The organism is Mycobacterium sp. 1245499.0 (assembly GCF_001673615.1).
Classification (GTDB): Bacteria; Actinomycetota; Actinomycetes; order Mycobacteriales; family Mycobacteriaceae; genus Mycobacterium; species Mycobacterium europaeum_A.
Genome location: NZ_LZMG01000395.1, coordinates 1 through 55,123, shown reverse-complemented (window position 1 = coordinate 55,123; position 55,123 = coordinate 1). Strand labels below are relative to the sequence as shown.

Below are 55,123 nucleotides of genomic sequence, written 5' to 3'. Positions count from 1 at the left end.
TGGTCGGCACCGGCGACGATCTGTTCGCACAACGCGTCGATGGCGCCGGTGGCCAGCGCGGCCTCGCTGCCGTTGACCTGCCCGACGACGGCCCCCATGCTTTCCACCCGGGGCAGCTGCGAGACCTGCGCGCCCCGGTCGGCGCATGCCTCGGGGTTCCAGCCGGTCCCGTCGAACAAGGGAAACGCCGTGGCGGCGGTGGCGATGTCGATGACCGCCTGGCCCGACAGCGCGTGGTTGGCCACCGCCGGCGCGGGCCAGTAGCCGGCGGCGCCCGGCGCGTGGGCGGCCGTCCAGCGCAAGAACTCGGCGGCCTCGCCCAGTGCGGGCAGCTGCGGCGCTTGTGGGCCCGGGCCGCCGGGCGTGCGGCCCCGCGCGTCGCCGTAGAGCAGTCCCGGCGTGATTGGTGTGCCGGTGTCGTCGACGGCGGTCATCGACGGCACCATCGCCGAGACGGCCACCGCCGCGATTCCGGGTTGCCCGACCAGTTCGTCCAGCGCCGCCGACGGCCCACGCCGCCACGCCGCCACGGCGTCGTGCTCCAGCCGGTCGGGTTCGGGCACCCGCAGCTCGTGCGGGATGCGCACGCGCGCCGTCACGTTGCCGTCGGGGTCGGCGGCGATGGCCTTGACCGCGGTGCTGCCGACGTCGATGCCGATTGTGACGTCTTTGCGTGACACGGGCGTCACCGTACGCCAGCATTGGCACTCGTGACGTCCAAACCGCGCGCCTTGGTGACCGCCCCGATGCGTGGGCCGGGCTTCGCCAAACTGCGGGAGCTCGCCGACGTCGTCTACGACCCCTGGATCGAGCAGACCCCGCTGCGCATCTACAGCGCCGAGCAGCTGGCCGATCGGATCACCGGCGAGGGCGCCGAAATCGTGGTGGTGGAAAGCGATTCGGTGCGCGGCCCGGTGTTCGACGCGGGCGTGCGGGTGATCGCGTCCACCCGTGGCGACCCCAACAACGTCGACGTCGCCGGGGCCACCGCGGCCGGCATCCCGGTGCTGAACACGCCGGCCCGCAACGCCGATGCCGTCGCCGAGATGACGGTGGCCCTGCTGCTTGCCGCCACCCGGCACGTGCTGACCGCGGACGCGGATGTGCGCAGCGGCAACATCTTTCGCGACGGCAGCATCCCGTATCAACGCTTCCGCGCCGCCGAGATCGCCGGGCTCACCGCGGGGCTGGTGGGCCTCGGCGCGGTCGGCCGCGCTACGCGGTGGCGGCTGTCCGGGCTGGGCCTACGCGTCATCGCCCACGACCCCTACAACCCCGACGCCCGGCACAGCCTCGACCAGTTGCTGGCCGAGGCCGACGTGGTCTCGATGCACGCCCCGGTCACCGACGACACGGCCGGCATGATCGGCGCGCGGGAGTTCGCGGCCATGCGCGACGGCGTGGTCTTCCTCAACACCGCCCGGGCCCAGTTGCACGACACCGATGCGCTGGTGGACGCCCTGACCGCGGGCAAGGTGGGCGCCGCGGGGCTCGACCACTTCGCCGGCGAGTGGCTGCCGGCCGATCACCCGCTGGTGGGCATGGGAAACGTGGTGCTGACCCCGCACATCGGGGGCGCCACCTTCGACACCGAGGCGCGGCAGGCGCAGATGGTGGCCGACGACCTGGAAGCGCTGTTGGCCGGCAACGCGCCCGCGCATATCGTCAACCCGGAGGTGTTAGGGCCATGAAGTTCGTGGACAACCCGGAAACCGCGGTGCTGGACGCCGCCAAGGACATGCTGCGCCGCGGTCTGGTCGAGGGGACTGCCGGCAACATCTCCGCGCGCCGCGCCGACGGCCACATCGTCATCACCCCGTCGTCGGTCGACTACCGCGACATGCAGCTCGACGACCTGGTGCTCGTCGACGCCGACGGCTCGGTGCTGCAGGCGGCGCAGGGCCGCGCGCCGTCATCGGAGATGCAGCTGCACCTGGCGTGTTATCGGGCGTTCGACGACATCGGCAGCGTCATTCACAGCCATCCGGTGTGGGCCACCATGTTCGCCATCGCCCACGAACCGATCCCGGCCTGCATCGACGAGTTCGCGGTTTATTGCGGCGGCGAGGTCCGGTGCACCGACTACGCCGCCTCCGGCACGCCCGACGTCGGCGCCAACGCGGTGAAGGCGCTCGAGGGCCGCGGCGCCGCGCTGATCGCCAACCACGGCCTGGTGGCGGTGGGACCGCGGCCCGACAAGGTGTTGCATATCACCGCGCTGGTCGAGCGGACCGCTCAAATCGTCTGGGGTGCAAGGGCTCTCGGCGGGCCGGTGCCCATCCCCGAGGACGTCAACCGCAACTTCGCGTCCGTGTATAGCTATCTGCGGACGAACGCCTAGCCGGCCGCCGGGCCCGGCGCTAGCTGAAACTGACCGGGAGTGACTCGTACACGGTCATGTTGTTGCACAGGTCGGGCAGCGTCATCCTCGGTCGGCCGACGTCGATGTTGTTGGTATTCAACAGGATTTCATCGAGCGCGGCCCGGACCTCCGCCCGCGCAAGCATCGCACCCAAGCAGTGGTGGGCGCCGCCGCCGCCGAAGGACTGGTGGGGGTTGGGATCACGGCGGATGTCGAACCGGTAGGGGTCCGCGAAGACGTCCTCGTCGCGATTGGCCGAGCGCAGCATCGTCACCACCCGCGCACCCGCGGGGATCACCGCGTCACCGAGCGTCACATCCCTGATCGCCCCGCGCACCCAGAACATGATCGGTGTGGAGTAGCGGATCACCTCCTCGACCGCGGTGCGCCGCGTGTCCGGGTCGGATCGGTAGGCCGCGAGCTGATCCGGATTGCCGGCGAAGGCTCGGATGCCGTCGCACAACGCATTTCGCGTCGTATCGGCGCCGGCCAGGCCGAGCACGAAGAAGAAGATCTCCAGCTCGTTGGATGGCAGCAAAAAGCTTTCGCCCGATTCCGCGGTGATCTCGGTGGTGCACAGCGCGCTCCAGATGTCGTCCACGGGATGCTCCCGCTTGCGGGCGGTCAGCGCGCTCGCGTACTCGAACAGCTCCATGAACGGCAACAGATCATCGCCGCCGGGGACCGACATCTGTGCGCCGGCCGTCTTCAGCACCCGGTCGATCAAGCCGAACACTTGGGGGCGGTCGGCGTCGGGGATCCCGACGATGTCACCGATCACCGATATCGGCAGTCCCGCGGCCAGGTCGACAAACTCACCGCCACCGGATTCGACGAGTGTCGCGGCCATGGCCTTGGCCCGCCGGCGAATCCCCTCTTCCAGTTTGGCCACCGCGCGGGGTGTGAACGCGCGGGAGATGACTTTGCGGCGAATCGTGTGATCCGGCGGGTCCATGCTCACGATCGCCGGATAGGCGTCGAACAACGGTACGTCCTGGATCAGCGGGCCGCGGGTCGCCGTGAATGTTTCGTGATCGCGGTGCACGCGCGCGACGTCCGCGTGCTTGGTGCACACCCAAAACTCGCGTCCCACAGCGGATTGCACGTCGGAAGTCAGCCGCTGGTGAAAGACCGGGGTGTGGGCGCGCAACTCGGCAAACAGATCGTCGGGAAAACGCGACGCCCATAGCGCGGGGGCGGCGAGATCGATGGTCGCGCCGGTCACGATCCGTCTCGATTCCGCTTGAGCTCCTCGCGCAGGCCGGCCAGGATCAGGCGCAGTCCGTAGGCGAACGCCTCGTCACCCGGACCGTGTGCCATTCCCCCGGCGCGCCGGGTGTGTTCAAGCTGAACCGAGCCCAGCAGATGGATGTACAACGCTGCATGCGCGGCATCGAAATGCTTTTCATCCAAGCCACTTTCGCGCAGAATTGCGCGCGCGGCGCGGTTCATCTCGGCGGCCGCGGCGGTGTGCGGATGCTGCTGGAGCAGGGCCGCGATCCCGGGAACGTCGACGAGCACGTGCCAGGCATTCAGGTGCAGCGCAATTAACCGCGCTTCCCAATCGCCCGCCTGCGGCACCTCGATCTGCGTGAGGACCGATTCGATGAGCAGATCGAGCAGTTCGCGCTTGTCGCGGACGTGGTAGTACACCGACGAGGCGGCCGTACCCGCTTCGGCCGCCAGCTCCCGCATCGTCACCCGGCCGACGCCCACGCGCCTAGCCAGTTGCAGGAGGTGCTTGGTCAGGTGCGCCCGGTCCAGGGCCCCGTAGCGCAGCACCGGTACATCGACGTCGGCCTTCACGCGTCCCCCACTTCGAACAGCGTTCTATTTCGAACGGTGTTCAGATTAGAACAGCGTTCGCCTACGCTTGTCAACCATGGGGCGATACCGCGTGGTTCAGTGGTCGACCGGCAACATCGGAAGGCGGGCGCTGGGCATCCTGCTGGACCGCGACGACTTCGATCTGCAGGGCGTACATGCGTTGGACGCCGCGAAGGCGGGGCGCGACGCGGGAACTCTCGCGGGCCGGCCCCTGACCGGCGTCATCGCGACGAGCGATGTCGACGCGCTGCTCGACCTGGCACCCGACTGCGTGAGCTACATGCCACGCGTCATCGACTACGCGCTGGTGGAAACGATGTTGCGTCGCGGCATCAACGTGGTCACGACGGGCGACTTCCTGACCGGCACCCACCACCGGGCTGAACTGCCGGCGCTTGAGGAGGCCGCGCGCCGGGGCGGTGCGACCTTTCTGGGAACGGGTTTCGAGCCGGGCTTCATCAACGTCGTCGCCGGCTTCCTCACCGGTGCCTGCCGCAAGGTTCGCAGCGTCAAGCTCGTCGAAACGCTGGACTGCACCACCTATCCCGTGCGGGAGGTGTGGCAGGTGCTCGGATTCGGTAAGCCACCGCGGCAGCCGCTGACGCCGATCGACCCCGCGGCTCAACGCTACGGCCTCGGTTACTTCGAGACCCTGGACATGATCGCCACAATGCTGGGGACCGAACTCGATTCGACAGAGGCGTTCGTCGAGACCGCGGTGCTGACCCGGGATCTGGATCTGGGGTGGGTGAATTACGCCGCCGGCACCGTCGGCGGCCAGCGCCGCACCTATCGGGGCTATCGCCGCGGAAGCCCGCTGGTCGAACTGGCCATCTGCTGGACCATGAGTGACGACGCGCTCGAGCCGAAATGGACCGACCCCGAGGGTTTCCGCGTGGTGATCGACGGCGAACCGCGCGTCGACGCGACGATCAGGTTCGGCGAGCCCGGGCAGGACGTGATGACCGTGCTGATGGACAGCACCGCCGTCGCGGCCGTCAACGCCATCCCGTTCCTGTGCCAGGCGCCACCGGGGGTCATCACGCCAATCGATCTGCCGCTCATCGGTTCCCGCGGCGCGTTGGGCTAACGCTGGTCGAACCCGTGATGAGCACCCGCTTATCCGCCACCGCGGAGGGCGTCGCGTCCGCCATCAGTAAAGGTTGCCGCGAAATCCGGGAAGCGTACAGTGGGAGAAGCTTGTTATATCGGCTAAGTATTAGATTGACTACCTCCGATAGGAGCACACCGTATGACTTCCACCAGGTACGAAGGCGACACCTGGGACCTGGCGTCCAGCGTCGGCGTGACCGCGACCATGGTCGCGGCGGCCCGCGCCATGGCCACCCGGGCCGACAACCCGCTGATCAACGACCCCTTCGCCGAGCCGCTGGTGAAGCTGGTCGGCGTGGACCTGCTGTCCCGGCTGGCCAGCGGCGAGCTGGACCCCGCCGAGCTGAACGACGTGCGCGACGGCGCCGCGGGATCCGCCGGCGCGATGTCGCGGATGGCCGACAACATGGCCGTGCGCACCAAGTTCTTCGACGAGTTCTTCCTGGATGCGACGAACGCCGGCGTCAAGCAGGCGGTGATCCTGGCCTCCGGGCTGGACGCCCGCCCGTACCGGTTGGCGTGGCCGGCCGGGACGGTGGTCTACGAGGTGGACCAGCCGCAGGTGATCGAATTCAAAACCCGCTCGCTGGCCGAGCTGGGCGCCGAGCCGACCGCCGAGCGGCGGGTGGTGGCCGTCGACCTGCGCGACGACTGGCCCACCGCGCTGCGCAACGCCGGATTCGACCCGGCCCAGCCGACCGCGTGGAGCGCCGAGGGCCTGCTCGGCTACCTGCCGCCCGAGGCGCAGGACCGCCTGCTGGACACCATCACCGAGCTCAGCGCGCCGGGTAGCCGGTTGGCCACCGAGAGCGCGCCCAACCCCGAGCCCGGTCACGAGGAGAAGATGAAGGAGCGCATGCAGACGATCTCCGAGCGCTGGCGTGCGCACGGTTTCGAGCTGGACATGGCGGGACTGGTCTACTTCGGCGACCGCAACGAGGCGGCCGCATACCTGGCCGACCGCGGCTGGCGGCTGAACAGCGCCAGCATCACGGAACTGTTCGCCGCCAACGGACTTGACCCGCTCACCGACGATGACACGCGGATGGGCGAGATGCTGTACACCAGCGGCACGCTCGGCGAGGAGGAGGCAGCCCGATGACCACCGACGCGGCAAGAACCGACGGCGACAGCTGGGACCTGGCGTCCAGCGTGGGAGCGACGGCAACGATGGTCGCCGCATCCCGCGCCGTCGCTTCGCAGGGGCCCAACCCACTGCTCGACGATAAATTCGCCGATCCGCTGGTCCGCGCCGTCGGATTGGACCCCTTCATCCGCATCATCGATGGTGACGTTGACTTCGCCGACGATCCGCTGATGAACCGCAAAGCCAGGGCCGAGCAGATGACCGTGCGGACACGGTTTTTCGACGATTTCTTCATCAATGCCACCGAAGACGGTGTGCGCCAAGCGGTGATTCTGGCTTCCGGCCTGGACACCAGGGCCTACCGCTTGCCGTGGCCCGCGGGCACCGTGGTCTACGAGATCGACCAGCCACAGGTCATCGCGTTCAAGACCAACACGCTGGCAGGCCTCGGCGCGGCCCCCACCGCCGAGCGGCGGACAGTGGCCATCGACCTGCGCGAGGACTGGGCTGCGGCCTTGCGCGAGAACGGGTTTGACGTCTCGCAGCCGACCGCGTGGAGCGCCGAAGGGCTGCTGCCCTACCTGCCACCCGAGGCGCAGGACCGGCTGTTCGACAACATCACCTCGCTCAGCGCGCCGGGCAGCCGGCTGGCCACCGAACACGTGCCGGACCCCAACGCCTTCACCGACGAACGCCTGCAGCGCATCACCGAGCGGTGGCGCAGTGCCGGGTTCGACCTTGACGCAGGTGAGCTGTTCTACCGGGGTGAACGCAGCGTCGTCGTCGATTACCTGAGCGAGCACGGCTGGGATGTGACGGCCCACGCGGTCAGGGAACTGTACGCGCACAACGGCTTCGAATTTCCCGAAGAAGTGGTGGTGGCGTTCGGTGACCTGAGCTACGTCGCCGCCGCCCTCAAGTAGGCTGCTTCCATGTCACGCAGTCACGACGATGAGTGGGATCTTGCCTCCAGCGTCGGCGCGACCGCGACCATGGTCGCGGCCGGGCGCGCCATGGCGTCCAAGGATCCCCGCGGTCTGATCAACGATCCGTTCGCCGAGCCGCTGGTGCGCGCGGTCGGGGTGGATTTCTTCACAAAGATGATGGACGGCGACCTCGAGCTGGATGCGATCGAGAACGCCACGCCGGTGCGCATCCAGTCGATGGTCGACGGAATGGCGGTGCGTACCAAGTACTTTGACGACTACTTCGTCGACGCCACCGGCGGCGGGGTGCGGCAGGTGGTGATCCTGGCCTCGGGGCTGGACTCGCGCGCCTACCGGTTGCCCTGGCCGGCGGGCACGGTGGTCTACGAGATCGACCAGCCGCGGGTGATCGAATTCAAGAGCCGCACCCTGGCCGACGTCGGCGCGGAGCCGACCGCGCCGCGGCGCACCGTTCCCATCGATCTGCGCGCGGACTGGCCCGCCGCCCTCAAGGCGGCGGGATTCGACACCACGGTGCCGACGGCCTGGCTGGCCGAGGGCCTGCTGATCTATCTGCCGCCCGACGCCCAGGACCGGCTGTTCGACAACATCACCGCGCTCAGCGCACGGGGAAGCACCATTGCCACCGAATTCGTGCCCGGCATAGTGGATTTCGATGCCGAACGGGTTCGGGAGATGTCCGGTTCGTTCCGGGAGCACGGCGTCGACATCGACATGGCGTCGCTGGTGTACGCCGGTGAACGCAACCATGTCATCGACTATCTGTCCAGCATCGGCTGGAAGGCCGAGGGCGTCACCCGCACGGAACTCTTCGCGCGCAACGGCATCGAGGCGCCCGCGCCGGAGAACGACGACCCGCTCGGCGAGATCATCTTCATCAGCGCCGAGCTGGCCGGCTAGACCGGCTGGGTCCCTAGAGCCGCCAGGGCCCCAGCCACAGCGCGCTGGCGCCGTTGTAGGACCGTTCGACGTTGTCCAGGACGGCGCCGATGGTGCGGCCCAACAGCGCGGCCAGCGCGTCGGGCAGCGACGCGGCCGCCGGCTGCGAGGAGGCCCGCGGCCGCAGCATGTCCAGCAGCGAGCCGCCCGGGAGGGTGACCAGGCGCACGTCGGCGTCTTCGTCCAGTCCGGCAAGGATTTTCGCCCGGCGCAGCGCGGTACGGAAGCCACCCAGTTCGTCGACCAGCCCCCGCTCGCGGGCGTCGGCACCGGTCCACACCCGGCCCCGGGCCACGCGATCGACGGCCTCGGTGGTCAGATTGCGGCCGTCGGCGACCCGCTCCAGGAAGTCGGCGTACACCAGGTCGGCCTCGGCCTCCCGGTGGGCGCGCTGCTCGGGGGTGAACGGCGTCTCGATCGACCAGGCATCGGCATTGGCGTTGGTACGCACGGTATCCAGCCCGACGCCGAGGCGCTGCAGCAGATCGCGAATCACCAGCTTGCCGGTGATCACGCCGATGGAACCGGTGACGGTCGCGGGGCTCGCGACGATCGCGTCGGCGGCCGCGGCGATGTAATAGCCGCCGGACGCGGCGACCGCACCCATCGACGCCACCACCGGCTTGCCGCGCTTGCGCGCCCTTTTCACTTCTCGCCACAGCGTTTCCGATGCGGTGACCGAGCCGCCGGGGCTGTTGACCCGCAGCACGATCGCGGCCACCGAATCGTCGGCGGCGGCTTGCCGCAGCGCCGGGGCGATGGTGTCGCTGCCTACGGTGGACGCGCCGAACGGCAGGAACTGCGGTCCCCCACGTCCGTCGACGATCGTGCCGTCGACGTTGATCACGGCCACCGCCGGTTTGGCGCGCCGTCCGGGAACCGGGGGCACCGGCGGGGCCAGCCGCGACCGGGCCGCGCCGGCATAGCGCGACACATACAGCCGCGGTGGCGTGTTCTCCTCCGAAACATCTTTTACGCCAACCAGTTCCGCGATGCGGTCATAGGCTTCGTCCCGGAATCCGATCCGGTCGACCAGGCCAGAGGACACGGCCTCGTCGCGCAACAGCGGGGCGCGGTCGGCCAGCGCGTCCAGGGCGCCGGCATCCAGCTTGCGTGATTTCCCGACCGCCTCCCACACCTGCTCCTGCAGGCTTTCCAGCATTCGGGTGACGGCCTCGCGGTGGGCCTCGGTGAAGCCGTGCTCGGTGAAACGGTTTGCCGCCGACTTGTATTCGCCGCGGGCGACGAATTGGGCCTCGATGCCGGCCTTGTCCAACGCGTCGCGCAGGAAGGTGGCATTGCTGGCGAAACCGATCAGCCCGACGCTGCCGGCGGGCTGCATCCAGACCTCACCGAACGCCGAAGCCAGGTAGTACGACAGCGTGCCCGGGTAGGTCTCGGCCCAGGCCAGCGACGGCTTGGCGGCAGTGAAAGCGACGATGGCCTCGCGCAGTTCCTGCACCGCCGCCGCTGGCGACGCCGTCAGTTGCACACGGGCGATCAGCCCCGCGACCCGCGGATCCTCGGCCGCCCGGTAGATGGCGGCCACCACGTCGCGCAGCGCGAGCTGCCGGCTGCCCCCGCTGACGAGAGCCAGGGGGTCGAAGCCCGAGGTCTCCGGCGGAATCGTGCGCAGGTCCAACTCGAGCAAACAGCCGTTGGGCACGCCGTGATGACGGGCGGTATCGACCCGGCCGGCCAGCGCCCGAACGTCGTCGACTCCGGGCATCGAAGGCAGGAAAGCGAACATGTCTGCAGACTACCGATGCACGGCCGTACGGTGGTCGGGTGAGGTTTTCCATCGCGATCCCGCAATTCGACTACGACGGCTTCGACGCAGCGGGGCTGCGCGCTTTCCTCGCGCGCGCCGAGGAGCTCGAGTTCGAGGGCGGCTGGCTGCTCGAACAGATCATCGGCCCCGCACCGCTGCTGGCTCCGCTGGAGCTGCTGGCGTATTGCGCGGCCTGCACCGAGCGCCTGCGCCTGGGCGTCGCCGTCCTGGTGACGTCGCTGCACGATCCGCTGCAGTTGGCCTCGGCCGCCACCGCGGTCGACCGACTCAGCCACGGCCGCTTGGACATTGGTGTCGCGCCCGGTGGTGGCCGACGCAAATTCGCCGCCTTCGGCGTGGACAAGGATACGTTCATCTCGTATTTCACCGAGGGCCTGGAACTGATGAAGGCGGCCTGGTCCGACGAGCCAAGGGTGACGTTTCACGGCCGGTTCCGCGACGTCGACGACCTGCCGATATCGCCCAAGCCGGTGCAGCGCCCGCACCCGCCGATCTGGTTCGGGGGCCTGGCGCCCAAGGCCCTGGCCCGGGCGGTGCGACACGGCGACTCATTTTTGGGCGCCGGTTCGTCGACCACCGAAGCGTTCGCCGGCGCCGTGACCGTGGTGCGCCGCGAACTCGAGGAGCAACACAAGGATCCCGCGACCTTCACCATCGGCAAGCGGGTCTATTTGATGGTCGACGACGACGCCGCCAAAGCCCGCGAACGCGTGCTGGACGGCCTGGACCGCATCTATGGCCGGATGCCCGGCGTGCAGGACGTGCCGGTCTCCGGCACACCCAACGACGTGGTGCGCGGGCTGCGCGAGGTCATCGACGCCGGGGCCCAGATGGTGCTGTTGAATCCCGTCGGCATCGACGCCGCGCAGAACCACGAACAGATGGAACGCCTTGCCGCAGAAGTGATTCCGCAGCTGAGCTAGCTAGGACAGCTCGGTGGCCGAACCGCCCGCGGCGGTGATCTTCTCGCGTGCGCTGCCGCTGAACTTGTGTGCCGACACCTCGACCCTGACCGTCAGCTTGCCGTCGCCGAGGACCTTGACCAGCGAGTTGCGGCGAACCGCGCCCTTGGCCACCAGCTCGTCCACGCCGATCGAACCACCCTGCGGGAAAAGCCGATTGAGGTCGCCGACGTTGACGATCTCGTACTCGGTGCGGAACCGGTTGCGGAACCCCTTGAGCTTGGGCAGCCGCATGTGGATCGGCATCTGGCCACCCTCGAAGGTGGCCGGCACGTTCTTGCGTGCCTTGGTGCCCTTGGTACCGCGACCGGCGGTCTTGCCCTTGGAGCCCTCACCGCGACCGACCCGGGTGCGCGCGGTCTTCGACCCCCGCGCCGGCTTGAGATCGTGCAGCTTGATCGTCATTTCTTGCTACCTCCGGTACCCGCGGTCGACGCCTCGGCCGGCTCCACCTCGACGAGGTGGCTGACCACCGCGATCAACCCGCGGGTCTGTGGGTTGTCCTCGCGAACCACCGACTGGCGAATCTTGCGCAGGCCCAGGGTGCGCAGGGACTCACGCTGCTTCCAGCGGGCCCCGATGGTGCTGCGCACCTGGGTGATCTTCAGTTGACTGCTCATGGTTGTGCCCCCGACGTCTGCGCCTCGCGTGCCGCCGCGCTGGCGATCGCGTCACCTTCCCGGCGAGCCTTGAGCATTCCGGCCGGCGCAACGTCCTCGATGGGCAGGCCGCGGCGAGCGGCCACCTCCTCGGGGCGCTGCAGCAGCTTGAGCGCGGTGACCGTCGCGTGGACCACGTTGATCGCGTTGTCGCTGCCCAGTGACTTGGCCAGGATGTCGTGCACGCCGGCGCATTCCAGCACCGCACGGGCGGCGCCACCGGCGATCACGCCGGTTCCGGGGCTGGCCGGGCGCAGCAGCACCACGCCGGCGGCCGCCTCACCCTGAACCGGGTGGGTGATGGTCCCGCGGATCAGCGGCACCCGGAAGAAGCCCTTGCGGGCCTCCTCGACGCCCTTGGCGATGGCCGCGGGAACTTCCTTGGCCTTGCCGTAGCCGACACCGACCATGCCGTTGCCGTCGCCGACGATCACCAGCGCGGTGAAGCTGAATCGCCGTCCACCCTTGACCACCTTGGAAACGCGGTTGATCGCGACAACCCGCTCCAGGTAGTTGCTCTTGTCGCCGTCGCGGTCGCGGCCACCACGACCGCCGTCGCCGCGCCGGCCGCGGCTGTCGCGGTCCCCGCGCGAGTCACGGCTGTCGCCGGCGCCTTGTCCGCCGGCCGGCTGCTCCGCCATTATGCGGTCCTTCCAGTCGTGTTCAAGCTCTTCGTCATCAGAATTGCAATCCGTTCTCGCGTGCGGCATCGGCCAGCGCCGCGATCCGTCCGCCGTAGGTGTATCCGCCTCGGTCGAAGACCACGCTGTCGATGCCGGCGGCCTTGGCGCGCTCGGCGATCAGCTGGCCCACCCGCACGCTGCGGGCTTTCTTGTCCCCCTGCAGGCTGCGCACGTCGTCCTCGATGGACGACGCGGCGGCCACCGTGGTCCCGTTCTCGTCGTTGACCAGTTGCACGTGGATGTGCCGCGCGGACCGGTTGATCACCAGCCGCGGACGCTGGCCGGTGCCGGCGATCTTCTTGCGCAGGCGTGCGTGCCTGCGCAGCCGGGAAACCCGCCGAGTCGCGGATACGCTCTGCCCCACCGGCTTTCGCGCGGCGGTGCCAGCTTGTGTTTGCGCCATGATTACTTACCTGTCTTTCCGACCTTGCGGCGGATCTGCTCACCCTCGTAGCGCACACCCTTGCCCTTGTACGGGTCGGGGCGGCGCAGACGGCGGATGTTCGCCGAGATCTGGCCGACCTTCTGCTTGTCGATCCCGGTGATGGTGAATTTCGTCGGCGACTGGACGGCGAACGTGATGCCGTCCGGAGCCTCGATCACCACGGGGTGGCTGTAACCCAGCGCGAACTCGAGGTTGGAACCCTTGAGCTGCACCCGGTAACCGACGCCGAAGATCTCCATCTTGGTGGTGTATCCCTGCGTGACGCCGGTGACCAGGTTGGACACCAGGGTCCGCGACAGCCCGTGCAGCGAGCGGTTGCGCCGCTCGTCGTTGGGGCGGGTGACCACGATCGCGCCGTCGTCGTTGCGCGACACGGTGATCGGCTCGGCCACCGTCAGGTCCAGGGCGCCCTTGGGTCCTTTCACCGACACCTTCTGGCCATCGATCGTCACGTCGACTCCGGACGGGACCGGAACCGGCTGCTTACCAATGCGAGACATAGTCTTTCGTTACCTCCCCGCCCTTACCAGACGTACGCGAGGACTTCGCCGCCCACGCCCTGTCGGGCTGCCTGGCGGTCGGTCAGCAGGCCCGAGGAGGTGGAGATGATCGCCACCCCCAGGCCACCGAGCACGCGCGGCAGATTGGTGGATTTCGCATACACCCGCAAACCGGGCTTGGACACGCGGCGCAGGCCGGCGATGCTTCGCTCCCGGCTCGGCCCGTACTTGAGCTGGACGATCAGCGACTTGCCGACCCGGGCATCCTCGGTCCGGAAATCGCTGATGTAACCCTCGCTCTTGAGGATCTGGGCGATGTTTGCCTTCAGCTTCGAGTGCGGCAACGTCACCTCGTCGTGATACGCCGAATTGGCGTTGCGCAGACGTGTCAAGAAGTCTGCGATCGGGTCCGTCATAGTCATCGAGCGCTGCTCCTCTTCATCGCTACGCTCTGCATCGTCGACATCGCGGTCATGACAGCGTTGGTACCTTCCTCGCGGTGGTTCCCGGTTTGGGCCTGTCGCGCACCTGTTCTGGGTTGGTCTTAGGGGTTGGGGCTGTTACCAGCTGCTCTTCTGCACGCCGGGCAGTTCGCCCGCGTGCGCCATCTCGCGCAGGCAGATCCGGCACAGTCCGAATTTGCGGAAGACCGCGCGCGGGCGGCCGCACTTGTTGCAACGGGTGTAGCCGCGCACCGCGAACTTCGGCTTGCGTGCGGCCTTGTTGACCAGTGCCTTCTTTGCCATCTACTCAGTTCTCCTTGAACGGAAAGCCGAGGGCCCGCAACAGCGCTCGTCCTTCGTCGTCGGTCGTCGCCGAGGTGACGACGTTGATGTCCATGCCGCGGACCCGGTCGATCTTGTCCACGTCGATCTCGTGGAACACCGACTGCTCGGCGAGCCCGAAGGTGTAGTTGCCGACACCGTCGAACTGCTTGGGCGACAGGCCGCGGAAGTCGCGGATACGGGGCAACGCGATCGAGGTGAGGCGGTCCAGGAACTCCCACATCCGGTCCCCGCGCAGGGTGACCCGCGCGCCGATCGGCATGCCCTCACGCAGCTTGAACTGCGCGATGGACTTGCGCGCGCGACGAATCTCGGGGCGCTGCCCGGTGATCAGCGCCAGGTCGCTGACGGCGCCGTTGATCAGCTTCGCGTCCCGTGCCGCATCGCCGACACCCATGTTGACGACGACCTTGGTCACCGTCGGGATCTGCATGACGTTGCCGTAGCCGAACTGCTGCTGCAGCGAATCGCGAATCTCGCTGCGGTAGCGCTCTTTCAGGCGCGGCTGAACCTTTTCTGCTGTGGTCATCCTAGATGTCCTTGCCGTTGCGCTTGGAGATACGAACCCGCTTGCCGGTCTCCTCGTCGACCCGGTAGCCGACGCGGGTGGGCTTACCGTCCGAGTCGACCACCATCACGTTGGAGACGTGGATCGGCGCTTCCTGGGTGACGATCCCGCCCGACTGCGCGCCCCGCTGGTTGGTCGAAACCGCGGTGTGCTTCTTGATCGCGTTGACGCCCTCGACCAGGACGCGATCGCGGTCCGGGTAGACCTTGAGCACCTTGCCTTTGGCGCCCTTGTCCTTACCGGCGATCACCAGGACGGTGTCGTCCTTCTTGACCTTCATTTACAAAACCTCCGGGGCCAGCGAGATGATCTTCATGAACCGCTTCTCGCGCAGTTCGCGGCCCACCGGCCCGAAGATGCGCGTCCCGCGCGGGTCGTTGTCGGGCTTGATGATCACCGCGGCGTTCTCGTCGAACTTGATGTAGCTGCCGTCGGGGCGGCGGCGCTCCTTGACCGTGCGCACCACGACGGCCTTGACGACATCCCCACGCTTGACGTTGCCGCCCGGGATGGCGTCCTTGACGGTGGCGACGATGACATCACCGATGCCGGCGTAGCGTCGCGACGAGCCGCCGAGCACACGGATGCACAAGATCTCCTTGGCGCCGGTGTTGTCGGCGACCTTCAGTCGCGATTCCTGCTGAATCACTCGATCTCCTGACCTGGGTTGCGTGTGCACGGCAGGAGAACCCACCTGGGTGAGCATTCGGCGGGCATGACCCACCAAAAACCTGACGTGCGCGGTCTTTGTCACCGAAGGGCACGCGGGGCCGATTCACACCGGCCGAGGTCTGCCCAAGGCAACCCCTAGAGTCTAGGGGACGACCAGCTCAGAGCCAAATTCTGCGCGAAGGCGATCGAGATGGGTCGATTCTGCACCTAAAAGGGCGGCGGGTCCTCGTCGAACCCGTGGGTGGTGGGCCAGGGGTGCTTCGCCGGTGGGGCGGCTCGGGCCAGGCGTGCGTCGCGGTTGTGCCGGCGTTCGGTGGCCACGCGCGCGGCGCGGTCCTGGGCGCGGGCGCGGCGGCGTTTGGGCATCATCGCGGTGCGCTCGGCGCAGTAATCGCGGGGCGGGTCGGCTTCGGTGGCCGGTATCGCGCCGGTGGGCGCGCACAGGCTGGGGAATAAGAGTGCGCTGCCCGGGGTGGTGACGTAGGTGTGTCCGTCGGGCAGCGTCCAGATGACGGTGCCGTCGGGCAGCTGGCGGTCGCGCCAGCCCCAAAACGTCTTCATCAGATGGTGCCCACGGCATAGCGCCTTGAGGTTCGAGGCGTGCGTGGGGCCGCCGTCGGCATACGGGATCGTATGGTCGAGGTCGCAGTCGGTGGCCGGGCGGTCACAACCCGGGGCCCGGCACGTCAGGTCGCGGCAGCGCACGAAGTCGGCCAGTGCGGCCGAGGGGCTGTAGCGGGTTTCGGCACCCGTGGGTGGGATCAGCGGCACCAGCCGCGCCGAGGCGGCCAGCTCGGCGAGCACCTCGGCCGGGATGAGACCTTCCACCCCGGGCGAGACCGCCGGGGTCGAGGCGGTGCCCTGCAGGCTGGCCTGCTCGGCGATCACGTGGATCACCACGTTGCTCTTGACCGCCCTCGGCGCGACCGCCGGGCAGTCGGAACCCCCGCAGCCACACACCAAACGCGCGCCGCCGGCGGCCAACACCCCCAACGCATCCGCACGCCGCTGCGCGGCGGTGCGCGGATCGGCCGCACACACCGTGGCGGCCAGCTCATCGAGGCGCCGATCCAACGCCTGGCCGTCGGTGGCCACCACACTGCCGCTCACATACGCCATCCCCGACTCGTGGTCGAGCACATCGACATAGCGATCCCGCAGCGCGTCCTTGGCCCGGCGCACCGCGTCGGCATCCGCGAGTGCGACCACCCGGTCCACCGCAGCACCCAGCCCACCGCGGGTCAGCGAGGGGCGCCGCGACAGCACCACCGCCAACTGCTCATCCACGCGGGCCAACACCTCGGCATCGGTGATCAAGTCAGTGCGAAACACCACCGTCTGAAACGCCCGGTAATCGATCAAACCGGCCCGAAAGACCTCACCGACCCGCGGCAACCGATCGCGCAAAGCCATCGCATACCGCAAGTAGCTATGCCCCATCGCCACACTGCACCCCAACGCGGCACCCAACTGCGCGGCCACCGCCTCCCACGCATCCGCCGACCAGTCCGCCTGCTCCCCCGACTCCCGACACCGCAACACCAACAACTCACCGGCCGCCACCAACCGCTCGGCGGCCGCCCGCGCCTCCGCACGCCCCGCCTCACGCGCCCGATCCAGCAGCGCCCCCGACTCGGGCGTCTCCCGCGACGCATACCACCACTCGAACATAAGTTCGATCATGCCACCGGCCACCGACAAGTGCGGTCAGTCGCCCTGCCGGATCCAGGCGACGATGTACAGGGTCATCGCCGTGACCAGCGCGATAAGCACCCACTGCACGATCGCCTGGTCGATCCACGACCCGGGCGGCGGGGCCCCGGGCAGGATGTTGCGCAGCGGGACGATCGCGAACAGGTTCGCGGCGTACCAGGTGGCGAACGGCGGCAGGAACTTCCTTCGGCCCAGCGCCATCGGAATGGCGACCAGCAGGGCCAGGGTGGGCAGGCTGACCAACACCAGGCAGATGCCCAGGTCGAAGATCAGGGGACCCTTGGCCCGCTTCAGGGTGATCACCACATTGCCGTTGTCGGTGGCGCGGGAAGTGGGCAGCGCGCTCGGGTCGTGCATCCGGTTGACGCTGACCTGCCACCCGTCCAGCGCCCCGGTCACCTCGACGCGGGCGGGAACCTTCCTGCGGTTCTCACCGGTGCCCACGAACGCGTCGGCCGCGATCGGCTCCGTCTGATAGGAGTCGAACGGCCAGTTACCCGGATCGCCGTGCGCCTCGATGGTGGTGCTGAGCTGGGCCGGCGCCTTGCCCTTCGGGTATTGCAGATCTCCCAGATCGCTTGTGGGATAAAGCCGGACCGCGACGTCGTTGGCCAGCACGTCAAACCTGTTGTCGTACTGGGCAACTCCTGGATACGCCAGCACCTCGACGGACAGCCGGTTGGCCACCGGCTTCAACTCTTCGAGGCGCAGCTGCACGATCGTGGCGTCGCCGCCGCCCTGGCTCAGGTCCAGTGGCGGCAGGGGCCCCTCTGACCGCTGTAGAAAGTGCACGCCGAACAGCGACAGGACGTAGACGATGATGACGCCCGCGAGAATGCCGACGCCAATCGCGATCCGCGGCGCCTCCCGCTTCTGCTTCGGGGCCTCGGTGGTCATCGCCGGCCGCCGCGAGCAACACCCCGCCGGGAATACCGAAGTGCTTGCTGACGCCGGGCCGGTGCCGTCGGCGAGAACCGGTCGGAAGAGGGCGACACGCCGTCAGATGTTAGCGGACCGACGCGGCCGCCCGCGCGACGAAATCTCCTGTCCAGTAACGCATCAGGCCCGCGTCACCCATCGGCCATGCGCCGTTTACATCGCCGGCTGAAAAAGCGGCCCTCCGGCCTGGCGACACCCATTTGCTAACCCGATGACGAGTCGGCCACGCAGCGAAACCCGATGTGGGTCGTCGCGGAGTCCTGCGATTGTGGTGACCGGGCCGCCGGACGGTAACGGTGGCAGTACTCCGGCGCGCACAGGTGGCTGCCGCCCTTCAACGCTTGGTTGACGGACGGATCGGCCGGGCCCGACGGGGCGCAGCAGGACTTGGGCGGCGGGTCGAGCCGGTGACGCGCCGAGTATTCGGTGGCCGTCCACTCCCACACGTTGCCGATCATGTCGACGAGCCCAAAAGCGTTGGGGGGGAAGGTACCTACCGGCGAGGTCCCCACCCAGCCGAGCGCCCCGTCGTTGCGGTACGGAAAGCTGCCCTGCCACGTGTTGGCCATCAGCCGGCCCTCGCTGGTGGCCTCGTCACCCCAGGAGTACGTGGTCGTCGAACCGGCCCGCGCCGCGTACTCCCACTCGGCCTCGGTCGGCAGGCGCCGGCCGGCCCAGCGCGCGTAGGCGGTCGCATCCGGATACGCCACCTGCACCACCGGATGATCACCGCGGTCGCGGACATCGCTGTCGGGCCCGAACGGGTGGCGCCAGCTCGCGCCGGGCACCCACCGCCACCACTGTCGCCAGTCGCGCAGGTCGACCGGCCCGGCGGTCGGACGGAAAACCATTGCGCCCGGGCACAAATCGCCGGGGTCCGCGCCCGGATACAGCGCCGGGTCGATCGGCTGCTCGGCCACCGTCACATATCCGGTGGCGGCGACGAATTCGGCGAACTGCGCGTTGGTGACCGGGTGCCGTTCCACCGCGATCGGACCCACCGTCACGGTGTGGATCGGCGCCTCTTCGGGGTAGAAGCTGGTCGATCCCATGCGGAATGATCCGCCGGGGAGGTCGACCAGCTCGGTTAGCACCCCGTCAGGCTACGCCCGCCGGGCGCCTCAGTCGGATTGCCGATACCAGGTGAGCATGTACAGCGCCATCGCCGCGACCAGTGCGATCAACACCCAGATCACCAGGGCTTGGTCGATCCACGCGCCCGGCGGGGGCGCCCCCGGTAAAAAGTTGCGGATGGGGATGACGGCGAACAACATAGCGGCAAACCACGTGACGAACGGTGGCACGAATTTCCGTCTGCCCAAGGCGATTTGGATGACCACGGCGAAGGCCAACGCGGGCAGCGCGAAGAGAACCAGGCAGATCCCGAGGTCGAAGATCAGCGGGCCCTTGGCCCGGTGCAGGGTGATGACGACGTTGTCGGCGCGATCCGAGTCCTGGCTGGCCTCGCCGACGCGCTGAACGCTGACGTCCCAGCCGTCCAGGCCTCCGGTGACCTCCACCCGCGCGGGAATGTAGCGGCGCGCATCCCCCTGGCCGACAAGCACATCGGCGGATAGGGCGTCGGTGCGGTAGGAATCGAACGGCCAATTGTTCGGGTCGCCGTGTGCCTCGATGGTGGTCGCGACCTGCGCCGGCGACTTGCCGGCCGGGTACTGCAGATCGCCGAGGTCGTTCGGGGGATCCATGCGCACCGCGGTGTCGGTCTTGAGCACCTCCAGGCGTTTGTCGAACATCGACTCCTCGGGGATCACCAGCACCTTCACTGTCAACCGGTTCGCGGCGGTGTCCAGCTTCTCCAGGCGCACCAGCACGACGGTGTCATTGGTGGCGTTGAGGTCCGGCGGCTTGAGCGGGCCACCCGATTTCGCGAGCAGGTGCACCCCGAACAGCGACAGGACATACACGGCGAGGAAGCCCGCGACGGCGGCCATGGCGATGACCCTGCGCCGCTTGCGCCGGTCGGGCTCGGCCGGTGACGCGGGTGCCGCGGGTGGTTGCTCCGCTGGCGCCGGAGGCGGCGGCGAGGGTGGCGCTTGATGGGACATCGGTCACACCTCCGTGGGAACTCGAACACTCGTGGACGGATGCTAGCGAACTCGCCACCGGTGCGGGCGAAGTTTAAAAATTCGTCATGTTTAGGCAATTTTCGCCGGGTCCGCTGCACCGCGCGCCGGTTCAGCGAAACGAACTTGTGGGCTCGGCGGCCACCGCGCCCCGCGCCGCGCAAACCTTCGATCGCAGCCGGTGCGCGCACCAGTTCATCCGGAGTTTGTTTGCCTGTTCAACCGGTGGCGGTAGATGTCGACTGTGCAGCGCAAGCGTTGGGCACCGGTGACCGGCGTTCTGGTGGCCGCCCTGGTGGTCTCGGCATGCAGCAACTCCCCCGCGAGCCTGCCGTATACCGCCGGCGCCAAGGTGGACTGCGGCGGCAAGCAGACCCTGGCGGCCAGCGGCTCGACCGCGCAGGCCAACGCGATGACCCGGTTCGTCGACGCCTATCGCCAGGCCTGCTCCGGGCAGACCCTGAACTACACCGCCAACGGGTCGGGCAACGGGATCGCCGACTTCCTGGCCGGCAGAACGGATTTCGCCGGATCGGACACACCGCTGTCGGGTGAGCAGTACGCCACCGCCAGACAGCGGTGCGGCGGCGCCGACGCCTGGAACCTGCCGGTGGTATTCGGCCCGCTGGCCATCACCTACAACCTCGCCGCCGTCGACTCGCTGGTGCTCGACGCGCCCACGCTGGCCAAGATCTTCAACGGCACGATCACCCGCTGGGACGACCCGGCCCTGACGTTGCTCAACGCCTCCATGCCGGCCGAGGACATTCACGTCATCTACCGCAGCGACGGTTCGGGCACCACCGACAACTTTCAGGCCTACCTGCAGTCCGCGTCCGGCGGGGCGTGGAACAAGGGCGCGGGCAAGGCCTTCAACGGCGGCGTCGGCACGGGCGCCGTCGGCAACACCGGCATCGCGGCCGCCGTGAAGAACACCGAGGGTGCGATCGGCTACACCGAACTGTCGTATGCGCTCCAGCAGGGACTGTTCGCGGCCGAGATCAAGACGCCGGCCAGCCGCAGATCGTTGCGTCCCGTCCGGATCGGCACCGACACCGTCGGCAAAACCATCAGGGGCGCCAGGATCACCGGCGCCGGCAACGATCTGGTGCTCGACCTGTCGTCGTTCTACAACCCCGCCCAGCCGGACGTCTACCCGATCGTGCTGGCGACCTACGAGATCGTCTGCTCCAAGTACCCCACCTTCGATGTGGCCAAGGCGGTCAAGGCTTTTCTACAGGCGGCCATCGGCCCCGGCCAGATCGAACTGGCCAAAAGCGGCTACATCCCGTTGTCGCCCGAGTTCCAGGCGCGGGTGTCGGCCGCGGTCGACGCGATCAGTTCGGTGGACGCACCAAAATCCGAATGAGCACAACTACGTCCGGGTAGGCGCTTTTCGATCGCGTTGTCGCCACCAGCCGATCAGGAACAGCGTCAGCGCGGTGACGAGCCCGATCAACACCCACAGCACGATGGCCTGATCCACCCACGAACCGTACGGCGGGCTGCCCGGCAGGATGTTGCGCAGCGGGACGATCGCGAAAAGCATTGCGCCGTACCACGTGGTGAGCGGCGGCAGGAACGACGTGCGGCCCAGCGCCACGGGAATGGCGACCCATAACGCCAGCACGGGCAGCGAGATCAGGACCAGACAGATGCCGACATCGAAGATCAGCTGCCCCTTGGCCCGGTGCAGCGTGATCACCACGTCGTCCTTGAGGTCCGGGTTGTTGTCTTCGGCGTCGTGGACGCGGGTGACGGTGGCATCCCAGCCGTCCAGCCCCCCGGTCGCCTCGACGCGCGCGGCCGTCTTCTCCTTGCCGGCGCCGGACCCGGTGAACACGTCGGCCGAGATGACGCCGGTCCGGTACGAGTCGAACGGCCAGTTCGCCGGATCGCCGTGCGCCTCGATGGTGGTTGTCACCTGTGCGGGTGCCTTGCCGACCGGGTACTGCAGATCACCCAGGTCGTTGTCGGGATACAGCCGGACCGCCGCATCGGTCGTGAGCACCCCGAAGTTCTTGTCGTACAACGTGTCTTTGGGGTAGACGAGCACATTGACCGTCAGCCGGTTCGCGACGGTATCCAGCTTCTCCAGCCGCACCTGCACGACGCTGTCCTCGGCCTCGACCTTGCTCAGGTCTACCGCGGGTAGCGGGGGCGCCGATTTGGCCAGCAGGTGCACGGCGATCAGCGACAGCACGTAGATGACGACGAGGGAGGCGACGATCCCGAACGCGATGGCGATCTGCCGCCCTCGCGCGCCGGCCGGTGCCGGCGGCGCGGGTGGTCCGGCGGGCATCGGGGTACTCATCAGTCCTTCGAAAAGGCAAGCGCGATCTCGGTTTCCACGTCCACATAGGGTCGGCCGGACAGGTCGACGGTCACCTGGGTGATGGTGCCTCCGGTGAAGGTGAACGGCGCCTTATAGCGACTGGAGACGCCCGACCCGCCGTTGCGCCCGACCGTGATGCCCGCGCCCGCCAGCCCGAAGGTGCCGGGGTGGGTGCTCACCCCGGTCAGCATGCCGACGACCTTGTCGTCGATGAACAAGCTGACGTCACCGAGCGGCGTGTGACTGTTCTCGACCGTCCCGGTGCGTGAATAGCTGGCGCCGAACAGATGTCGGCCCAGCGGCACGGCGTCGGACGACGACACCTCCTGCTGGCGCTCGCCGAGGAAGTTGTACACGTAGTGCAACCGGCCGTCCTGGATGAACAGCACATGCCCGCCGTGCGCGCCGCCCTGCTTGAACAGCACACCCTCGGCGCCAGTGGTGTCGACGGTCACCTCGGCGAGCACCGAGAAGGACCGGCCGCGGATTTCGGCGGCGGCACCGATGCTGACGTCAGCGCAGTCCGGATAGTAGATGTAGGTGTTCCGGTCGCTGACCAGATATGGCCGCGACCGGCCCAGCGTCTCGAGGATGTTCAGGTCCGACAGCGGCAGTCCGTTGTATTTGGCCGCCTCCGAGAACCACAGCGCCTTGAGTTCTTCGAGTTTGTCCGGGTTTTCGGCGGCCAGGTCGTGGCACTGGCTGCGGTCGGCCTCGATGTGGAACAGTTCCCAGCGGTCGGCGTCGAAATGCGACCAGCCGGCCGGTGTCGCCGCATGGACGGTGTTGGCGAACCAGCCCTGGTGCCAGATCCCGCGGGTGCCCAGCATGGTGTAGAACTGGGTGCTCTTGCCGGTGTCGGCGCCCGGATCGGCAAGGGCCGCCTTGAAACTCACGCCGTCCAGGGGCTTCTGGGGGATGCCCTTGAGGGTCTGCGGTGGCGCCATGCCCAGCAGGTCGTAGACGGTCGGGGTGATGTCGCAGACGTTGACGTAGGTGTCGCGAACCTCCCCGTGTGCGGCAATTCCGTTGGGCCACGAGATGATTGCCGTATCCGCGATGCCACCCTCATGGGAGGCGTACCGCTTGTAGAGCTTGTAGGGCGTGTTGAAGGCCATCGCCCAGCCGATCGGGTAATGGTTGTAGGTTTCGGGGCCGCCGAGGTGGTCGAATAACTTCATGCTCTCTTCGACGGTGTCGATGTAGCCGTTGAAGAACTTGCCCTCGTTGACCGAGCCGTTCGGGCCACCCTCGCCGCTGGCGCCGTTGTCGGAGATGACCACGATGATGGTGTTGTCCAGCTGGCCCGATTCCTCGAGATAGTCCAGGATGCGGCCGATCTGGGCGTCGGTGTAGCTCAAGAACCCGGCGAACACCTCGGCCATCCGCGCGAACAGCCTTTTCTCTTCGTCGTTGAGTGAATCCCAGGGTCGCACGGTGTCCTGCAGCGGCCACGGCTCACCGCTCGGTCCCTTCACGTCCAGGTACGGGTTGACCGGTGACAGCTCGGTGTCGGGCGGCACGATTCCGAGCGCCTTCTGCCGCTCCAGCACGATCTCGCGGTAGCGCTCGTAGCCCATGTCGAAGCGACCGGCGTAGCGGTCGGCCCATTCTTTGAATACGTGATGCGGCGCGTGCCCGGCGCCGGGGCACACGTAGGAGAACCAAGGCTTCTCGGGCGCAATCACTTTGGCGTCGCGGATGAACTCGATGGTCTTGTCGGCCAGGTCCTTGGAGAGGTGGTAGCCGTCCTCCGGGGTGCCCGGCGGGCTCACCGGGTGGTTGTCGTACACCAGGTCGGGATACCACTGGTCGGTTTCACCGCCCAGGAATCCGTAGAACCGTTCGAAGCCGCGTGAGGTCGGCCAGTGCCGCTTGGTCGACGCGAGATTCGATTCCTCGAGCGGGGTCAGGTGCCACTTGCCCACGGCGTAGGTGTTGTAGCCGTGCTCGGCGAGCGCCTCGGAGAGCAGGCCGGTGTCAAACGGTATGCGGCCGTTGGCATTGGGGAAGCCCTCGGTGAACTCCTCGATGGTGGCCATGCCGACCGTCGTGGCGTTGCGTCCGGTGAGCAGCGACGCCCGGGTCGGCGAGCACAGCGCGGTGGTATGGAATTGCGAGAGCCGGACGCCGCGCTCGGCGATGCGCGACATGGCCGGCATCTCCACCAGACCGCCGAAGCAGTCCCAGGTGGCGATGCCCGTGTCGTCCCACACCAGGTACAGGACGTTGGGTGCGTCGGGGGGCGCGGTCGGCGCGGCGTAGGGTCCCCAGTCCGGTTCGGAGTCCCGGATGTCGAGCTCGATCTTCCCGTTGAACTGCCCCGACCCAGTCGCCATCGCCGCAGACTACACCCGCGACGGGGCGTTCGCTGCCGCTAGCTAAAAGGGCTTACTTAGCCTTTTCCAGAATTTCGACGAGGCGCCAGCGCTTGGTCGCCGAGGTCGGGCGGGTCTCCATCAGCGATACGCGGTCGCCGATTCCCGCCGTGCTGTTCTCGTCGTGCGCCTTGACCTTCGTGGTGGTCCGGATGATCTTGCCGTACAGCGGGTGACGCACGCGGTCCTCGAGCTCGACCACGATGGTCTTCTGCATCTTGTCACTCACCACGTAGCCGATGCGCACCTTGCGCCGTCCCCGCACCTTCGGGTTGGCCGGAGTGTGCTTGGGGCCTTTGGGATTACCGTCCTTCGACGCGGCCTCGGTTGCGGCGGCCTTCTTGGGCGCGGCCTTCTTGGCTTCTGCCATCACGATTCCTTACCATCCGGCCCGGAAGCCAGGCCCAGTTCTCGTTCGCGCAGCACCGTGTAGACGCGCGCGATCTCCTGACGCACCGTGCGGAGCCGGCGGTTGTTGGTGAGCTGTCCGGTCGCCATCTGGAAACGCAGATTGAACAGCTCTTCCTTGGATTCGCGCAACCGCTCGGTGAGCTCCTCTTCGGTGAGCTCACGCAGTTCGCCAGGCGAAATTCCCACTGCCATCAGAACTGATCCTCTCGAGTCACGATGCGGGCCTTGATCGGCAACTTGTGGATCGCGCGGGTCAGCGCCGCCCGGGCGGTCTGCTCGTTGGGGTAGCTGAGTTCGAACAGCACCCGGCCCGGCTTGACGTTGACGACCCACCACTCCGGCGAACCCTTACCCGAACCCATGCGGGTCTCGGCGGGCTTCTTGGTCAGCGGCCGGTCGGGGAACACGTTGATCCACACCTTGCCGCCACGCTTGATGTGCCGGTTGATGGCGATACGAGCGGACTCGATCTGGCGGTTGGTGACGTAGGCGTGCTCCAAGGCCTGGATGCCGTAGTCACCGAAGTTCACCGCCGTACCGCCACTGGCGATGCCGCGCTGGCGGGGGTGGTGCTGCTTGCGGTGTTTAACCCTGCGGGGAATCAACATGATTCAGCTCTCCGTGCTCTGTGGTTCTGCAGCGGGTGCGGACTGGGCCGGCGCGGCGCCAGCGCCCTCTTCGGCGCTTGCGGCCGCGCGGCCGGCCTCGGTGCTGGTGGCCGTGGTGCCCGACGCGCCACTGCGACGCGGACGGGTGCCCGACGGACGCTCACGGCGCGAACGCTCGGCACCGGCCGGAGCGGCGGCGGCCAATTCGCGCTTCCCGCCGACGATGTCGCCCTTGTAGATCCACACCTTCACGCCGATCCGGCCGAAGGTGGTCTTGGCTTCGTACAGGCCGTAGTCGATGTCGGCGCGCAGCGTGTGCAGCGGCACCCGGCCCTCGCGGTAGAACTCCGAGCGGCTCATCTCGGCGCCGCCGAGGCGGCCGGAGCACTGCACCCGAATGCCCTTGACGTTGGGCTGACGCATCGCCGACTGGATGGCCTTACGCATCGCCCGGCGGAACGCCACGCGGTTGCTCAGCTGCTCGGCGACGCCCTGGGCCACCAGTTGCGCCTGCGACTCCGGGTTGCGGACCTCGAGGATGTTGAGCTGAACCTGCTTGCCGGTCAGCTTCTCCAGGTCGGCACGGATCCGGTCGGCCTCGGTGCCGCGGCGGCCGATCACGATGCCGGGACGCGCGGTGTGGATGTCCACCCGGACTCGGTCACGGGTGCGCTCGATCTCCACGTCGGCGATCCCGGCCCGCTCCAGGCCGGTCGAGAGCAGCCGCCGGATGGCGACGTCTTCCTTGACGTAGTCCGCGTACTGCTTGTCGGCGTACCAGCGTGACTTCCAGTCGGTGGTGATGCCCAGCCGGAAACCGTGCGGATTGATCTTCTGGCCCACTAGTCTGAGCCTCCCTTCGCGTCAGAGGTCTCAGACGTCTTGGCTTCGGCCTTCGCCGCCTTCTTCGCGGGCGCTTTGGTGGCGGCCTTCTTGGCGGGCGCCTTATTGGCCGGCGCTTTCTTGGCGGGGGCCTTCGCGGCGGCCTTGCTGGCCTCGGCGCGACGGGCCCGGGACGACTTCGCCGGTCCCTGGTCCTTGCCCGGCCGGCTTTCCACCACGACGGTGATGTGGCTGGTGCGCTTGCGGATCCGGAACGCGCGGCCCTGGGCGCGCGGACGGATGCGCTTGGCGGTGGGGCCCTCGTCGGCGTAGACGGTGGCGACCACCAGGGTCGCCGGGTCCAGCCCGTTGTTGTTCTGCGCGTTGGCCGCGGCACTGGCGATCACCTTGGCCACCGGCTCGCTGGCGGCCTGCGGCGCCCAGCGCAGGATGTCCAGCGCGTCGGCCACCGAGCGGCCGCGCACCAGGTCGATCACCCGGCGCGCCTTTCTCGGCGACACCCGCACGAACCGTGCTTTGGCCACCGCCGATGGGAATTCCGTTGTGGTCATCGCCGTTTGGCCTTCCGGTCGTCCTTGATGTGTCCCTTGAAGGTGCGGGTGGGCGCGAATTCACCGAGCTTGTGGCCGACCATCGCCTCGGTGACGAACACCGGGACGTGCTTGCGTCCGTCGTGGACGGCGAAGGTGTGGCCGATGAAGTCAGGAATGATCGTCGAACGTCGCGACCATGTCTTGATCACCTGTTTGGTGTTCTTCTCGTTCTGCGTGTCCACCTTCTTGAGCAGGTGGCCGTCGACGAACGGGCCCTTCTTCAGGCTGCGTGGCATGTGCTGATACTCCTAGTCCTGGGACTTCCTCAGCGCCCGTGCTTCTTGCCGGTGCGCCGGCGTCGGACAATGAGCTTGTTGCTGGCCTTGTTCGGGTGCCGGGTGCGGCCCTCGGGCTTGCCCCACGGGCTCACCGGGTGACGACCACCGGAGGTCTTGCCCTCACCACCACCGTGCGGGTGGTCCACCGGGTTCATCACCACACCACGGACGGAGGGGCGCTTGCCCTTCCACCGCATCCGGCCGGCCTTGCCCCAGTTGATGTTCGCCTGTTCGGCGTTGCCGACCTCGCCGACGGTGGCGCGGCAGCGCACGTCGACGCGGCGGATCTCACCGCTGGGCATCCGCAGCGACGCGTAGGTGCCCTCTTTACCGAGCAACTGGATGCTCGACCCGGCCGAGCGCGCCAGCTTGGCGCCGCCGCCCGGCCGCAGCTCCACGGCGTGGATGACGGTACCGGCCGGGATGTTGCGCAGCGGCAGGTTGTTGCCCGGCTTGATGTCGGCGTTCGGGCCGCACTCCACCACGTCGCCCTGCGAAAGTCCCTGCGGCGCAATGATGTAGCGCTTCTCGCCGTCCAGGAAGTGCAGCAGCGCGATGTTGGCGGTGCGGTTGGGGTCGTACTCGATGTGCGCGACCTTGGCGTTCACGCCGTCCTTGTCGTTGCGGCGGAAGTCGATCACCCGGTAGGCGCGCTTGTGGCCGCCACCCTTGTGGCGGGTGGTGATGCGGCCGTGCGCGTTCCGGCCACCGTGGCCGTGCAGCGGGCGCACCAGCGACTTCTCCGGGGTGGAACGGGTGACTTCGGAGAAATCGGACACGCTCGAGCCGCGGCGGCCCGGGCTCGTCGGCTTGTACTTACGAATTGCCATGTCTAATCAGGTCTTCCTCTCGCGGCGGCTACGCCGGTGCCCCGAACAGATCGATCGGCTTGCTACCCGGCGCCAGCGTGACGATGGCCCGCTTGGTGCTCTTGCGCTTGCCGAATCCGGTCCTGGTGCGCTTGCGCTTACCTTGCCGGTTCGCGGTGTTCACCGATGCGACCTTGACGGAGAAGATCTTCTCGATAGCGATCTTGATCTGCGTCTTGTTCGAATCGGGGTGCACCACAAACGTGTACACGTTGTCGTCGAGCAACGAGTAGGACTTCTCCGAGATGACGGGGCCCAGAATGATGTCGCGGGGGTCAGTGATGGTCGCCATCTACGCCGTTACCTCCACATCTTTATCGGCGGCGCCGCCGGTGGCCCCAGCGATGTAGGCGCCCAGCGCCTCAACGCTGAACACCACGTCGTCGGAGCGCAGCACGTCGTAGGTGTTGAGCTGGTCGGGAGTCAACACGTGCACACCGGGCAGGTTGCGCACGCTCTTGGCGCCAGTCTCGTCGCTGCGCCCGATCACGACCAGCACCTGCTTGCGGTCGGTCAGCGTGCCCAAGAACGCCCGGGCGTTCTTGGTCGACGGCGTCTGCCCCGACACCAGCTCGGTGATCGCGTGGATGCGGCCGTTGCGAGCCCGGTCGGACAGGGCACCGCGCAACGCCGCGGCGATCATCTTCTTGGGCGTGCGCTGGCTGTAGTCGCGGGGCTTGGGCCCGTGCACGACGCCACCACCGGTGAACTGCGGGGCGCGGGTCGAACCCTGACGGGCCCGCCCGGTTCCCTTCTGCCGGTACGGCTTACGGCCACCGCCGCTGACATCGCCGCGCGTCTTGGTCGAGTGCGTGCCCTGACGCGCCGCCGCCCGCTGCGCGGTGACGACCTGGTGCATCAGCGCGATATTGGCCGGCGCATCGAACAACTCGGCCGGCAACTCGATCGAACCCTCGACCTTGCCGCCCGGCGTCTTGACGTCAATCTTCACCGCTGCCATTACTTCTCACCTCGCTTGACCGCGCTGCGGACCACGACGAGTCCACCGGTGCGGCCGGGGACCGCGCCCTTGATCAGCAGCACGCCGTTCTCGGTATCGACCTTGTGCACCAACAGGTTCTGGACGGTCACCCGGTCGCTACCCATCCGGCCCGCCATCCGGGTGCCCTTGAAGACCCGGGCGGGGGTGGCGCAGCCGCCGATGGAACCGGGCCGCCGGTGCACCGCCTGGGCACCGTGGCTGGCGCCCTGGCCACGGAAGCCGTGGCGCTTCATGGTGCCGGCGAAGCCCTTGCCCTTGGAGGTGCCCGTGACATCGACGTAGGCGCCGTCGGCGAAGATCTCCGCCGTCAGCTCCTGGCCGACCTCGTATTCGGCGGCCGCCTCGGGGTTCTCCAGCCGCAACTCGGCCAGAAACCGGCGCGGGTTGACGCCCGCGGCGGCGTACTGACCGGTCACCGGCTTGTTGACCTTGCGGGGACTGATCTCGCCGTAGGCCAGCTGCACGGCGCTGTAGCCGTCGCGCTCGGGGGTACGGATCCGGGTCACCACGTTCGGGCCGGCCTTGACGACCGTCACCGGCACGACCCGGTTGTTCTCGTCGAACACCTGCGTCATGCCCAGCTTGGTACCCAGGATGCCTTTTCTTGCCATGAGTCGCCGATCTCCTACTGGATGTTGACGTCGACACTGGCCGGAAGGTCGATGCGCATCAGCGCGTCGACGGTCTTCGGCGTCGGGTCGAGGATGTCGATGAGCCGCTTGTGCGTGCGCATCTCGAAGTGCTCCCGCGAGTCCTTGTACTTGTGCGGTGAGCGGATGACGCAATACACGTTCTTCTCAGTCGGCAGCGGCACCGGACCTACAACGCTGGCACCCGTGCGGACGACGGTCTCGACGATCTTGCGCGCCGACGCGTCAATAGCCTCATGGTCGTAGGCCTTAAGCCTGATGCGGATCTTCTGTCCCGCCACGCTTCTCCTACCCTCACTCCTGTTGGGGCCCGGTATCCGGGCTCACATAGTCCTCAGTGCCTCCCAGCGCGCCAGTCGACGGCCCAATCTTGGGCCGATCGAGCGTTGCGCCGGATATTGCGCCGCTGTTTACCTGTCGTGGTCCACCGGCCCCCGCGGTCGGGCGTGTCACCCTCACGCAGCCTCAGCACGACAATTTCAGGATCGAAATTCGTCGCTCTCAAAGGATGGGACCGGACGCGCCCGTTTGGACGCTGGTCGTATGCCCGACCAGGCGCAAACCCGGCTCAAGGCAACCTGAACAGTATGCCTGAAGATCGTGGCCGATCAAAATTCGGCCCGGATCTGCGTCCGAATCCGCCACACCCGCCTCGCGGACGGTAGCACCGGAGGATAACCGCGCTGGTCAGAAGCGCCTAGCTGGCGGGGCGCCGGCCCTCAGGCACCCGCCGATTCGACAGTCGCCGCGCCGGACCTGGCGCACTGGACGTGCAGGAAGCCGTCGACGGCCTCCAGCGCGCATTGCCGGTAGTCGAAATCGGGCAGGGTGGACAGCCTGCCCAGCACCAGGGGCCCGATGAGCAGGGCGATCGCCCGCGACCGGTCGACCTCCCCCAGCTCGGCGGCCTCCGGGCTGTCGAAGATGGCGTCGAAGGGCTCCGCGTACTGCTGGGCGATGCGCTCGCGCAGGGTGGTGATGGCCGCGCTGTCGGCGTTGTGGCTGCGCCGCGGCTCGGGCATGCCTTCCAGGTCGCGGCCCAGCGCCAGCCAGGACATGGCGGTCATCACGGTCGGGGCCAGGGCCACGGCCTCGGCCTGGGCCAGCACCACCGCGACCAGCCGGTCGCGCAGCGAGCCCTCGGCCGGCGGGGTGGGCGACGCCGGTATCAGGCTGTTGAAAGCCGCTGCCAGTAAGTCGTTTCCGCTCGGGAAGTGGCGATACAGGGTTGCCCGGGCGACGTTGGCGGTGCGGGTGACCGCGTCGACCGTCACCGCACTGGGACCCCCGGCGCGCAGCAGCGTGACGGCGGCTTCCAGCAGCCTGGCCCGCGACCGTGCCGGGCGCGGGTCGGACGTCTCGGTGGAAATTGCGCCCACCTCCCGTTTGAAAACAAGACTATCGGTCTACCTACAAGACTATTGGTCTCGAAACGTCGCACGGTCCCAAGGAGGCGCACCGCATGGTCGAAACCCTCGTCCGGAATGACCAGCGTACTGACGGGATCGGCATCGGCGGTAGCTTCCGGGCCCGAAACTGGACGCTGGCCGTCGCCTGCATGGGGGTGGCCCTGGTGGTGGCGTCGATGACGGCCCTGAACACCGCGCTCGGCGACCTGGCGGTCGCCACGTCGGCCACCGCCTCGCAGTTGAACTGGGTCGTCGACGGCTACACCGTGGCGTTGGCCTGCCTGCTGCTGCCGGCCGGCGCGATCGGTGACCGCTACGGACGGCGCGGCGCGCTGCTGACCGGACTGCTGGTGTTCTCGATCGGCTCGGTGGCGCCGGCGCTGCTGCACAACCCGTCCCAGATCATCGCGGGGCGGGCGGTGGCCGGGATCGGTGCCGCGTTCGTCATGCCCGCGACGCTGTCGCTGCTCACGGTGGCCTATCCAAAAGACGAGCGCACCAAGGCCGTTGGGATCTGGGCGGGGACGGCCGGTTCCGGCGGCGTGTTGGGCATGCTCGGTTCCGGCCTGCTGCTTCGGTTTTGGGACTGGCACGCCATCTTCTGGTCGCTGGGCATCGCCGGCCTGCTGATTTTCGCGCTGGCCTGCACCGTGGCGTCGTCACGCGACGCGGGCGCTCCTCGGGTCGATGCGCCGGGCGCGGTCCTGATCGGCGCGGCGGTCGCCGTCGCCGTGGCCGCCATCCTGGAAGCGCCGGGGCGCGGGTGGAGCGACCCACTGGTGTGGGGCGGGCTGGCGGTCGGTGCGGTCATGGCCGCGGCGTTCGCCGCACTCGAGTTGCGCCTGGCGGCGCGGGGCCGGCAACCGCTGCTGGATGTCCGGTTGTTCGCCGACCCGAATTTCGCCACCGGGGTGACCGCGATCGTCATCCTGTTCGGCGCCACCTTCGGGTTCTTCTATATCGGCATGCAATACGTGCAGCAGATCATGGGCTACTCCGCGTTGGCGACCGCGGCGGCCTTCGGGCCGTTCATGGTGCCGCTGGGCATCTTCTCGGCCCTGTCGTTCTGGTATGTGCCCAAGCTGGGCCTGCGGCTGGTGTTGTTCGCCGGCACCCTGCTGATGGCGGTGGGATTCGGATGCATGTACTGGCTGGACCTGCACTCCACCTACCTCGAGTTCGCCTGGCCCACACTCATTCTCGCCACCGGCATCGGAATCTGCACGGCGCCGACGACGTCGGCGATCATGGGTGCGGTTCCCGACGAGAAGCAGGGCGTCGCCTCCGCGGTGAACGACACCTCACGCGAGATGGGCGGCGCGCTGGGCATCGCGGTAGCCGGTTCCATCCTGGCCGGTCGCTACTCGCACGAGCTCGCGCCCAGGCTGTCGGACTTTCCCGCACCGGTGCGGGGTCAGGCCACCGACTCGCTGGCCAAGGCGGTCGAGATCGCCGCCCGGCTCGGACCGCAGGGACGCCAGCTGGCCGATATCAGCAAGTCCGCGTTCCTCGCGGCCCTGCACGCCTCCACCATCGCGATGGCCGCGATCGTCGCCCTCGCCGCCGTGGCGATCGGGGTGTGGGCTCCCGGCCGCGACGGCCGCCAGCTACGCCCGGTGCGACGGCTGCTGTCGCGTCACTGAGCGCGCCAGCGGCCACCGTCAATGCCGTTGTCCGACAGCCGATTCAATGCACAAAGACACCGTGGCGAAAGCTTGCAAGCGCCCGCCGTTTCTGGTATCAGAGATGTATATCGACAGTTACAAGTCATCTCTGTACTCCCGAGGTGGATGTGGTGTTGATGGGCGTTACGAGCGTGGTCGAGCCGGCATGCGCGGCGATCCGTGAGGCGACGGCGATCGTGGAGGCCGAGTGGATGCGCCTGCGGCGACCGAGCGTGCCGGTTCGATACCCCAGCTGCGAGTTGCCCGCGGCGCGGCGTGGCCGGCGCGGCGCGACCACCCTGGTCTCCCTCGCGCCGACGCGGGTCAGGCGCTCGACGCGCCCGCGTGCCACCGACGGCCGATGGCCCGTCTCCCTGGTGTGGGCGCGGCAGCGTTCTCCTCCGTAGTGCCAACGTCTTTCGCAGTCGAGGCGAGAGGAGGTGACTGACAACAGATAAAGCACGGGCTATCCAAGCATGAGATGGCGGTCGTGCCGTCCACGAATATTGCGACGCATTGTTCGCGCGACGCACACCTGCGCGCGCACAGCCACTTGTCGTGGCCATCTACGTGGACCGCATGATGTTCGCCGCCTCGTCGGGCGGGCCGCCGCGGCGGCCGAGTATCTCGGCTACCGCGTCGCGGCCCGCCCATTTGTCCGCGTTCACCGTACGAACTGCGCGGCCCGGTGCCCGATCATCACGATCGTGGCGTGCGGCCCGCGGCTGGTGATCGCCGGCAGGACCGAGCCGTCGATCACCCACAGGTTGTCGATGCCGAGGACCCGGCACCGCGGGTCTACGACCGCGCGCGGGTCGCCGTCGGCACCCATCGGCGCGGTCCCGCAGAGATGTTGCGAGGTCGACCAGACGGCCGCCGCCGCATCGACTGTGCCACCGGCCAATTCGCGGGCCAGTTCGCTGCCCCGGCGCAGCGCCGCGACGTCGTCGGGCTCACTGTCGTAGCGGTGTTCGATTCGCGGCGACACATCCGGATCGGCCGAGACCAGCGTCATGCGCCCACGCGCGCGTGGTTGCATCAGCGCCACCCCGATGTGTGGCCAGTCGGCGTGCCCGGCGGTGCCGTCACCGGTCATCGCCACGAATCCACCCGTGTACGGCCGGATCTCGAGATCGTCGGCGGTGCACAGCACCACCTCGAGCACCGGCCGTCCGGGCGCCACCGTCCAATCCGTGGGCAGCACCCATTCGGCGTGATCGCTGAACGACGTCCCCACCGGCAGCGGCGCCAGCACCGGCACCCCGGCGGCGGTCAGCATGGCCTCGTCGCCGATGCCCGAGAGCATCAGCAGGTGGGCCGTTTCGATCGCGCCGGCGCACAACACCACCCGGTCGGCGGTATAGGTCACCCGTCCCTGCGGGCCGATCGCATCCACGCCCACCGCGGCGGTGCCGGCAAAACGCAGGCGGGCCGCCCGGGTCTGCGCTTGCACGGTCAGGTTCGGCCGGCGCAACGCCGGGATCAGATATCCCGCGCCGGACCCCCGCCGCACGCCGTCGACGATGTTGAGCGGCACGGCGCCGATCCCCGAGACCGGTTCTGCTGCAGCGTCATTGAGGTCGTCGACCCAGCCGAACCCGGCGCGCTGGGCGGCGCCGACGAAACGCTCGGTGGTCCCGGTCATGTCGTGGGTGCGGCGCACCCGGATCGGGCCGCTGCGCCCGTGGGCGGGTCCGTCGAAGTCCAGGTCGGTCTCGATGGCGCGGAAGCTGTCCAGCACGTCGGGCCATCCCCAGCCCGGGATGGCCATGCGATCGAAGTCGCGCGGTAGCCCCCGGCAGAAGTAGCCGCCGTTGATCGCGCCCGATCCGCCCACGGTCGCACCGCGCACGATGGGATGCTGGCGGGCGGGTTCGTCGGTGAGCCGGGTCTGATAGCGCCGGACCAGCGGGCTGCCGACACCTATCGGCAACTGCAACCCGTTCGCGGTCTGGGCGAGAAGTCCCGGATCGTCGAGCGCGGGGCCCGCCTCGAGGACATGCACCGAACATTGCGGATCGGCGGAAAGGCGTTCCGCAACAACCGATCCTGCGCTCCCGGCGCCGACGATCAGCACATCGCTGTGCGAGGCGGCCTTACTCAAGGGCGGGTCAAGGTGTGATTAATTCCGGATCTGGGGCTTCAGGGCGCGCACGTTGCGCTCCCGCAGCACGCCCCACCACAACCCGAGCCCGTATGCCAGGTCGTCGACGCGCTTGAGCAACAGGTAGGTGGGCAGCCCGATCGGTTCGACCTCGTCACCGATGGCGTCGCGGCGGCGAAGCCAGTCGACCACCCCGTCCATGACCGCCGCGACCAGCACCACCCGCCTGAAGTGACGCGACATGGTGGCGGCCACCAACGCCAGCGGCCAGTAGTGCCGGCACAGCGCCGACGCCAGCTGCAGCGCCGCCGACCACAGCCCGCGGCCCGCGATCATCGCGACGTCGGTCATCGACGTCTCGGCGGTGCGCATCGCGCGCGCGATCCGGCGACCGGTCAGGACGGCGAGCAGGATGGACGCCAGCCGCGACAGGGTGGACCCGAATGCCATCAGGATCCACGTCATCAGCGCCCACCCGGAAATCACCACCGGCGCCGTCTTGTCCGGGTGGCGGACCGACAACGGGGCCGCCGAGCCGCCGTAAAAGGCCTTGCGCGCCAGCCAATCCCGCAATTCGGTGCGGTGGTCGTGGGCGACCAGGGCGATCGGTTCGTAGCGCAGCCGGACGCCCGCCTCGATGAGCCGCCAGCACAGATCGACGTCCTCACCGGACTGCAGGGTCTCGTCGAACCCGCCGACCTCCCGGATCGCCGAGCACCGGCAGATGATCGCCGCGCTGGGCACGTAGGACACCGTGCTGTGCGGCAGCACCGGCGCCTCGCGCTCACCGAGGTCGAGCGACGAGTGCACCGCCTCGTAGCGCGCCACCACGTTCTCGCTGTGCGACAGGCCGACGATGCGGGGCGCGACCAGGCCGACCGTGGGATCGCAGAAGTGACCGAGCAGGGCCTCCAGCCAGCCCCGGCGGGGGGCGACGTCGGAGTCCAAGAAGGCGACGAAGTCCGTCCGGCACGCCCGCAGGCCGGTGTTGCGGGCCGCCGCCGGACCCTTGCTGCGGTCGTGTCGCAACACCTCGATGTCGCAGTGCGCGCCGACGAAGTCGTCCGGGACGATCGGGGGAAACGAGCCGTCGTCCACCACGACGACGCGCAGGCCGCGCAGTGAACTGACCAGGCGCCGCACCCCAGATAGGTTGTCGCGCACCGGAATTACCACCGTGACGTCATGGTGCGACGGGCCGCCCGCGGGGCGGGGATGCGCCACCGTCGCGTCCAGCAGGGTGCGGGCCAGCTGGGCGGACAGCTCGTCGCGCACCTTCAGCCGGCCATCGGAGAGCATGTCCTGGGCGGCGGGCGCGAGCTTGAGCAGGCGGGTGGGCGACCCGCCGAGCAGCGCCGAGCCGTCGCCGAGCACCCGCACCCGGCGATCGACCTGGACGGCGAACCCGTTGGGCAGTCGGGGGGCGGTCACCCGAGCATCCCGTCGGGCCCCGGCCGCCATCGGGCGACTCGGCGGACACAGCCGTCGACCATCTCGGCGAGGATCCGCTCACCCTCGGCGGCGGTGGCGGTGGTCGGGTCGCCCAGCACGCCGACCGGGCTGACCGCCGCCACTCCCCCGCGGCGCATCGACCCGAGCAACTCGGGCAGGGGCGCGGTGTTGCCGGCCACCCGCCGATCGGCCCGGACATCGGCCGGCGAGATGTGCAGCAGCACCGATGTTTCGGTATGGCCGGCGTGGGCGTCGCCGCCGATGGTCAGGCAGGGGCACCAGCCGGCGTCGCGGCCCTCGGTGCGCAACAGGGCCACCGCGCTGCGCAGCGCGGTGACATTGCCGCCGTGCCCGTTGACGAACACGATCCGCCGGGCCCATCCGGCCGCTGACCTGCCGTACTCGACCAGCAGGGTGGTCAAGGCCTCGGTGCCTAGCGAGATCGTTCCGGCGAAGCTCTGGTGCTCGCCGCTGGCCCCGTAGGCCAGGGCCGGCGCCACCAGCCACTCGTGGCCGAGACGGCCTCGAGTGCCGCGGGCGACCGCCGTTGCGATCCGGGTGTCGGTGTCCAGCGGCAGGTGGGGACCGTGTTGTTCGGTCGACCCCAGCGGAACCAGTACCGAGGCCGCCTTGTCTGATAGCTGGCTCGACGTCGCGGTTCCCAAGTCGCCGAGTACGGGCACTCGGTGATGGTAGGACGAATTCACCTGGCGTGCACCGATTGTTGAAGCCTCAAAATGACTTTTTTTCTTCGGTCGTTCATCGGGCGTTCGAATCGTGGGCTCGTCCGTCACGGTTACCCCGCCCGTATCACGATTTGCGCAAGCGTCACTTAATCCGGGTATGTCCGACTTGGATAACCGGGCTTCCGCTAAGCCCCGCCGCCCGAGGGCACGCCCAGCGCCCGGGTGAACCCGGGTGGGACCAGGATGTGGTCCGGCCCGAGGTCGTGCACCGAGGACAGGCCCAGACCCATCAGCGCCGAGTCGATGCCACCGCGCAGGATGTCGAGCACGTTCTCCACCCCCGGTTGCCCGGCCGCGGCCAGCCCCCACAGGTAGGCCCGGCCGATCATCACCGCGCGCGCCCCCAGCGCCACCGCCTTGACGACGTCGCTGCCGCGCCGGATGCCGCCGTCGAGAACCACCTCGATCTGGTCGCCGACGGCCGCGGCCACCGCGGGCAGGGCGCGAATCGAGGCCGGGGTGCCGTCCAGGTTGTTGCCGCCGTGGTTCGACACCGAAATGGCCGAAACCCCCGCGTCCACGGCCCTTTTGGCGTCGTCGACGCGCATCACGCCCTTGAGCATGAAGGGCCCGCCCCACAGCTCGCGGAGCCAGGCGATGTCCTCCCAGGTCGGCGGCGGCGTACCCATCCATTCCCCGTAGGCCTGGAAGAACGGGGGGCCGGGCTCGCCGCGGCGGCCCTGGTTGGGCACCCGCAGCTCCGGGGGCCGCATGGTCTTCGCCCACTGCAGCAACCACCGCGGCTTGGTGACGACCTCCGGGCTCATCTTGACGATGGTCTTGAAGTCCATCTTCTCCGGGATGGACGGGCTGCCCCAGTCCCGGCCGTGCGAGAAGCTCCAGTCGGTGGTGACGATCAGGCCGACGGCGCCGGCCGCCCGGGCGCGCTCGACCCGCGCGGCGATCGCGTCGCGATCACCCAGCCAGTACACCTGGAAGAACACCTTCGGGTTCGCCGCGATGACCTCTTCGATCGGCTTGCTGGCGAACGAGGACAGCCCCATGGCGGTGCCGCGGGCGGCGGCGGCCCGCGCCACGGCAACCTCGCCGTCGGGGTGGACCGCCTGCACGCCGGTCGGCGAGATCAGCACCGGCAGCGAAATGTCTTGCCCCATAACGCTGGTCGACAGGTCGCGCTTCTCCTGCGCGCCGATGACGTGCGGCGCGAATCCGAGTTCGCTGAAGGCTGCCACGTTGTCGGAGACCGTGACTCCCTTTTCGCTGGCCGAAATCAGCGACGAGTACGCCGATTTCGGCAACCGGCGCTTGGCGCGCTGCTGCGCGATGGCGACGGTTTCGAACCATGCGTCGGCCATCGTTACACCGGACTTTCGTTACACATGCGGGCGGGCGGCGCCACCGGCGTGATGGCCGGCGGCCGCAGCGACAGGGTCAGCGGCACCGGTTGGCGGATGCGCTTCCCGCGGGAGTGATCGGCCCGGGGGCGCGGCGTCTCACGCTCGTGCGCCAGCGCCGACGCGCTGTGCCCCTGGACGCATTCGGGGTCCGGGCCGTCCAGCGGCAGCCCGGTGAAGAACTTGGCGGCCATGCATCCGCCCCGGCAGCTGTCGTAGTGGCCACAGCTGCCGCAGGCGCCGGCCGACTGGGGCTCGCGCAGCTCGCGGAACAGCGGGGCGTTCTTCCAGACGTTGTCAAAACCCCCATCGGACAACACGTTTCCGGCCAGGAAGCGGTCGTGGATGGCGAACGGGCAGGCGTACACATCGCCGACCGGGTCGATCAGGCACACGACGCGCCCGGCCCCGCACATGTTCAGCCCGGCCAGGGCGCCGGATTGGCCGAGCGGGGCCAGGTGGAAGAAGGAGTCGCCGGTGAGCACCCGCTCGCCCTTGGCGACCAGCCAGTCATACAGCTGGACCTGCTGCTCGGCGGTGGGGTGCAGCTCTTCCCAGACGTCGGCGCCGCGTCCGGACGGGCGCAGCCGGGTGATCCGCAGTGTGGCGCCGTAACGGCTTGCCAGCGCCGCGAATTCGTCGAGCTGGTCGACGTTGTGCCGGGTGACGACCACGGAGATCTTGGCGTCGGAGAAGCCGGCGTCGGCAAGGTTCTGCAGCGCCCGCACCGCCATGTCGAACGACCCGGGTCCGCGCACGGCGTCGTTGACCTCGGCGGTGGCGCCGTCCAGCGAGATCTGGACGTCTACGTAGTCGCTGGCCGCCAGCCGCGCGGCGACCTCGGGGGTTATCCGCACGCCGTTGGTGGAGAACTTGACCCCCACGTGGTGCTCGGTCGCATAGTCGACCAGCTCCCAAAAGTCCGGGCGCACAGTCGGTTCCCCGCCGCCGATGTTGACGTAGAACACCTGCATGCGTTCCAGCTCATCGATGATGTCCATGCACTGACGGGTGGACAGCTCCCGCGGGTCCCGCTTGCCCGACGAGGACAGGCAGTGCACGCAGGCCAGGTTGCAGGCGTACGTCAGCTCCCAGGTGAGGCAGATGGGTGCGTCGAGCCCGTGCTCGAACTGCTCGATGAGGCGGGGCACAGGGGCCGCTGTTGTCATTGGTTGTCCTCCAGGGGCACCAGCATGTTGGAATCGACGAGCACACTCAGCGCATGCAGGTAGGGCGCCTGCGCGGCGTCCTGGACGCCCGCCGCGCGGCAGGCGGACCGGATGTCGGGATGGTCGGCCAGCGACTGCACCACCGTGAGGATGGTGCGGTTCTTCAGAAACGACAGCTTGCGGGTACCGAAGTGGTAGAGCAGCGCGCCGAACGGTTCCGGTCGAACCGCCACCTGCGGGTGCAGTCGCCAGCCGCGATCAGGATCGAACGAGGTCGCCGTCCGGGCCTGCGCGGGCAGGGGCACGGTCAGTAGACCCCGCACATGCCGTCGATCGATACCTCTTCGACCAGGGTCTCGGTGACGAGCTGGGTATCAGTTTCGGTCTCGTGGTCCACGGGGCCTTGCCTTTCGTGCGGTCTTGACAACGATGGGATCTGAGTCACACTCGCCGTCAGAATATGGCATCGAGTGCCGAAATGGAAGGGCGGGGTCCGATGATGCCGCAGCAGCGGGTGGGCAGGCGCCGCTCGACCACCCCGCACCACATCACCGACGTCGCCATCGACATGTTCAGCGCGCGCGGCTTCGCCGACGTGAGCGTCGACGACGTGGCCCAGGCCGCCGGCATCTCGCGCCGGACGCTGTTTCGCTACTACGCGTCCAAGAACGCCATCCCCTGGGGAGACTTCGACAATCACCTTGCCCACCTGCGTGATCTGCTCGACAACGTCGATTCCGGCGTGCGCCTGGGCGATGCGCTGCGCGCTGCCCTGTTGGCATTCAACACCTTTGACGAATCCGAGACCGCCCGGCATCGCCAGCGCATGCGGGTGATCCTGCAAACCGCTGAGCTGCAGGCGTATTCGATGACGATGTACGCGGGCTGGCGCGAGGTGATCGCGGGGTTCGTGGCCCGCCGCCTGGACTGCAAGACCACCGACCTGCTGCCCCAGACCGTCGCCTGGACCATGCTCGGCGTCGCACTGTCGGCCTACGAACACTGGCTGAGCGATGAGTCCGTCCCGCTGCCGGTTGCCCTCGGCAACGCCTTCGACGCCGTCGGCGCCGGGCTGGACGGGCTGGACAGGTGACGGCCGAGCACCTGATCCACACCTTGCGGGCACAGGGCAAATTCTGCGCGTCGTCGGGCTCGAAGATGTATGGCGATCTGTTCGAACTCGTGGCCGGCGACGTGGAAGCCGGCGGCGTGTTCGCGACCGTCCTGTCCGGGCGCGAGGATGCCCCGTCGCGCGACGCGGTGCCGCTGCGGTTGCTCGGCGGGTTACACCGGCTGGTGCTCGACGGCCGGGCGGCGCGGTTGCGCCCCTTCTACCCCAGCACCGGCGGCGGGTGGGATGCCGGCCGCGCGTGGCCGGAAATCCTGGACACCGCGGCCGGCCATGTCGAGGTGCTGCGCGCGTCGCTGGGCCAGCCGCCGCAAACCAACGAGGTGGGCAGATCGGCGGCACTGATCGGCGGACTGCTGTGCATCAATGAATTCGGCTTACCGATAAGGCTTTTCGAGATCGGGTCGAGCGCGGGGCTGAACCTGCGTGCCGATCACTACCGCTACCGCTTCGCCGGTGGCCAGTGGGGACCGGCCGGCTCACCGGTGACGGTCGACGATGCGTGGCGCGGCGCGGTGCCGCCCCGCCGCGACCTCTCGATCGTGGCGCGCCACGGGTATGACATCGCGCCCATCGACGTCGGGACCACCGACGGGGAGATGACGGTGCTGAGCTACGTGTGGCCCGACCAGGACGCCAGGCTGGCCCGGCTGCGCGGCGCCATCGAGGTGGCCCGCCGGGTCCCGGCGGCGCTCGAGCGAAGAACGGCCGCCGACGCCGTCGCCGGCCTGACGCCGGCCGACGGCGCGCTGACCGTCTTGTGGCATTCCATCACCTGGCAATACCTGTCCGCCGAGGAACGCACAGCGGTGCGCGCCCACGTCGACGCGCTGGCCGCGCAGGCCGACGCGCGCGCACCGTTCGCCCACCTCACGATGGAGCCCACCCGCGCCGGCCCGGGCGCACCGATCCGATTCGTGGTGCGCGCCCGCGTCTGGCCCGGCGGCGAACCGCGGCTGCTGGGCGAATGCCATCCGCACGGACCGCCGGTGGACTGGCTCAGGTCCCCATGAACGTTGTCGGGTCGTGCAGCGCGCTGCCGCCGTCGTGCTAGCGGCGGCTCAGCCCAGTATTTCGGCGATCGGCACGGCCGCCGCGATCTTGGCGCGGACCTTCATGACCTTGCCGGGCATCCCGCCGCCGACCACCCCGACCAGGGCCCCGTCGCGTTCGTAGTAGGCGAGGAACTTGCGGCCGTCGTCCTCGACGATGTGGACGATGTCACCGGCCTCCGGCTCGCCCAGGCACTGGATCTTGACGTCGTACTGGTCGCTCCAGAAGTAGGGGACGACCACCACCGGCGGCACATCCTGGCCCAGCATCGCGGGCACGACGGCCCGGGCCTGATCGGCGACGTTGCTCCAATGTTCAACGCGCCCTTGGTGTCCCGTCGCGTCGCGCCACGATGCGACGTCACCGAGCGCCCACACATTCGGTGCGCTGGTGCGTCCGGCCTCGTCGCAGACGACGCCGTTGTCGACTTCGACTCCGCTGCCCTCGAGCCAATCGGTCGCCGGGCGTGACCCGATGCCGACCACCACGATGTCGGCCGGCAGCTCGGTGCCGTCGCTGAGCACCACCGACTCGACGCGGGAGTCACCACGCACCTCGGCGACCCCGACGCCGAGGCGAACGTCGACTCCTTCGGCGCGGTGTAGCCGGGCCACCAGCTCGCCGATCTGCTCGCCGAGGACCGCGGCCAGCGGGGTGGGCTGCGGTTCCACCAGCACCACGTCCACGCCCAGGCTGCGCAGGCTGGCCGCCACCTCGCAGCCGATGAACCCGGCGCCGATGACGACGGCACGCTGCGCGGCCGACGCGTGCTCGCGCAGCGCCAGGCTTTCGTCGAAGGACCGCAGCACGCGGATGCCCTCGAGATCCGGGATCGCCGGAATGCGCCGGGGCACCAGGCCCGTCGCGATGACGAGTTCGTCGTAGCGAAGCGACGTTCCGTCGGCGAGAGTCACCGTCTGCGCCGCGGTGTCCAGACCCGTCGCGGCCGAGCCCAGTCGCAGGGTGATGTCGTTCTCGTCGTACCACTCACGTGGCTTGAGCTCGGTGGCGTCGACCTCTTTACGCAGCACCTCTTTGGACAGCGGCGGGCGGTCGTAGGGCAGGTGCACCTCGTCGCTGACGATCGTGATGGGCCCGGAATACTCCGAGCGCCGCAGCTGCTCGGCGGTGCGGGCGGCGGCCAATCCACCGCCGACGATCACGATTCCGTTGGTGGCGCTGTCGTCACTACTCACGTGGAGTTCTTAGCACGCTGGCCGCTCAGTACTTTAGGGCACCCTTATCCACCGGGATCTGGGTGCCGGTGAGGGTGCCCGAGCCGTCGCCGGCAAGCCAGGCCACCACGTCGGCCACTTCGTCGGCCGTCATGAAGCCGTTGGGCTGCACCGGCATTGGCGGGAAGCTGTGCACGAAGCTGGGATGCCTGGCGAAAATCTCCATCATCGCTTCGGGTTCGATCATGGGCGTGTCCACGGAGTACGGGTGGATGGAGTTGACCCGGATGCCGAATTCACCGAGCTCGATGGCCAGGGTGTTGGTCAGCGCGGTGAGCCCGTGTTTGCTGGCCGAATAGTGGCCGTTGCCCGGCGTGGCCTTGATTCCCGCCGACGAGCTGACCACCACGATGGAGCCGCCGTTGCCCGCCTCGATCATGGCGGGAACGGTGGCGCGCAGCGTGCGCCAGGTGCCGGTCAGGTTGACGCCGATGACCGTGTCCCACTGCTCGTCGGTGAGCTCCCACACGCGGCCCCAGCTCAGCACCCCGGCGTTGGCCACCACGATGTCGAGCCGGCCGAACTGCTCGATGCCGTCGGCGACCAGGTCCCGCAGCGCGGCGTCGTCGCGGACGTCGACCTCACGGGTGAGGATCTTGCGTCCCTCGTTCTCCACCAGGCGGGCCGTCTCGTCGAGGTCTTCGCGGGTGGCCGGGGTGTACGTCACGCTGGCCGACGCCGGAGCGCAGATGTCGAGGGCGATGATGTCGGCGCCCTCGCGGGCCAGCCGCACCGCGTGCGAGCGCCCCTGCCCGCGGGCGGCCCCGGTGATGAATGCGACCCGCCCCTGCAGTGATCCGCCCTGTCCAGCCACGCGTAATCCCTTCGACCGCCGATAGACCAAGCCAGGCTAGCAGCGCAACTGAAACGTGTTCTAATTCACCCGGCCGCGCCGGGCGGGGCTCCTAGATTTCGGAGATGATCGCGGCGCGCCGGCTGGTGTATTCGGCGTCGGTCAACGCCCCACTGGCGTGCAGCTCCTTGAGCTCTTGTAGCCGCGCGGCGATCGTCGGCTCGGGAGGGGTGACGACGGCTGCCGCCGCGGGCGCCGCCGCGGCCGGCGCCGGTTGGGCGGCCGGCGCCTGTTGTTGCACCGCGCGGCGCACCACCGCCTGGATCTGGGCGCGCAATGCCGGGTTGGACCGGATGTCGACCATCTGGTTCAGTGCGACGTTGTTGGCCTTGAGGATCTGCAGGATCTCCATCAGCGGACCGGCCTGCCCGCTCAGGTCGTAGGTCGTGTTGTCTTCGGCGACCGTGAACTGCGCGGGCACCAACCCGTTGACCAAAGCGCTTCGCTCCCAGTCGATCCGGTATTCGCTGGTGGTGGGGTTCACCAGGACCACCACCTTGCGGGCGTTGAGGTTGCCGAGCCGGGTCACGCTGGCGATCACCCGGTCCTCGCTGTCGAACGGCACCAGCCCGGGTCCGGCGATGTGCAGGTGCACCTTGACGACCTGCTGGTTGTTGACCCACGTGCCCGTCTCGGTGATCCCGGTGATCTGGGCGAGCGCCAGCACCCCGTTCTGCTCGAGCGCGGCCACCTTGGCCGACGACTTGGCCCCGTAATTCGCCAACGCGAGCGCGACCAACACGTCGGCCACGGTGATGAGCAGGCCGACGTAGAACATCCACTGCAGCAGGTTGTCGAGCCCGAGGGTGAAGTACACGACCAAGAAGATCGGCCCGACCAGTCCACCGCACAGCAAAACTATCAGCTGTGCCTTCAGGTAGCGCGCTAACACAGGCCCCTCCTCGGCTTACTGGGGAATCCGTGTCAGATTAGCGCTGCCGGTGCCACGGCGACGGCGATACGCGCAAACCGCTTCCGGCCGCCTACACCGGTTCGGGCGGCACGATCGGCACGCGCCGCACCGGCGGCGTCGCCTGCTGCGCGGGGTGCGCCGGCTGCGCGGGCGCCGGGGCGTGCGGCGCGGTCCGCGCCGAGACCGGCATGGTGGAGGCCGGAGTGGCCTGCGGCGGCGCCGCGGTCTGCATGGACGCGGCGGGGTTGGCGACCGGGGTGGCCGCCGATTCCGCCGGCTGGACGGTGGCCGGCGACGTCGCCGGAGCGTAGGCCGGGGTCGCCACCCGCGCCGCGCCGGCGGGCGTGGTGGCCGAGGCCAGCGTGGCCGATCCCGCCGGGGCCGCCGCGACCGGCGTGCCGGCCGGTGCCGGGGTGGCCGCCGCCGCGGCCGGCGCCACCGCCGCCGCCAGGGGTCCCGCGGGCGCGGTCGGCGCGGAGGTGCCCACGGCGCCGGCGCTCACCGCGGGGACCTGCGCGGCCATCGACGCCGGGCCCGCCGCAGTCTGCAGGGGCGTCGTGTTGGCGGCCTCGGCGAAGGCGTACTGCGCCGCACCGCCGTTCATCAGCTGCACGAACTGGCTGTGGAACGCGGCGGCCTGGGCGCTCAGCGCCTGATAGACCTGGGAGTGCGCATCGAACAGTGCGGCGATGCTGGCCGACACCTCGTCGGCGCCGGGGGCCAGCACGCTCGAGGTGGGCCCCAGCGCGGCGGTGTTGGCGGAGGTGATCGTCGACCCGATCCGGGCCAGATCCCCCGCGGCCGCCGCCACGAATTCGGGAGTCGCTTGAACGTATGACATCGGCACCTCACCCGCCCGACAGTCAGGAGAATTATGAGCAAATGCTAAACCAGCCGGCCGCCTCGCCGCATGATTTCTCCCGCGCTGGCCGGGCCCGACATCGCCGGAGATGCGCAAAGCCCGGATCGCCGAGTCGGCGATCCGGGCTTTGCGGTGGTTCGAACTACTTGATGATCTTGACGACCCGGCCGGCGCCGACGGTGCGGCCACCCTCACGGATCGCGAACCGCAGACCGTCGTCCATGGCGACGGGCTGGATCAGCTTCACCGAGATGTTGGTGTTGTCACCGGGCATCACCATTTCGGTGCCCTCCGGCAGCGTCACCACACCGGTCACGTCGGTGGTGCGGAAGTAGAACTGCGGACGGTAGTTGTTGAAGAACGGCGTGTGCCGGCCGCCCTCGTCCTTGGACAGGATGTAGACCTGACCCTCGAACTCGGTGTGCGGGGTGGTGGTGCCGGGCTTGGTCACGACCTGACCGCGCTCGACGTCCTCACGCTTGATACCACGCAGCAACAGCCCGACGTTGTCGCCGGCCTGCCCCTGGTCGAGCAGCTTGCGGAACATCTCCACGCCGGTGACGGTGGTCTTGGTGCTGGTCGGCTTGATGCCGACGATCTCGACCTCTTCGTTGACGTTGATGATGCCGCGCTCGACACGACCGGTGACCACGGTGCCACGACCGGTGATGGTGAAGACGTCCTCGACGGGCATCAGGAACGGCTTCTCCGTCTCGCGGACCGGGTCCGGGATGGACTCGTCGACGGCCTCCATCAGCTGCTCGACCGACTCGACCCACTTGGCGTCGCCCTCGAGCGCCTTGAGCGCCGAGACCCGCACGACCGGGGCGTCCTCGTCGAACTCCTGGGCGGCCAGCAGTTCGCGGACCTCCATCTCGACGAGCTCGAGCAGCTCCTCGTCGTCGACCATGTCGGCCTTGTTCAGCGCGACCAGGATGTAGGGCACGCCGACCTGACGCGCGAGCAGCACGTGCTCACGGGTCTGCGGCATCGGGCCGTCGGTGGCGGCGACCACCAGGATCGCGCCGTCCATCTGGGCCGCACCGGTGATCATGTTCTTGATGTAGTCGGCGTGACCCGGGGCGTCGACGTGGGCGTAGTGACGCTTCTCGGTCTGGTACTCCACGTGGGAGATGTTGATCGTGATACCGCGCTGACGCTCTTCGGGCGCGTTGTCGATCTGGTCGAATGCGCGCGACTCGTTCAGGTTGGGGTACTTGTCATGCAGAACCTTGGTGATAGCCGCGGTCAGCGTGGTCTTGCCGTGGTCAACGTGACCAATGGTCCCGATGTTGACGTGCGGCTTCGTCCGCTCGAACTTCGCCTTCGCCACTTCTGTGTCCTCCTGGACTAGTTGGTGCTTGTTAAAGCAGTGTTGGTGTTTTCAGTTGTGCCGCGCCCAAGGCATTCCAATGACCCGGCAAGATTACTCCGAGCGAAGGTTTACTGGCCGGTCGCCTTCGCGATGATCTCCTTCGACACGTTCGCCGGCACTTCGGCGTAGGAGTCGAAGACCATGGAGTAGTTCGCCCGGCCTTGGGTCTTGGACCGCAGGTCGCCGACGTAGCCGAACATCTCCGACAGCGGCACATGCGCCTTGACCACGCGCGCACCGCTCCGCTCCTCCATGGCCTGGATCTGGCCACGGCGGGAGTTCAAGTCGCCGATCACGTCGCCCATGTAGTCCTCGGGCGTGGTGACCTCGACGGCCATGATCGGTTCCAGGATGACCGGCTGCGCTTGCGCCGCAGCCTTTTTCAGCACCTGGGAACCGGCGATCTTGAAGGCCATCTCCGAGGAGTCGACCTCGTGGAACGCCCCGTCGAGCAGGGTGACCTTGAGGTTCACCAGCGGGTAGCCGGCCAGCACGCCGTACTGCATGGCGTCCTGCGCACCGGCGTCCACCGACGGGATGTACTCCCTGGGGATGCGCCCACCGGTGACCTTGTTCTCGAACTCGTAGGTCGCACCGTCCTCGCCGGTGAACGGCTCGAGGTTGATGATCACCTTCGCGAACTGACCCGAGCCACCCGTCTGCTTCTTGTGGGTGAACTCGACGTTCTGCGCGGCCCGCTTGATGGTCTCCTTGTAGGCCACCTGCGGCTTGCCGACGTTGGCCTCGACCTTGAACTCGCGCCGCATCCGGTCCACCAGGATGTCCAGGTGCAGCTCGCCCATGCCGCCGATGACGGTCTGGCCGGTCTCCTGGTCCAGGTGCACCTTGAAGGTCGGGTCTTCCTCGGCGAGCTTCTGGATCGACAGCGACAGCTTCTCCTGGTCGCTCTTCGTCTTGGGCTCGATGGCCACCTCGATCACCGGGTCGGGGAAGGTCATCGACTCCAGCACGATCTGCTGGTTCGGGTCGCTCAGCGTGTCACCGGTCGTGGTGTCCTTGAGCCCGATCACCGCGTAGATGTGACCGGCCGAGGCGGTCTCCACCGGGTTCTCCTTGTTGGAGTGCATCTGGAACAGCTTGCCCAGCCGCTCCTTCTTGCCCTTGGTGGAGTTGATGACCTGGCTGCCCGAGTCGACCTTGCCCGAGTACACCCGGACGTAGGTCAGCTTGCCGAAGAACGGGTGCGTGGCCACCTTGAACGCGAGCGCCGAGAACGGCTCGTCCGTCGACGGCTTGCGGGTGATCAGCTCCTCTTCCTTGCCGGGGACGTGGCCCTCGGCGGGCGGCACGTCCAGCGGCGACGGCAGGTAGTCGATGACGGCGTCCAGCATGGGCTGAACGCCCTTGTTCTTGAACGCGCTGCCGCACAGCACCGGATAGGCCTCCGAGCTGATCGTCAGCTTGCGGATCGCGCCCTTGATCTCCTCGATCGTGAGCTCTTCACCGCCGAGGTACTTGTCCAGCAGCGCCTCGTCCGTCTCGGCGACGGCCTCGAGCAGCTTGGTGCGGTACTCCTCGGCCTTCTCGGCCAGGTCGGCGGGGATGTCGACGACGTCGTACTTCTCACCGAGCTTGGCTTCGGCGCTCCACACCTTGGCCTTCATCTCGACCAGGTCGACGACGCCCTCGAAGTCGCCCTCGGAGCCGACGGGGATCTGGATCGGGATGACGTTGGCGCCCAGCCGCTCCTCCATGGTGCGCACGGAGAAGTAGAAGTCGGCCCCGATCTTGTCCATCTTGTTGACGAAGCAGATGCGCGGGACGTCGTACTTGTCGGCCTGCCGCCACACCTGCTCGGACTGCGGCTCGACGCCCTCCTTGCCGTCGAAGACGGCCACGGCACCGTCGAGCACGCGCAGGCTGCGCTCCACCTCGACGGTGAAGTCGACGTGCCCGGGGGTGTCGATGATGTTGATCTGGTTGTCGTTCCAGAAACAGGTGGTGGCCGCGGAGGTGATGGTGATGCCCCGCTCCTGCTCCTGCTCCATCCAGTCCATGGTGGCGGCGCCGTCGTGCACCTCACCGATCTTGTAGCTGATACCGGTGTAGTAGAGGATGCGCTCGGTCGTCGTCGTCTTGCCGGCGTCGATGTGCGCCATGATGCCGATGTTGCGGACCTTCGTGAGGTCGGTCAGCACGTCCTTCTGTGCCACAGAAGTCTTCCCACTCTTTCGATTGCTTGGTTAGTTCGCTGTCGGTTTGCGCCCGGCCGCTCTGCCGTTGGACGCCGCCGCCTACCAGCGATAGTGCGCGAAGGCGCGGTTGGCCTCGGCCATCTTGTGGGTGTCCTCGCGCCGCTTGACGGCGGCGCCGAGGCCGTTGCTGGCATCCAGGATCTCGTTGGCCAGCCGCTCGACCATGGTCTTCTCGCGGCGTTGCTTGGAGAAGCTGACCAGCCAGCGCAGTGCCAGCGTCACCGAGCGGTCCGGACGCACCTCGACCGGGACCTGGTAGGTAGCGCCACCGACGCGTCGGCTGCGCACCTCGAGGGAGGGCTTGACGTTGTCCATCGCCCGCTTGAGCGTGATCACCGGGTCGGTGCCAGTCTTGTCGCGGGCCTGTTCGAGCGCACCATAAACAATGCGCTCGGCCAGCGATTTCTTCCCGTCCAGCAGAACTTTGTTCACCAGCTGCGTCACCAGCTGCGACCCGTAGACCGGGTCGTTGACCAACGGACGCTTCGGCGCGGGCCCCTTACGCGGCATCAGCTCTTCTCCTTCTTGGCGCCGTAACGGCTACGAGCCTGCTTGCGGTTCTTGACACCCTGGGTGTCCAGCGAGCCGCGGATGATCTTGTACCGGACACCGGGCAGGTCCTTCACACGACCACCACGCACCAGCACCATCGAGTGCTCCTGCAGGTTGTGGCCTTCGCCGGGGATGTAGGCCGTGACCTCAACCTGGCTCGTCAGCTTCACGCGGGCGACCTTCCGAAGCGCCGAGTTCGGCTTCTTCGGGGTGGTGGTGTACACGCGGGTGCATACGCCACGGCGCTGCGGGCTGCCCTTCAGGGCCGCGGTCTTGACCTTGGCGACCTTGTCGCGGCGACCCTTGCGGACCAGCTGCTGAATGGTTGGCATCTACCGGCTTTCTGTGTTCGTGTTCGGCATACTTCTAGCGTTTTCAAGTCTGTGTACTGCAGTTATGACCGTCCGCGTCACCCCGCGTCCGGGTGTGTCGCATGCGCTGCGCACCGGAGGAGGTCCGATGCTTCGTGGACACGCGAATTCGCCCGGCATCCACTTCCTTACGGTTAGGCGCCGTAAGCCGCCAGGCACGAGGGACCACAATACCCGCCGCCGGTCTCGCAGGTCAAAGCGACGGCGGGCGCATCCGGCTAGTAGCGGGCGCCATCGGCGGCGGTGCGCCGTTCCAGACCGGCCGCCAGCCGCAGCACCATGTCGGAGAACAACGCGTCGGTGTCGATGTCGTCCATCACGCCGGTCATCTCCAGCAGAACGAACCCGTGCAGGGCGGACCAGAACTCCAGCGCCGCATGGAAGGCCGCCTCGCCGTCCAGACCATAGGACGAGAGCACGGCGATCACCGGGGCGGCGGCCCCGCGGGTCGCGGCGGTGTACTCGGGATCGTCCCCGCCCAGCGGCATCCGGGTGAAGGCCGAGTAACGGCCCGGATGGTGGTGGGCGTAGCTGCGGTAGGCGCCCGCCATCACCAACACCGCGTCGTCGCGGGCGCGGCCCTCGCCGACGCGGTTGAGCATCGTGATGATGTCGTCGATCACGCGGATCCGCACCGCGCGGCGCAGGTCCTCCAGGCTGTCGACGTGGTTGTACAACGACGGCCCCTTGGTGCCGAGCTGCATCGCCAGCGCGTTGATGGTCAGGGCGTCCCAGCCCTCGCGGTCCAGGAACGTCAGCGCGCCGTCGATGATCCCGTCGCGGCTGAGCTTGGCCGGACGGGAGGCGGGCCGGCCCGCGCGTTGGCGCCCGGCCGCCGGGGGCGGATCCGGTGGAGCTGCCATGGCGGTCGCCCTTCGATTGCATGTTCGGGATGCGGTTAACTAATGACTCTAGTTGACGCCCGTTCGGACATTCATCTCCCCGGAGGCGATGCGGGGGCCCGGCGAGGGAAAATAAACTCTGCCACCGGGCAGGCAAATGCACGTAATGTCATGCTTGCCCGTTTCGAGCAGCGTCGGAAAAAGGGGACCCGCAGTGAAGTGGACGACTGTCGCCGGGTCACTGGCCGCCTGTGTCATCGCCGTCGTCGCCGGCGCCGCCGCCCCGCCGGGCGTCGCGCAGGCCAAGAACGGCGACACCCACGTGATCGGGCAAGACATCGAGCAGACGGTCGACTGCAACGACGCCACGCTGATGGTCAACGGCACCGGCATCACGGTCACCGCGCTGGGCAACTGCTACGCCGTCACGGTGATGGGTTCGTCGAACACCGTCATCGCCGACTCGGTTTCGCATGACATCACCGTGTACGGCTACAACCAGACGGTGTTCTATAAGAACGGTCAGCCCGCCCTGTGGGACCGCGGCCGCGAATTGGGCATGACCAACCGGCTGCAGCAGGTGCCGGGCTGAGCGGCGCCCACCACATCATCATCGCCAATCGAGGGGAATCGAGGACACATGCCCGCCTACATGCGTGACCGTTCGCAGCGCTTGGCCGTGCTCGCCGTGACGCCGGCCGCCGCGGCCATGGTGCTGTCCGGCTGCAGTTCGACGGCCAACCCGCCGGCGGGCTCGTCGACGACCACCACGAAGAGCAGCGCGACGACGAGTGCCAGCGCCGCGCCGACGACGGGAACCAGCGGGGCCAGCACCACCGCGTCCATCGAGATCGGCAACACCATCAACTACGGATCGATGGGCACCACCACCACGCTGGACTGCGCCAGCGGCAAGTCGCTGAACGTCGGCGGCTCGGACAACACCCTGACCGTCACGGGCACCTGCGAGACGGCCACCGTCACCGGCACCAACAACAAGATCACGTTCGACAAGGTCAACACCCGCATCACCGTGCTGGGCATGAACAACACCATCACCTACAAAGACGGTGACCCCAAGGTCGACAAGATCGGCCAGAGCAACACGATCAACAAAGGCAGCTGAGGCGTCAGCCGGCCGGCGCCCCGTGCCGGCCGGCGCCCGCCGCGAAGCGCCCGGCCCCTTCGTTCGCCTCCGCGGCCACCCGGGAGATGCTGGCGAATTCGAAGTCGAGCGCATCGGATTCCGTTGCCCCCCACTGATGTAGCGCCGAGAGCCGGTCGGAGCGCAGGCACTGCTGCGGCAGCGCCGCCAGTTGAGCCGCCAATTCCTCGGCCGCCTGGCGCGACTGACCTTTGGGGACAACGCGATTCGCCAACCCGATGGCCTGGGCTTCGGCGGCGGCCACCGCGCGGCCGGTGAGGATCATGTCCATCGCCCGGCTGTGGCCGATCAGGCGCGGCAGCCGCACGGTGCCGCCGTCGATCAGCGGCACCCCCCAGCGCCGGCAGAACACGCCGAACACGGCGTCCTCCTCGACCACCCGCAGGTCACACCAGATGGCCAGTTCCAGACCCCCGGCGACGGCGTAGCCACTCACCGCGGCGATGACGGGTTTGGACAGCACCATCCGCGTCGGGCCCATGGGGCCGGGGCCGGTGCGGTGCACGGCGTTGGCATCGGGCGTGCCGAAGGCCTTCAAATCGGCCCCCGCACAGAAGGTTCCACCCTCGCCCCACAGCACGGCCACCGATGCGGTGTCGTCGCGGTCGAACTCCTCGAAGGCCGCATACAGCGCGGCGGCCGTCGGGCCGTTGACCGCGTTGCGCGCGCCCGGGCGGTTGATGATCACCGTGGTCACCGGGCCGGCGCGCTCGACCCGCACCGGATCTGTCATGTCGCCTCCGCAAATAGTGGTTCGCGCCGCTCGAGCAGCTCCGCGGCGAAGTCGTGGTAGGCCGCCCGCAGCCGGGCGCCCGGCCAGTCGGCCGGCAGTAGCTCGTCGGGCAGCACCGGATCGGTGAGCAGGTGGCGCACCGTCGCGGCGGCGACCACAAATCGGCCGGGAATGTCTGGCGCCGCGGCCATTTCGTCGAGCAACCGGTGCCCGGTCTGCGCCCAGGCGGGCAGGTCCCACAGCTGCCCGGCCAGCTCGGCGGGGTCGTCGTCGCGCGCCCGCAGCACCCGCGTCTGAGCCGCGACCTCAGGGCCGAGCCCCCCGTCGATGTTGTCGGGGCGCATCCACACCCCCTCGCGAAGCTCTCCGAAACGCTTGTCGTGCAAGGTGGTTCGCAGAGCCGCGCGGGTCCGGGCGTCCTTGCCCACGGTGGTGACGATGAGTGTGATCCACTCCCCGGTCCAGGGTTGCACCCGCGGGTCGATGGCATCATCCTGGCGCCGCTGGCGGGCCAACAATCGATCCGAGAGCCGATAGCCGTCGGCGGAGCGGATCAGGTCGCCTGCGCCGACCATCCGGGTCAGCGCCACCCGCAGCGTCGACTCCTTGATGCCGAAGTCGGAAGTGAGCCTGACCAATTCGTTCGCCCGAGCGTGGGCGGGGTGCGCGCCGAGTAGCACGCTGAGCACGACCGACCGCGCTGTCATGTCCGGCATGGTTACACCCCGGACGCGCGTCGGCCGTGGTCGCCGAAGGGTTCGTCGCGGTGCCGCACCGCCTCGCGGAACCCGTGCTCGACCGCATCGGCGACGAAGGCGTGGCCCTCGGGCGTGTGCCTGGCGACGCCGTCGAACACCGTGCTGACCATCCTGCTGGTCGCCACGCCCTGTTGCAGCAGCGCGGAATTCAGCGCGAGCTTGACCATGATCAGCTGGTTGACCGGCACCGCGGCAATCCGCTCGACCAGCCGTTCGGTGCGCTCGTCGAGGTCGGCCGGATCCGGCGCCTCGACCGCCCAGCCCCACTCGGCGGCCTGCGCGCCGGTGATGCAATCACCGGTGAACAACAGCCTTTTCGCGCGGGCGTCGCCGAGCCGGTGTGCCCACAGGCCGGCCGCCGGAACGCCCCACACCCGGGTCGGCGGGTAGCCGATCTTGGCGTCGGCGGCGGCGATCACCTGATCGGCGTGCAGTGCGATATCGGTGCCGCCGGCCACGCAGTAGCCGTGGATCTTGACCACCGTCGGCTTGTCGGCGTGCATCAGGCTGGAGAAGCCCCGCACGAAGCGGCTCATCATCTGGTAGTCGATCATCGGGTCCCACGGCTGATCCGCTAAATGGTTGACCGCCTGGGTCTTTCCGTCCAGCACGGTCCCCTGGTACGCGCCGGTGCCGCCGGCCGAGCCGGTGCGATCGGCATAGGCGCTCAGGTCGAAGCCCGCGCAGAAGCCCTCACCGCGGCCGGACACCAGGATGACGTGGACGTCAGGGTCGAGATCGGCACGCTCCACCAAGGCCGAGAGCTCCAGCGGGGTGTCGGCCACGATCGCGTTGCCCTTGTCCGGCCGGTTGAACGTGATGCGGGCAACCCGGTCGGTGACCTCGTAGGTCATCGTTTTGAGGTTGTCGAAGTCGACCGGTCTGATCGCGTGGGTCAATGGCGCCACTCCTCCTCGTTGGCGCCGCTCATGCGGCGCGTGGTCGGGCCGCCGGCGCAGGTCATATTGTGGCTCAGCCCTTTACCAGCGCCCGCTCTAGGATCGGTGCGAGGTCGAGCCCGTCGGGCATGGTGCCGAACGCGCCGCCCCACTGTCGGTCGAGCCGGGTCGTCAGGAAGGCCTCGGCGACGGCGGGGTGGCCGTGGCGCACCAGCAGCGAGCC

Annotated in this window: 65 protein-coding genes (1 of these 65 cut by a window edge); 13 read left to right on the top strand and 52 right to left on the bottom strand. The window is 68.4% G+C overall.

All coding sequences use genetic code 11. From position 1 onward, the window contains the following. A protein-coding gene (locus A5646_RS24775; protein WP_067024908.1) for an FGGY-family carbohydrate kinase crosses the window boundary here: on the bottom strand, nt 1–680 show its beginning. 691 nt of this gene lie to the left of the window's left edge; the window shows 680 of its 1,371 coding nt (coding positions 1–680); it begins with the start codon at nt 678–680; the stop codon falls past the left edge of the window. 30 nt (nt 681–710) lie between these two features. On the opposite strand from A5646_RS24775, the gene A5646_RS24770 reads away from it, so the two are divergent. Next, nucleotides 711–1,691, top strand: a complete 981-nt coding sequence (locus A5646_RS24770) for an NAD(P)-dependent oxidoreductase (protein ID WP_067024894.1) — start codon at nt 711–713, stop codon at nt 1,689–1,691. After that, nucleotides 1,688–2,341 (top strand): L-fuculose-phosphate aldolase, encoded by a 654-nt coding sequence (locus tag A5646_RS24765; RefSeq protein WP_067024891.1) that lies wholly within the window; start codon nt 1,688–1,690, stop codon nt 2,339–2,341. Before A5646_RS24770 ends, A5646_RS24765 begins: the two co-directional genes overlap by 4 nt. Nucleotides 2,342–2,360: 19 nt before the next feature. Here the strand turns inward: A5646_RS24765 and A5646_RS24760 are convergent, their stop codons facing one another. Together A5646_RS24760 and A5646_RS24755 are read right to left on the bottom strand one after the other, a co-directional pair. Beyond that, nucleotides 2,361–3,587, bottom strand: coding sequence for a cytochrome P450 (locus A5646_RS24760; RefSeq protein WP_066869438.1), 1,227 nt, complete (start codon nt 3,585–3,587; stop codon nt 2,361–2,363). Further along, nucleotides 3,584–4,168 (bottom strand): TetR/AcrR family transcriptional regulator, encoded by a 585-nt coding sequence (locus A5646_RS24755; RefSeq protein WP_231998466.1) that lies wholly within the window; start codon nt 4,166–4,168, stop codon nt 3,584–3,586. Before A5646_RS24755 ends, A5646_RS24760 begins: the two co-directional genes overlap by 4 nt. Before the next feature lie 76 nt (nt 4,169–4,244). Here A5646_RS24755 and A5646_RS24750 point away from each other — a divergent pair, with 76 nt between their 5' ends. From A5646_RS24750 to A5646_RS24735, 4 genes are all read left to right on the top strand, one after another. After that, on the top strand, nt 4,245–5,279 hold the full coding sequence (locus A5646_RS24750; protein ID WP_067024888.1) for a dihydrodipicolinate reductase: 1,035 nt from the start codon (nt 4,245–4,247) through the stop codon (nt 5,277–5,279). 162 nt (nt 5,280–5,441) lie between these two features. Next, the gene (locus tag A5646_RS24745) at nt 5,442–6,404 is read left to right on the top strand and encodes a class I SAM-dependent methyltransferase (protein WP_067024885.1); all 963 of its coding nucleotides are present in this window, start codon (nt 5,442–5,444) and stop codon (nt 6,402–6,404) included. Then, complete coding sequence (locus A5646_RS24740) at nt 6,401–7,312, top strand: class I SAM-dependent methyltransferase (RefSeq protein ID WP_067024880.1); 912 nt, start codon at nt 6,401–6,403, stop codon at nt 7,310–7,312. Before A5646_RS24745 ends, A5646_RS24740 begins: the two co-directional genes overlap by 4 nt. A gap of 9 nt (nt 7,313–7,321) precedes the next feature. After that, entirely contained in the window at nt 7,322–8,236 is a 915-nt protein-coding gene (locus A5646_RS24735) for a class I SAM-dependent methyltransferase (protein ID WP_067024877.1), read from the top strand. Between the two features lie 13 nt (nt 8,237–8,249). Here A5646_RS24735 and sppA read toward each other — a convergent pair whose 3' ends face one another. Further along, complete coding sequence (gene sppA, locus A5646_RS24730) at nt 8,250–10,025, bottom strand: signal peptide peptidase SppA (protein WP_067024874.1); 1,776 nt, start codon at nt 10,023–10,025, stop codon at nt 8,250–8,252. Nucleotides 10,026–10,063: 38 nt separating this feature from the next. Here sppA and A5646_RS24725 point away from each other — a divergent pair, with 38 nt between their 5' ends. Continuing rightward, on the top strand, nt 10,064–10,990 hold the full coding sequence (locus A5646_RS24725; RefSeq protein WP_067024871.1) for an LLM class flavin-dependent oxidoreductase: 927 nt from the start codon (nt 10,064–10,066) through the stop codon (nt 10,988–10,990). Here the strand turns inward: A5646_RS24725 and rplO are convergent, their stop codons facing one another. From rplO to A5646_RS24655, 14 genes are all read right to left on the bottom strand, one after another. Then, nucleotides 10,991–11,434 carry a 50S ribosomal protein L15 gene (gene rplO / locus A5646_RS24720; RefSeq protein WP_067024868.1) on the bottom strand — a complete coding sequence of 148 codons (444 nt, stop codon included), beginning with the start codon at nt 11,432–11,434 and terminating at the stop codon, nt 10,991–10,993. After that, nucleotides 11,431–11,649: a 50S ribosomal protein L30 gene (gene rpmD / locus A5646_RS24715; protein ID WP_066881399.1), complete on the bottom strand. Its 219-nt coding sequence runs from the start codon at nt 11,647–11,649 to the stop codon at nt 11,431–11,433. Before rpmD ends, rplO begins: the two co-directional genes overlap by 4 nt. After that, nucleotides 11,646–12,329 carry a 30S ribosomal protein S5 gene (gene rpsE / locus A5646_RS24710; RefSeq protein WP_066869410.1) on the bottom strand — a complete coding sequence of 228 codons (684 nt, stop codon included), beginning with the start codon at nt 12,327–12,329 and terminating at the stop codon, nt 11,646–11,648. The genes rpmD and rpsE overlap by 4 nt, the downstream gene beginning before the upstream one ends. Before the next feature lie 37 nt (nt 12,330–12,366). Continuing rightward, nucleotides 12,367–12,735, bottom strand: coding sequence for a 50S ribosomal protein L18 (gene rplR / locus A5646_RS24705; RefSeq protein WP_082972484.1), 369 nt, complete (start codon nt 12,733–12,735; stop codon nt 12,367–12,369). A gap of 41 nt (nt 12,736–12,776) precedes the next feature. After that, nucleotides 12,777–13,316 (bottom strand): 50S ribosomal protein L6, encoded by a 540-nt coding sequence (gene rplF, locus A5646_RS24700; RefSeq protein ID WP_066869404.1) that lies wholly within the window; start codon nt 13,314–13,316, stop codon nt 12,777–12,779. A 23-nt stretch (nt 13,317–13,339) separates the two neighbouring features. Continuing rightward, complete coding sequence (rpsH, locus tag A5646_RS24695) at nt 13,340–13,738, bottom strand: 30S ribosomal protein S8 (RefSeq protein WP_066869401.1); 399 nt, start codon at nt 13,736–13,738, stop codon at nt 13,340–13,342. Nucleotides 13,739–13,876: 138 nt separating this feature from the next. Continuing rightward, nucleotides 13,877–14,062 carry a type Z 30S ribosomal protein S14 gene (locus tag A5646_RS24690; RefSeq protein ID WP_003873499.1) on the bottom strand — a complete coding sequence of 62 codons (186 nt, stop codon included), beginning with the start codon at nt 14,060–14,062 and terminating at the stop codon, nt 13,877–13,879. A gap of 4 nt (nt 14,063–14,066) precedes the next feature. After that, a complete protein-coding gene (gene rplE, locus A5646_RS24685) occupies nt 14,067–14,630 on the bottom strand; it encodes a 50S ribosomal protein L5 (protein WP_066869394.1) in 564 nt (187 codons plus the stop codon). Between the two features lies 1 nt (nt 14,631). Next, on the bottom strand, nt 14,632–14,949 hold the full coding sequence (gene rplX / locus A5646_RS24680; RefSeq protein ID WP_067024865.1) for a 50S ribosomal protein L24: 318 nt from the start codon (nt 14,947–14,949) through the stop codon (nt 14,632–14,634). Continuing rightward, nucleotides 14,950–15,318 (bottom strand): 50S ribosomal protein L14, encoded by a 369-nt coding sequence (gene rplN / locus A5646_RS24675; RefSeq protein WP_003403649.1) that lies wholly within the window; start codon nt 15,316–15,318, stop codon nt 14,950–14,952. Nucleotides 15,319–15,548: 230 nt separating this feature from the next. Then, nucleotides 15,549–17,024 carry an HNH endonuclease signature motif containing protein gene (locus A5646_RS24670; RefSeq protein WP_156765691.1) on the bottom strand — a complete coding sequence of 492 codons (1,476 nt, stop codon included), beginning with the start codon at nt 17,022–17,024 and terminating at the stop codon, nt 15,549–15,551. Between the two features lie 24 nt (nt 17,025–17,048). Next, nucleotides 17,049–17,951, bottom strand: a complete 903-nt coding sequence (locus tag A5646_RS24665) for a DUF4436 domain-containing protein (RefSeq protein WP_066869388.1) — start codon at nt 17,949–17,951, stop codon at nt 17,049–17,051. A 245-nt stretch (nt 17,952–18,196) separates the two neighbouring features. Further along, nucleotides 18,197–19,087 carry a formylglycine-generating enzyme family protein gene (locus A5646_RS24660; RefSeq protein WP_067024862.1) on the bottom strand — a complete coding sequence of 297 codons (891 nt, stop codon included), beginning with the start codon at nt 19,085–19,087 and terminating at the stop codon, nt 18,197–18,199. Nucleotides 19,088–19,114: 27 nt separating this feature from the next. Beyond that, on the bottom strand, nt 19,115–20,059 hold the full coding sequence (locus tag A5646_RS24655) for a DUF4436 domain-containing protein (RefSeq protein WP_067024859.1): 945 nt from the start codon (nt 20,057–20,059) through the stop codon (nt 19,115–19,117). A gap of 253 nt (nt 20,060–20,312) precedes the next feature. On the opposite strand from A5646_RS24655, the gene pstS reads away from it, so the two are divergent. Further along, nucleotides 20,313–21,446 carry a phosphate ABC transporter substrate-binding protein PstS gene (gene pstS, locus A5646_RS24650; RefSeq protein WP_369806990.1) on the top strand — a complete coding sequence of 378 codons (1,134 nt, stop codon included), beginning with the start codon at nt 20,313–20,315 and terminating at the stop codon, nt 21,444–21,446. A gap of 6 nt (nt 21,447–21,452) precedes the next feature. Here the strand turns inward: pstS and A5646_RS24645 are convergent, their stop codons facing one another. From A5646_RS24645 to A5646_RS24580, 14 genes are all read right to left on the bottom strand, one after another. Next, nucleotides 21,453–22,379: a DUF4436 domain-containing protein gene (locus A5646_RS24645; RefSeq protein ID WP_066869376.1), complete on the bottom strand. Its 927-nt coding sequence runs from the start codon at nt 22,377–22,379 to the stop codon at nt 21,453–21,455. Between the two features lie 11 nt (nt 22,380–22,390). Then, nucleotides 22,391–24,751, bottom strand: a complete 2,361-nt coding sequence (locus A5646_RS24640) for an arylsulfatase (protein ID WP_067024853.1) — start codon at nt 24,749–24,751, stop codon at nt 22,391–22,393. A gap of 52 nt (nt 24,752–24,803) precedes the next feature. Beyond that, entirely contained in the window at nt 24,804–25,160 is a 357-nt protein-coding gene (gene rpsQ / locus A5646_RS24635; RefSeq protein ID WP_066869370.1) for a 30S ribosomal protein S17, read from the bottom strand. Beyond that, on the bottom strand, nt 25,160–25,393 hold the full coding sequence (rpmC, locus tag A5646_RS24630) for a 50S ribosomal protein L29 (RefSeq protein WP_055401869.1): 234 nt from the start codon (nt 25,391–25,393) through the stop codon (nt 25,160–25,162). Before rpmC ends, rpsQ begins: the two co-directional genes overlap by 1 nt. Next, on the bottom strand, nt 25,393–25,809 hold the full coding sequence (gene rplP, locus A5646_RS24625) for a 50S ribosomal protein L16 (RefSeq protein ID WP_007773582.1): 417 nt from the start codon (nt 25,807–25,809) through the stop codon (nt 25,393–25,395). Before rplP ends, rpmC begins: the two co-directional genes overlap by 1 nt. A gap of 3 nt (nt 25,810–25,812) precedes the next feature. Continuing rightward, complete coding sequence (gene rpsC, locus A5646_RS24620) at nt 25,813–26,652, bottom strand: 30S ribosomal protein S3 (protein WP_066869367.1); 840 nt, start codon at nt 26,650–26,652, stop codon at nt 25,813–25,815. Then, entirely contained in the window at nt 26,652–27,203 is a 552-nt protein-coding gene (gene rplV / locus A5646_RS24615; RefSeq protein WP_067024850.1) for a 50S ribosomal protein L22, read from the bottom strand. The genes rpsC and rplV overlap by 1 nt, the downstream gene beginning before the upstream one ends. After that, complete coding sequence (gene rpsS, locus A5646_RS24610) at nt 27,200–27,481, bottom strand: 30S ribosomal protein S19 (RefSeq protein ID WP_007773585.1); 282 nt, start codon at nt 27,479–27,481, stop codon at nt 27,200–27,202. The genes rplV and rpsS overlap by 4 nt, the downstream gene beginning before the upstream one ends. A gap of 29 nt (nt 27,482–27,510) precedes the next feature. Next, nucleotides 27,511–28,353 carry a 50S ribosomal protein L2 gene (gene rplB, locus A5646_RS24605; protein ID WP_007773586.1) on the bottom strand — a complete coding sequence of 281 codons (843 nt, stop codon included), beginning with the start codon at nt 28,351–28,353 and terminating at the stop codon, nt 27,511–27,513. Nucleotides 28,354–28,381: 28 nt separating this feature from the next. Continuing rightward, nucleotides 28,382–28,684 (bottom strand): 50S ribosomal protein L23, encoded by a 303-nt coding sequence (gene rplW, locus A5646_RS24600; protein WP_007773589.1) that lies wholly within the window; start codon nt 28,682–28,684, stop codon nt 28,382–28,384. After that, on the bottom strand, nt 28,685–29,353 hold the full coding sequence (gene rplD, locus A5646_RS24595; RefSeq protein WP_066876433.1) for a 50S ribosomal protein L4: 669 nt from the start codon (nt 29,351–29,353) through the stop codon (nt 28,685–28,687). Then, nucleotides 29,353–30,006: a 50S ribosomal protein L3 gene (rplC, locus tag A5646_RS24590; protein ID WP_066869357.1), complete on the bottom strand. Its 654-nt coding sequence runs from the start codon at nt 30,004–30,006 to the stop codon at nt 29,353–29,355. Before rplC ends, rplD begins: the two co-directional genes overlap by 1 nt. 14 nt (nt 30,007–30,020) lie before the next feature. Further along, on the bottom strand, nt 30,021–30,326 hold the full coding sequence (gene rpsJ / locus A5646_RS24585) for a 30S ribosomal protein S10 (RefSeq protein WP_003873519.1): 306 nt from the start codon (nt 30,324–30,326) through the stop codon (nt 30,021–30,023). A gap of 438 nt (nt 30,327–30,764) precedes the next feature. Further along, complete coding sequence (locus tag A5646_RS24580) at nt 30,765–31,364, bottom strand: TetR/AcrR family transcriptional regulator (protein ID WP_197497926.1); 600 nt, start codon at nt 31,362–31,364, stop codon at nt 30,765–30,767. Between the two features lie 143 nt (nt 31,365–31,507). Between A5646_RS24580 and A5646_RS24575 the strand changes: the two genes are divergently transcribed. After that, nucleotides 31,508–33,097: an MFS transporter gene (locus tag A5646_RS24575; protein ID WP_067024847.1), complete on the top strand. Its 1,590-nt coding sequence runs from the start codon at nt 31,508–31,510 to the stop codon at nt 33,095–33,097. 685 nt (nt 33,098–33,782) lie between these two features. Here A5646_RS24575 and mftG read toward each other — a convergent pair. From mftG to mftA, 7 genes are all read right to left on the bottom strand, one after another. After that, entirely contained in the window at nt 33,783–35,222 is a 1,440-nt protein-coding gene (gene mftG, locus A5646_RS24565) for a mycofactocin system GMC family oxidoreductase MftG (protein ID WP_067024842.1), read from the bottom strand. 18 nt (nt 35,223–35,240) lie between these two features. After that, nucleotides 35,241–36,653 (bottom strand): mycofactocin biosynthesis glycosyltransferase MftF, encoded by a 1,413-nt coding sequence (gene mftF / locus A5646_RS24560; protein WP_156765690.1) that lies wholly within the window; start codon nt 36,651–36,653, stop codon nt 35,241–35,243. Continuing rightward, on the bottom strand, nt 36,650–37,381 hold the full coding sequence (gene mftE, locus A5646_RS24555; protein ID WP_066869340.1) for a mycofactocin biosynthesis peptidyl-dipeptidase MftE: 732 nt from the start codon (nt 37,379–37,381) through the stop codon (nt 36,650–36,652). Before mftE ends, mftF begins: the two co-directional genes overlap by 4 nt. Nucleotides 37,382–37,545: 164 nt before the next feature. After that, nucleotides 37,546–38,736, bottom strand: a complete 1,191-nt coding sequence (gene mftD, locus A5646_RS24550; protein WP_067024836.1) for a pre-mycofactocin synthase MftD — start codon at nt 38,734–38,736, stop codon at nt 37,546–37,548. A 2-nt stretch (nt 38,737–38,738) separates the two neighbouring features. Next, nucleotides 38,739–39,944, bottom strand: a complete 1,206-nt coding sequence (gene mftC / locus A5646_RS24545) for a mycofactocin radical SAM maturase (RefSeq protein WP_067024833.1) — start codon at nt 39,942–39,944, stop codon at nt 38,739–38,741. Beyond that, nucleotides 39,941–40,267 carry a mycofactocin biosynthesis chaperone MftB gene (gene mftB, locus A5646_RS24540; RefSeq protein WP_197505277.1) on the bottom strand — a complete coding sequence of 109 codons (327 nt, stop codon included), beginning with the start codon at nt 40,265–40,267 and terminating at the stop codon, nt 39,941–39,943. Before mftB ends, mftC begins: the two co-directional genes overlap by 4 nt. After that, the gene (mftA, locus tag A5646_RS24535) at nt 40,252–40,341 is read right to left on the bottom strand and encodes a mycofactocin precursor MftA (protein WP_007773607.1); all 90 of its coding nucleotides are present in this window, start codon (nt 40,339–40,341) and stop codon (nt 40,252–40,254) included. Before mftA ends, mftB begins: the two co-directional genes overlap by 16 nt. A gap of 99 nt (nt 40,342–40,440) precedes the next feature. On the opposite strand from mftA, the gene mftR reads away from it, so the two are divergent. Then, nucleotides 40,441–41,037: a mycofactocin system transcriptional regulator gene (gene mftR / locus A5646_RS24530; protein ID WP_165827910.1), complete on the top strand. Its 597-nt coding sequence runs from the start codon at nt 40,441–40,443 to the stop codon at nt 41,035–41,037. Next, nucleotides 41,034–42,086, top strand: coding sequence for a DUF2332 domain-containing protein (locus A5646_RS24525; RefSeq protein ID WP_067024828.1), 1,053 nt, complete (start codon nt 41,034–41,036; stop codon nt 42,084–42,086). Before mftR ends, A5646_RS24525 begins: the two co-directional genes overlap by 4 nt. A gap of 48 nt (nt 42,087–42,134) precedes the next feature. Here A5646_RS24525 and A5646_RS24520 read toward each other — a convergent pair whose 3' ends face one another. From A5646_RS24520 to A5646_RS24480, 9 genes are all read right to left on the bottom strand, one after another. Further along, entirely contained in the window at nt 42,135–43,322 is a 1,188-nt protein-coding gene (locus A5646_RS24520; RefSeq protein WP_066869325.1) for an NAD(P)/FAD-dependent oxidoreductase, read from the bottom strand. 25 nt (nt 43,323–43,347) lie between these two features. Further along, nucleotides 43,348–44,175, bottom strand: a complete 828-nt coding sequence (locus A5646_RS24515; protein WP_066869322.1) for a mycofactocin-coupled SDR family oxidoreductase — start codon at nt 44,173–44,175, stop codon at nt 43,348–43,350. Nucleotides 44,176–44,266: 91 nt separating this feature from the next. Beyond that, nucleotides 44,267–45,106 (bottom strand): SHOCT domain-containing protein, encoded by an 840-nt coding sequence (locus A5646_RS24510; protein WP_067024825.1) that lies wholly within the window; start codon nt 45,104–45,106, stop codon nt 44,267–44,269. A gap of 91 nt (nt 45,107–45,197) precedes the next feature. Continuing rightward, a complete protein-coding gene (locus tag A5646_RS24505; RefSeq protein ID WP_197505276.1) occupies nt 45,198–45,968 on the bottom strand; it encodes a PE family protein in 771 nt (256 codons plus the stop codon). A gap of 163 nt (nt 45,969–46,131) precedes the next feature. Continuing rightward, complete coding sequence (gene tuf / locus A5646_RS24500; protein ID WP_044483827.1) at nt 46,132–47,322, bottom strand: elongation factor Tu; 1,191 nt, start codon at nt 47,320–47,322, stop codon at nt 46,132–46,134. Between the two features lie 110 nt (nt 47,323–47,432). Then, nucleotides 47,433–49,538 carry an elongation factor G gene (fusA, locus tag A5646_RS24495; RefSeq protein WP_066869313.1) on the bottom strand — a complete coding sequence of 702 codons (2,106 nt, stop codon included), beginning with the start codon at nt 49,536–49,538 and terminating at the stop codon, nt 47,433–47,435. An 81-nt stretch (nt 49,539–49,619) separates the two neighbouring features. After that, nucleotides 49,620–50,090 carry a 30S ribosomal protein S7 gene (rpsG, locus tag A5646_RS24490; RefSeq protein ID WP_066869309.1) on the bottom strand — a complete coding sequence of 157 codons (471 nt, stop codon included), beginning with the start codon at nt 50,088–50,090 and terminating at the stop codon, nt 49,620–49,622. Beyond that, nucleotides 50,090–50,464 (bottom strand): 30S ribosomal protein S12, encoded by a 375-nt coding sequence (rpsL, locus tag A5646_RS24485; protein WP_007767794.1) that lies wholly within the window; start codon nt 50,462–50,464, stop codon nt 50,090–50,092. Before rpsL ends, rpsG begins: the two co-directional genes overlap by 1 nt. 257 nt (nt 50,465–50,721) lie before the next feature. Further along, nucleotides 50,722–51,366, bottom strand: coding sequence for a TetR/AcrR family transcriptional regulator (locus tag A5646_RS24480; RefSeq protein WP_066878529.1), 645 nt, complete (start codon nt 51,364–51,366; stop codon nt 50,722–50,724). A 193-nt stretch (nt 51,367–51,559) separates the two neighbouring features. Here A5646_RS24480 and A5646_RS24475 point away from each other — a divergent pair, with 193 nt between their 5' ends. Beyond that, nucleotides 51,560–51,937 (top strand): DUF3060 domain-containing protein, encoded by a 378-nt coding sequence (locus A5646_RS24475; RefSeq protein ID WP_066869294.1) that lies wholly within the window; start codon nt 51,560–51,562, stop codon nt 51,935–51,937. Between the two features lie 48 nt (nt 51,938–51,985). Next, entirely contained in the window at nt 51,986–52,471 is a 486-nt protein-coding gene (locus tag A5646_RS24470) for a DUF3060 domain-containing protein (protein ID WP_066878530.1), read from the top strand. A gap of 4 nt (nt 52,472–52,475) precedes the next feature. Here A5646_RS24470 and A5646_RS24465 read toward each other — a convergent pair whose 3' ends face one another. From A5646_RS24465 to A5646_RS29610, 4 genes are all read right to left on the bottom strand, one after another. Continuing rightward, complete coding sequence (locus tag A5646_RS24465) at nt 52,476–53,243, bottom strand: crotonase/enoyl-CoA hydratase family protein (protein ID WP_067024819.1); 768 nt, start codon at nt 53,241–53,243, stop codon at nt 52,476–52,478. Further along, nucleotides 53,240–53,959: a PaaX family transcriptional regulator C-terminal domain-containing protein gene (locus tag A5646_RS24460; protein ID WP_067024816.1), complete on the bottom strand. Its 720-nt coding sequence runs from the start codon at nt 53,957–53,959 to the stop codon at nt 53,240–53,242. The genes A5646_RS24465 and A5646_RS24460 overlap by 4 nt, the downstream gene beginning before the upstream one ends. 2 nt (nt 53,960–53,961) lie before the next feature. Next, nucleotides 53,962–54,900 (bottom strand): crotonase/enoyl-CoA hydratase family protein, encoded by a 939-nt coding sequence (locus tag A5646_RS24455; protein WP_066869491.1) that lies wholly within the window; start codon nt 54,898–54,900, stop codon nt 53,962–53,964. A 73-nt stretch (nt 54,901–54,973) separates the two neighbouring features. After that, nucleotides 54,974–55,123: hypothetical protein (locus A5646_RS29610; RefSeq protein WP_197505275.1), on the bottom strand; the 150-nt coding region annotated here is incomplete at its 5' end.

What these genes read in the sequence shown, in the direction of transcription:
- A5646_RS24765 (WP_067024891.1), top strand. Translation starts at nt 1,688, where the DNA reads ATGAAGTTCGTGGACAACCCGGAAACCGCGGTGCTGGACGCCGCCAAG.
- A5646_RS24750 (WP_067024888.1), top strand. Translation starts at nt 4,245, where the DNA reads ATGGGGCGATACCGCGTGGTTCAGTGGTCGACCGGCAACATCGGAAGG.
- A5646_RS24745 (WP_067024885.1), top strand. Translation starts at nt 5,442, where the DNA reads ATGACTTCCACCAGGTACGAAGGCGACACCTGGGACCTGGCGTCCAGC.
- A5646_RS24740 (WP_067024880.1), top strand. Translation starts at nt 6,401, where the DNA reads ATGACCACCGACGCGGCAAGAACCGACGGCGACAGCTGGGACCTGGCG.
- A5646_RS24735 (WP_067024877.1), top strand. Translation starts at nt 7,322, where the DNA reads ATGTCACGCAGTCACGACGATGAGTGGGATCTTGCCTCCAGCGTCGGC.
- sppA (WP_067024874.1), bottom strand. Translation starts at nt 10,025, where the DNA reads ATGTTCGCTTTCCTGCCTTCGATGCCCGGAGTCGACGACGTTCGGGCG.
- rplO (WP_067024868.1), bottom strand. Translation starts at nt 11,434, where the DNA reads ATGACGATCAAGCTGCACGATCTCAAGCCGGCGCGGGGGTCGAAGACC.
- rpmD (WP_066881399.1), bottom strand. Translation starts at nt 11,649, where the DNA reads ATGAGCAGTCAACTGAAGATCACCCAGGTGCGCAGCACCATCGGGGCC.
- rpsE (WP_066869410.1), bottom strand. Translation starts at nt 12,329, where the DNA reads ATGGCGGAGCAGCCGGCCGGCGGACAAGGCGCCGGCGACAGCCGTGAC.
- rplF (WP_066869404.1), bottom strand. Translation starts at nt 13,316, where the DNA reads ATGTCTCGCATTGGTAAGCAGCCGGTTCCGGTCCCGTCCGGAGTCGAC.
- rpsH (WP_066869401.1), bottom strand. Translation starts at nt 13,738, where the DNA reads ATGACTATGACGGACCCGATCGCAGACTTCTTGACACGTCTGCGCAAC.
- A5646_RS24690 (WP_003873499.1), bottom strand. Translation starts at nt 14,062, where the DNA reads ATGGCAAAGAAGGCACTGGTCAACAAGGCCGCACGCAAGCCGAAGTTC.
- rplE (WP_066869394.1), bottom strand. Translation starts at nt 14,630, where the DNA reads ATGACCACAGCAGAAAAGGTTCAGCCGCGCCTGAAAGAGCGCTACCGC.
- rplX (WP_067024865.1), bottom strand. Translation starts at nt 14,949, where the DNA reads ATGAAGGTCAAGAAGGACGACACCGTCCTGGTGATCGCCGGTAAGGAC.
- A5646_RS24670 (WP_156765691.1), bottom strand. Translation starts at nt 17,024, where the DNA reads ATGATCGAACTTATGTTCGAGTGGTGGTATGCGTCGCGGGAGACGCCC.
- A5646_RS24665 (WP_066869388.1), bottom strand. Translation starts at nt 17,951, where the DNA reads ATGACCACCGAGGCCCCGAAGCAGAAGCGGGAGGCGCCGCGGATCGCG.
- A5646_RS24655 (WP_067024859.1), bottom strand. Translation starts at nt 20,059, where the DNA reads ATGTCCCATCAAGCGCCACCCTCGCCGCCGCCTCCGGCGCCAGCGGAG.
- pstS (WP_369806990.1), top strand. Translation starts at nt 20,313, where the DNA reads ATGTCGACTGTGCAGCGCAAGCGTTGGGCACCGGTGACCGGCGTTCTG.
- A5646_RS24645 (WP_066869376.1), bottom strand. Translation starts at nt 22,379, where the DNA reads ATGCCCGCCGGACCACCCGCGCCGCCGGCACCGGCCGGCGCGCGAGGG.
- A5646_RS24640 (WP_067024853.1), bottom strand. Translation starts at nt 24,751, where the DNA reads ATGGCGACTGGGTCGGGGCAGTTCAACGGGAAGATCGAGCTCGACATC.
- rpsQ (WP_066869370.1), bottom strand. Translation starts at nt 25,160, where the DNA reads ATGGCAGAAGCCAAGAAGGCCGCGCCCAAGAAGGCCGCCGCAACCGAG.
- rpmC (WP_055401869.1), bottom strand. Translation starts at nt 25,393, where the DNA reads ATGGCAGTGGGAATTTCGCCTGGCGAACTGCGTGAGCTCACCGAAGAG.
- rplP (WP_007773582.1), bottom strand. Translation starts at nt 25,809, where the DNA reads ATGTTGATTCCCCGCAGGGTTAAACACCGCAAGCAGCACCACCCCCGC.
- rplV (WP_067024850.1), bottom strand. Translation starts at nt 27,203, where the DNA reads ATGACCACAACGGAATTCCCATCGGCGGTGGCCAAAGCACGGTTCGTG.
- rpsS (WP_007773585.1), bottom strand. Translation starts at nt 27,481, where the DNA reads ATGCCACGCAGCCTGAAGAAGGGCCCGTTCGTCGACGGCCACCTGCTC.
- rplB (WP_007773586.1), bottom strand. Translation starts at nt 28,353, where the DNA reads ATGGCAATTCGTAAGTACAAGCCGACGAGCCCGGGCCGCCGCGGCTCG.
- rplW (WP_007773589.1), bottom strand. Translation starts at nt 28,684, where the DNA reads ATGGCGACCATCACTGACCCCCGCGACATCATTCTGGGCCCCGTCATC.
- rplD (WP_066876433.1), bottom strand. Translation starts at nt 29,353, where the DNA reads ATGGCAGCGGTGAAGATTGACGTCAAGACGCCGGGCGGCAAGGTCGAG.
- rplC (WP_066869357.1), bottom strand. Translation starts at nt 30,006, where the DNA reads ATGGCAAGAAAAGGCATCCTGGGTACCAAGCTGGGCATGACGCAGGTG.
- A5646_RS24575 (WP_067024847.1), top strand. Translation starts at nt 31,508, where the DNA reads ATGGTCGAAACCCTCGTCCGGAATGACCAGCGTACTGACGGGATCGGC.
- mftD (WP_067024836.1), bottom strand. Translation starts at nt 38,736, where the DNA reads ATGGCCGACGCATGGTTCGAAACCGTCGCCATCGCGCAGCAGCGCGCC.
- mftC (WP_067024833.1), bottom strand. Translation starts at nt 39,944, where the DNA reads ATGACAACAGCGGCCCCTGTGCCCCGCCTCATCGAGCAGTTCGAGCAC.
- mftR (WP_165827910.1), top strand. Translation starts at nt 40,441, where the DNA reads ATGATGCCGCAGCAGCGGGTGGGCAGGCGCCGCTCGACCACCCCGCAC.
- A5646_RS24505 (WP_197505276.1), bottom strand. Translation starts at nt 45,968, where the DNA reads ATGTCATACGTTCAAGCGACTCCCGAATTCGTGGCGGCGGCCGCGGGG.
- rpsG (WP_066869309.1), bottom strand. Translation starts at nt 50,090, where the DNA reads ATGCCGCGTAAGGGGCCCGCGCCGAAGCGTCCGTTGGTCAACGACCCG.
- rpsL (WP_007767794.1), bottom strand. Translation starts at nt 50,464, where the DNA reads ATGCCAACCATTCAGCAGCTGGTCCGCAAGGGTCGCCGCGACAAGGTC.
- A5646_RS24480 (WP_066878529.1), bottom strand. Translation starts at nt 51,366, where the DNA reads ATGGCAGCTCCACCGGATCCGCCCCCGGCGGCCGGGCGCCAACGCGCG.
- A5646_RS24470 (WP_066878530.1), top strand. Translation starts at nt 51,986, where the DNA reads ATGCCCGCCTACATGCGTGACCGTTCGCAGCGCTTGGCCGTGCTCGCC.
- A5646_RS24465 (WP_067024819.1), bottom strand. Translation starts at nt 53,243, where the DNA reads ATGACAGATCCGGTGCGGGTCGAGCGCGCCGGCCCGGTGACCACGGTG.
- A5646_RS24460 (WP_067024816.1), bottom strand. Translation starts at nt 53,959, where the DNA reads ATGCCGGACATGACAGCGCGGTCGGTCGTGCTCAGCGTGCTACTCGGC.